At 68.2% G+C, this 56,425-nt stretch carries 53 protein-coding genes (2 of these 53 only partly in view); 36 read left to right on the top strand and 17 right to left on the bottom strand.

Annotated elements, in window-relative coordinates; all coding sequences use genetic code 11:
• Positions 1–284: the 5' end (the start) of a response regulator transcription factor CtrA gene (gene ctrA, locus E1H18_RS18095; protein ID WP_172271054.1), read on the bottom strand. It extends 412 nt beyond the left edge of the window; only the first 284 of its 696 coding nucleotides appear in the window; it begins with the start codon at positions 282–284; its stop codon lies off the left edge, out of view.
• Between the two features lie 431 nt (positions 285–715).
• The gene (locus E1H18_RS18090; protein WP_172271043.1) at positions 716–1,498 is read right to left on the bottom strand and encodes a LytTR family DNA-binding domain-containing protein; all 783 of its coding nucleotides are present in this window, start codon (positions 1,496–1,498) and stop codon (positions 716–718) included.
• A gap of 122 nt (positions 1,499–1,620) precedes the next feature.
• On the opposite strand from E1H18_RS18090, the gene E1H18_RS18085 reads away from it, so the two are divergent.
• The 10 genes from E1H18_RS18085 to E1H18_RS18040 all read left to right on the top strand — a co-directional run bounded on the left by E1H18_RS18085 (position 1,621) and on the right by E1H18_RS18040 (position 12,902).
• The gene (locus tag E1H18_RS18085) at positions 1,621–2,604 is read left to right on the top strand and encodes a prolyl oligopeptidase family serine peptidase (protein WP_172271041.1); all 984 of its coding nucleotides are present in this window, start codon (positions 1,621–1,623) and stop codon (positions 2,602–2,604) included.
• A gap of 66 nt (positions 2,605–2,670) precedes the next feature.
• Complete coding sequence (gene fliI / locus E1H18_RS18080; protein ID WP_172271039.1) at positions 2,671–4,005, top strand: flagellar protein export ATPase FliI; 1,335 nt, start codon at positions 2,671–2,673, stop codon at positions 4,003–4,005.
• Positions 4,005–4,424, top strand: coding sequence for a flagellar export protein FliJ (locus tag E1H18_RS18075; protein WP_172271037.1), 420 nt, complete (start codon positions 4,005–4,007; stop codon positions 4,422–4,424). The genes fliI and E1H18_RS18075 overlap by 1 nt, the downstream gene beginning before the upstream one ends.
• Before the next feature lie 2 nt (positions 4,425–4,426).
• Positions 4,427–5,500, top strand: coding sequence for an endo-1,4-beta-xylanase (locus E1H18_RS18070; RefSeq protein WP_172271035.1), 1,074 nt, complete (start codon positions 4,427–4,429; stop codon positions 5,498–5,500).
• Positions 5,501–5,568: 68 nt separating this feature from the next.
• On the top strand, positions 5,569–6,246 hold the full coding sequence (locus tag E1H18_RS18065; protein WP_172271033.1) for a class I SAM-dependent methyltransferase: 678 nt from the start codon (positions 5,569–5,571) through the stop codon (positions 6,244–6,246).
• Between the two features lie 16 nt (positions 6,247–6,262).
• Positions 6,263–8,350, top strand: a complete 2,088-nt coding sequence (locus E1H18_RS27375; RefSeq protein ID WP_172271031.1) for an ATP-binding protein — start codon at positions 6,263–6,265, stop codon at positions 8,348–8,350.
• Positions 8,351–8,419: 69 nt separating this feature from the next.
• The gene (locus E1H18_RS27370) at positions 8,420–9,295 is read left to right on the top strand and encodes an AraC family transcriptional regulator (protein ID WP_172271029.1); all 876 of its coding nucleotides are present in this window, start codon (positions 8,420–8,422) and stop codon (positions 9,293–9,295) included.
• A 94-nt stretch (positions 9,296–9,389) separates the two neighbouring features.
• On the top strand, positions 9,390–11,543 hold the full coding sequence (locus E1H18_RS18050) for a TonB-dependent receptor (RefSeq protein ID WP_172271027.1): 2,154 nt from the start codon (positions 9,390–9,392) through the stop codon (positions 11,541–11,543).
• Between the two features lie 74 nt (positions 11,544–11,617).
• A complete protein-coding gene (locus E1H18_RS18045) occupies positions 11,618–12,139 on the top strand; it encodes a glycine cleavage system protein R (RefSeq protein ID WP_172271025.1) in 522 nt (173 codons plus the stop codon).
• A 154-nt stretch (positions 12,140–12,293) separates the two neighbouring features.
• Positions 12,294–12,902: a hypothetical protein gene (locus E1H18_RS18040; RefSeq protein ID WP_172271023.1), complete on the top strand. Its 609-nt coding sequence runs from the start codon at positions 12,294–12,296 to the stop codon at positions 12,900–12,902.
• A 91-nt stretch (positions 12,903–12,993) separates the two neighbouring features.
• Here the strand turns inward: E1H18_RS18040 and rpoD are convergent, their stop codons facing one another.
• Positions 12,994–14,955, bottom strand: a complete 1,962-nt coding sequence (gene rpoD / locus E1H18_RS18035; protein WP_172271021.1) for an RNA polymerase sigma factor RpoD — start codon at positions 14,953–14,955, stop codon at positions 12,994–12,996.
• 438 nt (positions 14,956–15,393) lie between these two features.
• Entirely contained in the window at positions 15,394–17,310 is a 1,917-nt protein-coding gene (dnaG, locus tag E1H18_RS18030) for a DNA primase (protein WP_172271019.1), read from the bottom strand.
• A gap of 189 nt (positions 17,311–17,499) precedes the next feature.
• On the opposite strand from dnaG, the gene E1H18_RS18025 reads away from it, so the two are divergent.
• The 10 genes from E1H18_RS18025 (at position 17,500) to E1H18_RS17980 (ending at position 28,960) form a co-directional block, all read left to right on the top strand.
• On the top strand, positions 17,500–18,345 hold the full coding sequence (locus E1H18_RS18025) for a BON domain-containing protein (protein WP_172271017.1): 846 nt from the start codon (positions 17,500–17,502) through the stop codon (positions 18,343–18,345).
• A 167-nt stretch (positions 18,346–18,512) separates the two neighbouring features.
• Positions 18,513–20,456, top strand: a complete 1,944-nt coding sequence (locus E1H18_RS18020; protein WP_370526543.1) for a M61 family metallopeptidase — start codon at positions 18,513–18,515, stop codon at positions 20,454–20,456.
• A gap of 274 nt (positions 20,457–20,730) precedes the next feature.
• A complete protein-coding gene (locus E1H18_RS18015; protein ID WP_172271015.1) occupies positions 20,731–23,142 on the top strand; it encodes a glycoside hydrolase family 3 N-terminal domain-containing protein in 2,412 nt (803 codons plus the stop codon).
• A 139-nt stretch (positions 23,143–23,281) separates the two neighbouring features.
• Positions 23,282–23,671 (top strand): group III truncated hemoglobin, encoded by a 390-nt coding sequence (locus E1H18_RS18010; protein WP_172271013.1) that lies wholly within the window; start codon positions 23,282–23,284, stop codon positions 23,669–23,671.
• A gap of 5 nt (positions 23,672–23,676) precedes the next feature.
• A complete protein-coding gene (locus E1H18_RS18005; RefSeq protein ID WP_172271234.1) occupies positions 23,677–24,351 on the top strand; it encodes a 2OG-Fe dioxygenase family protein in 675 nt (224 codons plus the stop codon).
• A gap of 66 nt (positions 24,352–24,417) precedes the next feature.
• Positions 24,418–25,047, top strand: coding sequence for a PepSY-associated TM helix domain-containing protein (locus E1H18_RS18000; protein WP_172271011.1), 630 nt, complete (start codon positions 24,418–24,420; stop codon positions 25,045–25,047).
• Between the two features lie 10 nt (positions 25,048–25,057).
• Positions 25,058–25,573, top strand: coding sequence for a DUF2271 domain-containing protein (locus E1H18_RS17995; RefSeq protein WP_172271009.1), 516 nt, complete (start codon positions 25,058–25,060; stop codon positions 25,571–25,573).
• 14 nt (positions 25,574–25,587) lie between these two features.
• Positions 25,588–26,448: a DUF4198 domain-containing protein gene (locus E1H18_RS17990; RefSeq protein ID WP_172271007.1), complete on the top strand. Its 861-nt coding sequence runs from the start codon at positions 25,588–25,590 to the stop codon at positions 26,446–26,448.
• A 50-nt stretch (positions 26,449–26,498) separates the two neighbouring features.
• Positions 26,499–27,491, top strand: a complete 993-nt coding sequence (locus E1H18_RS17985) for an FAD:protein FMN transferase (RefSeq protein WP_172271005.1) — start codon at positions 26,499–26,501, stop codon at positions 27,489–27,491.
• A complete protein-coding gene (locus tag E1H18_RS17980; RefSeq protein ID WP_172271003.1) occupies positions 27,491–28,960 on the top strand; it encodes a sulfite reductase flavoprotein subunit alpha in 1,470 nt (489 codons plus the stop codon). Before E1H18_RS17985 ends, E1H18_RS17980 begins: the two co-directional genes overlap by 1 nt.
• On the opposite strand, the gene E1H18_RS17975 is transcribed toward E1H18_RS17980, so the two are convergent.
• Positions 28,957–29,469 carry a molybdenum cofactor guanylyltransferase gene (locus E1H18_RS17975; RefSeq protein WP_172271001.1) on the bottom strand — a complete coding sequence of 171 codons (513 nt, stop codon included), beginning with the start codon at positions 29,467–29,469 and terminating at the stop codon, positions 28,957–28,959. The genes E1H18_RS17980 and E1H18_RS17975 overlap by 4 nt on opposite strands.
• 195 nt (positions 29,470–29,664) lie before the next feature.
• Here E1H18_RS17975 and E1H18_RS17970 point away from each other — a divergent pair, with 195 nt between their 5' ends.
• Positions 29,665–30,720: a LacI family DNA-binding transcriptional regulator gene (locus E1H18_RS17970; RefSeq protein ID WP_172270999.1), complete on the top strand. Its 1,056-nt coding sequence runs from the start codon at positions 29,665–29,667 to the stop codon at positions 30,718–30,720.
• A gap of 2 nt (positions 30,721–30,722) precedes the next feature.
• On the opposite strand, the gene E1H18_RS17965 is transcribed toward E1H18_RS17970, so the two are convergent.
• Together E1H18_RS17965 and E1H18_RS17960 are read right to left on the bottom strand one after the other, a co-directional pair.
• Positions 30,723–31,544: a TIGR00282 family metallophosphoesterase gene (locus E1H18_RS17965; protein WP_172270997.1), complete on the bottom strand. Its 822-nt coding sequence runs from the start codon at positions 31,542–31,544 to the stop codon at positions 30,723–30,725.
• Positions 31,545–31,566: 22 nt separating this feature from the next.
• Positions 31,567–32,175 (bottom strand): 5-formyltetrahydrofolate cyclo-ligase, encoded by a 609-nt coding sequence (locus E1H18_RS17960; RefSeq protein ID WP_172270995.1) that lies wholly within the window; start codon positions 32,173–32,175, stop codon positions 31,567–31,569.
• 301 nt (positions 32,176–32,476) lie between these two features.
• Between E1H18_RS17960 and E1H18_RS17955 the strand changes: the two genes are divergently transcribed.
• Entirely contained in the window at positions 32,477–32,758 is a 282-nt protein-coding gene (locus E1H18_RS17955; RefSeq protein ID WP_172270993.1) for a type II toxin-antitoxin system ParD family antitoxin, read from the top strand.
• A complete protein-coding gene (locus E1H18_RS17950; RefSeq protein ID WP_172270991.1) occupies positions 32,755–33,051 on the top strand; it encodes a type II toxin-antitoxin system RelE/ParE family toxin in 297 nt (98 codons plus the stop codon). Before E1H18_RS17955 ends, E1H18_RS17950 begins: the two co-directional genes overlap by 4 nt.
• Before the next feature lie 2 nt (positions 33,052–33,053).
• On the opposite strand, the gene E1H18_RS17945 is transcribed toward E1H18_RS17950, so the two are convergent.
• The gene (locus E1H18_RS17945; protein WP_172270989.1) at positions 33,054–33,380 is read right to left on the bottom strand and encodes a cell division protein ZapA; all 327 of its coding nucleotides are present in this window, start codon (positions 33,378–33,380) and stop codon (positions 33,054–33,056) included.
• 2 nt (positions 33,381–33,382) lie between these two features.
• Complete coding sequence (locus tag E1H18_RS17940) at positions 33,383–33,787, bottom strand: hypothetical protein (RefSeq protein WP_172270987.1); 405 nt, start codon at positions 33,785–33,787, stop codon at positions 33,383–33,385.
• Positions 33,788–34,063: 276 nt separating this feature from the next.
• Between E1H18_RS17940 and gap the strand changes: the two genes are divergently transcribed.
• The 3 genes from gap (at position 34,064) to fba (ending at position 37,604) form a co-directional block, all read left to right on the top strand.
• Entirely contained in the window at positions 34,064–35,071 is a 1,008-nt protein-coding gene (gene gap, locus E1H18_RS17935; RefSeq protein WP_172270985.1) for a type I glyceraldehyde-3-phosphate dehydrogenase, read from the top strand.
• A gap of 81 nt (positions 35,072–35,152) precedes the next feature.
• Positions 35,153–36,343 (top strand): phosphoglycerate kinase, encoded by a 1,191-nt coding sequence (gene pgk, locus E1H18_RS17930; RefSeq protein ID WP_172270974.1) that lies wholly within the window; start codon positions 35,153–35,155, stop codon positions 36,341–36,343.
• Positions 36,344–36,512: 169 nt separating this feature from the next.
• Positions 36,513–37,604, top strand: a complete 1,092-nt coding sequence (gene fba, locus E1H18_RS17925) for a class II fructose-bisphosphate aldolase (protein WP_172270972.1) — start codon at positions 36,513–36,515, stop codon at positions 37,602–37,604.
• 54 nt (positions 37,605–37,658) lie between these two features.
• Here the strand turns inward: fba and E1H18_RS17920 are convergent, their stop codons facing one another.
• Positions 37,659–38,330 carry a DUF1109 domain-containing protein gene (locus E1H18_RS17920; protein ID WP_172270970.1) on the bottom strand — a complete coding sequence of 224 codons (672 nt, stop codon included), beginning with the start codon at positions 38,328–38,330 and terminating at the stop codon, positions 37,659–37,661.
• A gap of 213 nt (positions 38,331–38,543) precedes the next feature.
• On the opposite strand from E1H18_RS17920, the gene E1H18_RS17915 reads away from it, so the two are divergent.
• Positions 38,544–38,867, top strand: a complete 324-nt coding sequence (locus E1H18_RS17915; protein WP_172270968.1) for a DUF2834 domain-containing protein — start codon at positions 38,544–38,546, stop codon at positions 38,865–38,867.
• Here the strand turns inward: E1H18_RS17915 and E1H18_RS17910 are convergent, their stop codons facing one another.
• Positions 38,868–39,446: a tryptophan-rich sensory protein gene (locus E1H18_RS17910; protein ID WP_172270966.1), complete on the bottom strand. Its 579-nt coding sequence runs from the start codon at positions 39,444–39,446 to the stop codon at positions 38,868–38,870. It abuts the gene before it with no gap.
• 415 nt (positions 39,447–39,861) lie between these two features.
• On the opposite strand from E1H18_RS17910, the gene E1H18_RS17905 reads away from it, so the two are divergent.
• Both E1H18_RS17905 and E1H18_RS17900 read left to right on the top strand, forming a co-directional pair.
• Complete coding sequence (locus E1H18_RS17905; protein ID WP_172270964.1) at positions 39,862–41,286, top strand: PAS domain-containing methyl-accepting chemotaxis protein; 1,425 nt, start codon at positions 39,862–39,864, stop codon at positions 41,284–41,286.
• Positions 41,287–41,451: 165 nt separating this feature from the next.
• The gene (locus E1H18_RS17900) at positions 41,452–41,943 is read left to right on the top strand and encodes a GNAT family N-acetyltransferase (protein WP_172270962.1); all 492 of its coding nucleotides are present in this window, start codon (positions 41,452–41,454) and stop codon (positions 41,941–41,943) included.
• Here the strand turns inward: E1H18_RS17900 and bfr are convergent.
• Both bfr and E1H18_RS17890 read right to left on the bottom strand, forming a co-directional pair.
• On the bottom strand, positions 41,940–42,419 hold the full coding sequence (gene bfr / locus E1H18_RS17895) for a bacterioferritin (protein WP_172270960.1): 480 nt from the start codon (positions 42,417–42,419) through the stop codon (positions 41,940–41,942). The two genes, E1H18_RS17900 and bfr, sit on opposite strands and share 4 nt — an antisense overlap.
• 146 nt (positions 42,420–42,565) lie before the next feature.
• Complete coding sequence (locus E1H18_RS17890) at positions 42,566–42,751, bottom strand: bacterioferritin-associated ferredoxin (protein ID WP_172270958.1); 186 nt, start codon at positions 42,749–42,751, stop codon at positions 42,566–42,568.
• Between the two features lie 145 nt (positions 42,752–42,896).
• On the opposite strand from E1H18_RS17890, the gene thiE reads away from it, so the two are divergent.
• From thiE to E1H18_RS17865, 5 genes are all read left to right on the top strand, one after another.
• Positions 42,897–43,541, top strand: coding sequence for a thiamine phosphate synthase (gene thiE / locus E1H18_RS17885; protein ID WP_172270956.1), 645 nt, complete (start codon positions 42,897–42,899; stop codon positions 43,539–43,541).
• 85 nt (positions 43,542–43,626) lie between these two features.
• Positions 43,627–44,034 carry a hypothetical protein gene (locus E1H18_RS17880; RefSeq protein ID WP_172270954.1) on the top strand — a complete coding sequence of 136 codons (408 nt, stop codon included), beginning with the start codon at positions 43,627–43,629 and terminating at the stop codon, positions 44,032–44,034.
• A 283-nt stretch (positions 44,035–44,317) separates the two neighbouring features.
• Positions 44,318–45,118, top strand: a complete 801-nt coding sequence (locus tag E1H18_RS17875) for an inositol monophosphatase (RefSeq protein WP_172270952.1) — start codon at positions 44,318–44,320, stop codon at positions 45,116–45,118.
• Between the two features lie 172 nt (positions 45,119–45,290).
• Positions 45,291–46,358 carry a glycerophosphodiester phosphodiesterase gene (locus E1H18_RS17870; RefSeq protein WP_172270950.1) on the top strand — a complete coding sequence of 356 codons (1,068 nt, stop codon included), beginning with the start codon at positions 45,291–45,293 and terminating at the stop codon, positions 46,356–46,358.
• Positions 46,359–46,426: 68 nt separating this feature from the next.
• Complete coding sequence (locus E1H18_RS17865) at positions 46,427–47,731, top strand: hypothetical protein (RefSeq protein WP_172270948.1); 1,305 nt, start codon at positions 46,427–46,429, stop codon at positions 47,729–47,731.
• Between the two features lie 25 nt (positions 47,732–47,756).
• On the opposite strand, the gene E1H18_RS17860 is transcribed toward E1H18_RS17865, so the two are convergent.
• Together E1H18_RS17860 and E1H18_RS17855 are read right to left on the bottom strand one after the other, a co-directional pair.
• Positions 47,757–49,700, bottom strand: coding sequence for a DUF2207 domain-containing protein (locus E1H18_RS17860; protein ID WP_172270946.1), 1,944 nt, complete (start codon positions 49,698–49,700; stop codon positions 47,757–47,759).
• An 8-nt stretch (positions 49,701–49,708) separates the two neighbouring features.
• Positions 49,709–50,239, bottom strand: coding sequence for a LemA family protein (locus tag E1H18_RS17855; protein ID WP_206679090.1), 531 nt, complete (start codon positions 50,237–50,239; stop codon positions 49,709–49,711).
• A 338-nt stretch (positions 50,240–50,577) separates the two neighbouring features.
• Between E1H18_RS17855 and E1H18_RS17850 the strand changes: the two genes are divergently transcribed.
• Together E1H18_RS17850 and E1H18_RS17845 are read left to right on the top strand one after the other, a co-directional pair.
• Positions 50,578–51,147, top strand: a complete 570-nt coding sequence (locus E1H18_RS17850; RefSeq protein ID WP_172270944.1) for a hypothetical protein — start codon at positions 50,578–50,580, stop codon at positions 51,145–51,147.
• A gap of 100 nt (positions 51,148–51,247) precedes the next feature.
• Positions 51,248–53,140, top strand: coding sequence for a BCCT family transporter (locus E1H18_RS17845; RefSeq protein ID WP_241736076.1), 1,893 nt, complete (start codon positions 51,248–51,250; stop codon positions 53,138–53,140).
• Here the strand turns inward: E1H18_RS17845 and E1H18_RS17840 are convergent.
• Both E1H18_RS17840 and E1H18_RS17835 read right to left on the bottom strand, forming a co-directional pair.
• Positions 53,137–54,237 (bottom strand): pectinesterase family protein, encoded by a 1,101-nt coding sequence (locus E1H18_RS17840; protein WP_172270940.1) that lies wholly within the window; start codon positions 54,235–54,237, stop codon positions 53,137–53,139. The two genes, E1H18_RS17845 and E1H18_RS17840, sit on opposite strands and share 4 nt — an antisense overlap.
• An 82-nt stretch (positions 54,238–54,319) precedes the next feature.
• Positions 54,320–56,425, bottom strand: partial view of a TonB-dependent receptor gene (locus tag E1H18_RS17835; RefSeq protein ID WP_206679089.1) — the 3' portion only. 960 nt of this gene lie beyond the right edge of the window; 2,106 of the gene's 3,066 nt are visible here — the last part of the coding sequence; its start codon lies beyond the right edge, outside the window; it ends in the stop codon at positions 54,320–54,322.

Genomic DNA, 56,425 nt, shown 5'->3' with positions numbered 1-56,425 from the left:
GCGCCGCCCGAGAAGGTCTTCACCTTCGTGTCGATTTCAGACGAGCCCGACAGGATCATGATCGGCGTGTTGATCTTCGCGACCCGCAGGGTGCGCAGAACATCGATGCCGCTCATGTCGGGAAGGTTAAGGTCGAGCAGGATGAGATCGTAGTCGTAGATCTTGCCCAGATCGACGCCTTCCTCACCCAGATCCGTCGTATAGACGTTGAAGCCCTCAGACTTCAGCATCAGTTCGATGGTCTGCGCCGTCGCGCTGTCATCCTCGATCAACAGTACGCGCATGAGCCCCTCCGCGCCAATCTGGCGCATTCGAACGTCTTATGGCGGAAGTCCGCCTCTAAACCCTGCGGCCAGTGTGCCGGAGAGTTAATTTAAGACTGGTTAATGGTGAATGTTTCCGTTGGTCGAATGGTTAATATGATTTGCGAATCGGGTGCAAGCGGGCGGAGAGCCCTTGGTCACATTGGTCGCACGCGTCGCAGGGGGCCCCTCCGGCGCTCTCGTTAACCAACGCAAAGACGTTAAATCCGTGCCCACAAAGCGGTTGGAACGCCGTTACGCGAGTAAGGCAAAGTTCAATCGGCGGTCATCTTTGCGGCGCGATTGCGGCGTTCCGTCGCGGGAATTTGAACGCCATACTCAAGCTCTGGACGGACGATTTCCGCGGCCAAGCTGAACCGTTGGCGCAGGCCGCGACAGCCGGCCGCAGGCCTTCAGGCGGGATTTTCTGCGGCCAGCCAACCGGCGGCGCGCAGTTTGGCCACGGAGGCGCGGCTGACCGGGGCCGTCTGGCCGTCCGTCAAGCGCAGCCGCAGGTTTCGGCCATCGCGCTCGACGCCCTGGATCGCCCGCCGCGCCACCCACCACGAGCGGTGGACCTGCAGCCCCTCGACGCCCGACAGCCCCGCCGTCACTCGCGCCAGCGGCCCCATCTCCAGTCGCGAGCCGTGCTCGGTCCGGACCCGGACATAGTGGTCCTCCATCTTCAGATAGAGCACCGCGCCCGGATCGGCGGCGGGCGTCGCGGCCTCGACCGGGACCAGCCCCTCGCGCGCGGGCGCATGCACACGTGAGCGCACGCGGATGAAGTAGTAGGCCACGACGACCGGCGTCGCGATCGCCACACACTGGCCGTACCAGGCCAGCGGCGACACGGCCGTCTCGATCAGCGGCCACAGGGCGACGGCGACCAGGCGCAGCGGCGGGGCCTGAATAGCGCTGCCGATCAGGATGACGAACGGTACGATCGTCCAGTCCGGCGCCCCGATACGCCGCGCGCCCGCGCCCGCCAGCCGGGCCAGCACGCCAGACAGCATCATCCCGCAGGCGATGCTGGCCACCCAATAGGTGATCCGCACCAGGGGACCGCCGTTGAAGAAGCTGCCGAACGGCCCCATCAGCCCCAGCAGCACGCCGATCCCCACGGCCACGGCGAGGTCGATCGCCCATTCGCGAGCGGTCCCCAGCAGCGGCGGCTTGGAAGCGTGGGCGGTCATCCGGCGAGGTATAGCGGCCGTTCGCCCGTCCGCGAACCCATTCGCCCATTCCCGCATGCAGCGTGGCGAAGGGGACCGGCGGCGGTCACAGCGAGGTCATCGTCATTCGCTGAAGGGCCGTCATGTCGCTCCGTCATCTCCTCGTCGCCGCCCTGGCGGCGAGCGCCGTCTCCTCCCCGGCGTTCGCCGCCAACGCCGGGTTCATGCTGCTGCACGAGCCCCGCCCCGAGGGGCAGCCGGTCGAGGTCGGGGTCTGGTATCCCACCGCGGCGACGCCGGCGCCGATGAGCTTCGGGTCCTGGGGTCACACCGTCGCGGCCGGCGCGCCGGTGACGGGGGAGCACCTGCCGCTGATCGTCATGTCGCACGGCAACGGCGGCTTCTTCGGCGGCCACGCCGACACGGCCCAGGCTCTTGCGGAGGCTGGCTTCGTGGTCGCCGCCCTCACCCACCCCGGCGACAACTACAAGGACCAAAGCCGCGCCACGGCGATGAGCGACCGTCCGGCGGCGCTGTCGGCCCTGATCGGCTGGATGCTGGAGGCCTCGCCGCTGAAGGCCAATATCGACCCGAGCAAGGTCGGCGCGTTCGGTTTCTCGTCGGGCGGCTTCACGGTGCTGGCGGCGGCCGGCGGCGAGCCGGATCTGGGCAAGGTTCCCGCCCACTGCCGCGCCCACCCCGGCAATTTCGATTGCAAGCTGACCGCCAGCCGGCCGATCCCCGCCGAGGCGCTGACGGCCAGGTGGGTTCACGACGACCGGATCAAGGCCGTGGTCTCGGCCGCCCCGGCCCTGGGCTTCACCTTCGGCAAGGGCGGCCTGAAAGGGATCAAGGCCCCGGTGCAGCTATGGAAGGCGGCCGACGACGAGATCCTGCCCGGCGACGATTACGCCGAAGCCGTGCATCGCAGCCTCCCCCGACCGCACGACTATCGCGTCGTGGCCGGGGCGCTGCATTTCGACTTCCTGACGCCCTGCAACGCCAGGCCCGCGCCGGAGGTCGGGGCGATCTGCGCCAGCGCGCCGGGCTTCGACCGCGCGGCCTTCCACCGGGACTTCAACGCCGCCGTCGTCCGGTTCTTCACCGACCAATTGGTCGCACCTTAGCCATGGCCAGTTTCACACCTGATTAACCACGATCGCCGAGTCTGCGCAGGTCATTAAGGAGCCGCCTTGCGCAGTCTCATCGCCGCCGTCGAACGTATCGATCCGCTGACCATCTATGGCCGCGTCGCCGCCGTGAACGGTCTGCTGATCGAGGTGCGCGGCGGTCTGACCCGGCTGTCGGTCGGCGCCCGCGTCGAGATCGAGCGCCTGGGCCAAAAGCCCCTGCCGGCCGAGGTCGTCGGCTTCCGCGAGACCCGCGCCCTGCTGATGCCGTTTGGCCCCGTCGAGGGCGTGGGCCCCGGCGCGGAGATCCGCATCGTGCCGGAAGGCGCGGTCGTCCGCCCGACCAAGGCCTGGCTGGGCCGCATCATCAACGCCTTCGGCGAGCCGATCGACGGCCTGGGCCCGCTGCCGCAGGGCGAGATCCCCTATCCTCTGAAGACCTCACCGCCGCCGGCCCACGCCCGCGGCCGGGTGGGCGAGCGCCTGGATCTGGGCGTGCGATCGATGAACGTCTTCACCACCACCTGCCGCGGCCAGCGCTTAGGCATCTTCGCCGGCTCGGGCGTCGGCAAGTCGGTGCTGCTGTCGATGCTGGCCAAGGAAGCCACCTGCGACGCCGTCGTCGTCGGCCTGATTGGCGAGCGGGGCCGCGAGGTCCGCGAGTTCGTGGAAGAGACCCTGGGCGAGGAAGGCCTGCGCCGCGCCGTCGTCGTGGTCGCCACCTCGGACGAACCGGCCCTGACCCGCCGCCAGGCCGCCTACATGACCCTGGCGATCAGCGAATATATGCGCGATCAGGACCAGGAAGTCCTGTGCCTGATGGACTCGGTGACCCGCTTCGCCATGGCCCAGCGCGAGATCGGCCTGGCCGCCGGCGAGCCGCCGACCACCAAGGGCTATACGCCCACCGTCTTCACCGAGCTGCCCAAGCTGCTGGAGCGCGCCGGTCCGGGGCCGATCCGCGCCGACGGCACCACGGCCGCGCCGATCACCGCCCTGTTCACCGTCCTCGTCGACGGCGACGACCACAACGAGCCGATCGCCGACGCCACCCGCGGTATCCTGGACGGCCACATCGTCATGGAACGGGCCATCGCCGAGCGCGGCCGCTTCCCGGCCATCAACGTGCTGAAGTCGATCAGCCGGACCATGCCGGGCTGCCAGCACCCGCACGAGCGCCAGATCGTCAAGGGCGCGCGCCAGGTCATGGCCGCCTACGCCAACATGGAAGAACTGATCCGCATCGGCGCCTATCGCGCCGGGGCCGACCCCACGGTCGACCGCGCGATCCGCCTGAACCCGGCAATCGAGGCTTTCCTCAGCCAGGATAAGGAAGAAGCAACTAGTCTGGACGACTCTTTCGGTCATCTGGGGCAGATCCTCGAGAGTGAGTACTGATGACCAAGTGGGCCGCCTCGCTGATCCGCATCTCGAACCACGAGGTCGAGACCCTTCAGAAACGCCTTGCCGAGATCACCGAGCGCCGCACGGCCGCTGAACTGCGCATCACCATGCTGGACGCCGAAGCCGAGGCCGAGGCCAAGAACGCCGAGGGCGACGCGTCGGCCGGCTGGTACATGATCGGCTATCGCGAGGGCTACAAGCGCCGCCGCGCCGACATGGTCGTGCAGGTCGAGCAGTCGCAGCTGGAAGAGGTGGGCGCCCGCGAGGCCCTCTCCGAAGCCTTCGAGAACCTCAAGAAGTACGAGCACGTGGCCGAGCAGGCCAAGATCGTCGCCGCCAAGAAGCTGGGCGCCTTCGAGGCCGCGCAGCTGGACGAACTGAGCATCCGTCGCACAGCGATGGCCGGGCGGTAAGCGTGCAACGGCTCACCCGCCGTTCCGCCATCGCCTCTGCGCTCGCCCTGAGCGCCTGCGGACAGCGCGCCCAGAGCCAGCCGGGGCCCGCCCCCGTCATCGACGACGTGCCGCTGAAGTCGATCGCCTCGACGCCGGTCGGCGCCTGCGTGCAGCACGCCCAGCTGTCGGATCCGGCCTTCACCGACCTGTTCCTGCGTCACTATTCCCAGCTCACGCCCGAGTGGGAAATGAAGATGGAGTACATTCTCCAGGACGACGGCGGCTTCCGGTTCGATCGCCCCGACGCCATCGCCGCGTTCGCCCGCCGCAACGGCGTCCGCCTCTATGGCACCACCCTGGTCTGGTACGCTCAGGAGATGCCCGCCTTCCAGAAGCTGGACGGTCGCGGCAAGCCGTTCGCCGACGCCTATCGCAACTACATCCTGGCCGTCGCCGGGCGCTATCGCGGCCAGGCCGTGGGCTGGGACGTTGTCAACGAAGCGGTCGCGGACAATGGCCGAGAGCTGCGCCAGTCGATCTGGACCCGCAACCTCGGCGTCGACGAGCACATGGTCCTGGCCTTCCACCACGCCAAGGAAGCCGATCCGAACGCGGTGCTGTTCATCAACGAGTACCATCTGGAAGACAACCCGGAGAAGCGGGCCACCTTCATGCGCCTGGTCGAGCGCCTGCTGAAGGCCGGGGCGCCGATCGGCGGCATCGGCACCCAGAGCCACCTCGATCTCGACTCCACCCGCCCGGGGCTGTGCCGCGCGGCAATGCGCGACCTGGCCAGCTTCGGCCTGCCGATCCACGTCTCGGAGCTGGACATTTCCCTGGGCGAGCGGCCGAACTTCTCGCGCCTGCCCGAGCTGCTCCAGCGTCAGGCCGACCTGACCCGCGAGCTGGCCCAGGCCTATATGGACCTGCCGCCGCAACAGCGCTTCGCCTTCACCGTCTGGGGCCTGCGCGACCAGGACAGCTGGCTGCGCGGCGACTCCGGCAAGCGCCCGAAGGACCAGGGCCTGCCCCTCAACGACGCCGGCCAGCCAAAACCGATGTTCCAGGCGCTGGCGGAAGTGCTGTCGGGATAACGCTCCCCCCAAGCGAAAACCCGTTTCGCATATACGAAATCTCAAGCGCCCTGCGGCAAGGTGTCCGCATGAAACTGATCCACGCCCTCCAGGACATGGACAGCGAAAATTCGCTGTCGGCGCGTTTTCGTCGTGCGCGGGCCGCCCATGTGGTCGCCCTGATCGAGAAGACCTTCGCCGAGCGCGGGCAGGTCCACATCGCCGACCTCGGCGGTGAGCCGACCTATTGGCAGATCCTGTACGACCGCAAGTTCCTGGAAGCGCACAAGGTCCATATCAGCCTGTTCAACCCGCAGGCGTTCGCGGTGGACGATCCACTGTTCACGGCCGCCGTCGGCGACGCCTGCGACATGCACGAGCATGCCGACAACAGCTTCGACCTGGTTCATTCCAATTCGGTGGTCGAGCATGTCGGCGACTGGCCGCGCATGGAGGCCTTCGCCGCCGAATGCCGCCGCCTGGCGCCGCGCTACTACGTCCAGACCCCGTATTTCTGGTTTCCGGTCGAGCCGCACTTCTCCACGCCGTTCTTCCATTGGCGATCCGAGCAGACCCGCGCCAAGCTGCTGATGAAGCGCCCGCACGGCTTTTCGGAGAAGGCGCCCGACCTCGGCGCGGCCATGCGCGACGTCCAGCACGCCCGCCTGCTGGACAAGGCCCAGTTCAAGTTCCTGTATCCCGACGCCCGTCACGTCGACGAGAAGATCCTCGTCCTGACCAAGTCGCTGATCGCCATCCGCGACTAGTCCGGTCGCGACGGGGGTGGAACAAGCACGCGACCACAGTGGGATCCGCGGCTGGAGCCGGCCGGCCATACTTGCTTGCGCCTATCTGACCAGCGTCGCCTACAGCCTGTTCCTGGCCGGCGCGACGCACAACCTGCCCACCCTGTGGACCGCCAACGCCATCGCCATCGGCGCCCTGATGGTGCTGAACCGGCGCCAGGGCTTCGCCTTCCTCGCCGCCACCTGCGTCCTGCGCATCGTTCTGGGCCTGAGCATCCAGGACAGCGTGCGCTTCACCCTGCTGGTCACGATGGTCGACGCCCTGCAGATGACGGGCACCGCCTATCTGCTGCGCCGGCTGGCCGCGCCGATCCGCATCCGCGATCAGCGCAGCCTGCTGACGATCATCGGCCTGGCCTGCGTGCTGACGGTCCTCACCTCGCTGATGAGCAACGGCTTACTGTCGCTCAGCGCCGGCCGGCCGCTGCTGAAGGGATGGAGCGAGTGGACCATCTCCAACGTCCTGGGCGCGGCGGTCGCCCTGCCCGCGACCCTGATCCTGATGGATCGTCGCCAGGGCGAAGGCTTTCCGGTCCATCCCCTGGAAGCGTTCGGCATCACCGCCCTGGTCGGCGCCGTCTCCGCCATCGTCTTCGCCACCCAGTCCGACTACCAGGTCCTGCTGTTCGCCCCCGTCATCCTGGCCGCCTTCCGCGGCGGCCCCCGCGCGGTGGCGGTGCTGGTCCTGGTCGCGATCGCCGTCGCCATTCCAGCCGTCCTGCAGCGGACAGGCGTCGATCCCCGCGTGGCCCTGCCGCCGCTGCGCCACGCCTTGATCTTCCTGGTCGTGCTCTATGCCGTCGGCCTGGTCGCAGCCCTGGCGCTCAGCCGCCAGAAGCGCTTGAAGGCCCTGCTGGCCCGCCGCTCGACCCTGGCCCGCGCCGCCCAGGCCCGCGCCCAGGCCGCCAACCAGGCCAAGTCCGAATTCCTGGCCACGATCAGCCACGAGATCCGCACGCCGCTGAACAGCATCCTGGGCTTTGCGTCGCTGGTGGCCGACGATCCCAACCTGTCGGCCGAGAGCCGTCGGCGGCTGGATCTGGTCGGCCAGGCCGGCCGCTCCCTAGCCGAGATCGTCGGCGACCTGCTCGACTTCGCCAAGGTCGAGGCCGGCCGCATGGACCTGACCCTGACGCCGACCTCGCCGATCGCCCTGCTGCGCGACACCACCGCCATCATCGCGCCGGAAGCCGCCGCCAAGGGCCTCTACCTGCGCACGGTGGTCGAGGTTCTGGACGAGACCGCGCCCGACACCCTGCTGGCCCTGGACGAGACCCGTTTGCGCCAGGCGCTGCTGAACCTGCTGGCCAACGCCCTGAAGTTCACCGCAGTGGGCGGGGTGACCGCCAAGCTGACCCTGGGCCCTGCGCCGGGCGCCCTGCGGTTCGAGATCATAGACACCGGCATCGGCATCGATGAGGCGGTGCAGCCGCGCCTCTTCCAGCGCTTCTCGCAAGGCGACAGCTCGATCAGCCGCAGCTATGGCGGCACCGGCCTGGGCCTGGCGATCAGCAAGGCTCTGGTCACCCGCATGGACGGCGAGATCGGCGTCGAGAGCCGCCCCAGCCACGGCGCGCGCTTCTGGATCACCCTGACCGCTCAGCCCGCCGTCGCGCCGGACCTCACCGCTCACACCGCGCCCGAGACCCTGACCGAGCGCGCGCCGCGCGTACTGCTGGTCGACGACCACCCGATGAACCGCGAGCTGGGCAAGGCGCTGCTGACCCTGGCCGGCTGCGAGGTGATTACCGCCGAGGACGGCGTCCAGGCGGTTCAGGCCGTGCAGGTCGAGGACATCGATCTGGTGCTGATGGACGTGCACATGCCGGTGATGGACGGCCTGGCCGCCACCCGGGCGATCCGCGCCCTGCCCGATGCGCGGGCCGCCCTGCCGATCATCGCCCTCAGCGCCGACGTCCTGCCCGAGCAGATCGCCCGCTGCCGCGCCGCCGGCATGGACGACCACGTGCCCAAGCCGATCCAGCGCGAAGCCCTGATCGCCACCGTGGCCCGGGCCCTGGAGGGCCGCAGGACGGCGTCCGACGAGGACCGCGCCCAAGCCTGACCCGCGTGGTTGCGCTTCGACGCCAAGCCGCCTAAGCATGTTGCGAGTCATTCGCAATATGGAGAGATCGTGAGCGCCGACGCCGCCATCCGCGCCGTGGTCGAGGACGCCGGCCTGGCCCGGACGCTGGAAACCGTTCCCCTGCGCCACGGCCTGCTGCATCAGTCGGCCCAGGTCCTGGACGCGGCCCAGGAGTACAGCGCGCCCCTGCCGCCCGGCCTGCATCTCAGCTGCGGCATCGCCCGGCTGCGCAGCCGCCATCCGCGCCTGGGCAGCTTCGCCTTCGACGGCCTGGGTCTGACGGCGATCCTCTATCGCGACGAGGCCGAGCCGTTCGAGACCCGGATCGACAAGGGTCCGGCCCTGTCGTGCGGGATCTATCTGACGCCGCAGCAGCTCGCCGACAGCGGCTCGGGCGGCCTGGAGGAAATCGCCGGGCGCCTGGCTGCCGGCGGCCGCCTGCGCGCCACCGACCGTCCGCCGGCCGAGGTGGTGGCAGGCCTCTGCCGACCGATCGATCCGTGGTTCCAGGGCGCGGCGCGGTCGCTGGCCATGGAGGCGCGCGCCCTGGAGCTGGCGGCCATGGCCCTGAACTGGCTATCCCTCTCCGCCCAGCCGGACGCCCGCCCGGCCCTGCTGACCCGCCGCGCCGAGCGGGCCCGCGAGATTCTCGAGGCCAACCTGGCCGCCCCGCCCGACCTGGCCCGGCTGGCGCGCGAGGTCGGCGTCAATGTCCGCAGCCTGACCCAGGCCTTCCGCGAGACCTTCGACGTCTCGATCGCGGCCTATGTCACCCGCCGCCGGCTGGAGACCGCCCATACCCTGCTGGTGCGCGGACAAGGCGTGGCGGCGGCGGCCGAGGCGGTCGGCTACACGCCCGCCCACTTCTCGACCGCCTTCCTGCGCCACTTCGGCTATCGGCCCGTGGACCTGCGTCGGCACTGAATTCCGAATAGCGTAAGTCAAACGCCGGCCGCCGCATGGCGAGGCAGCGCCCCTCCCCCTTATGAGAACCGCTCTCAACAAAAGGGGTGCGACGATGCGCAAGGCGGTTCTGATCGGGTTGGCGGCGATGGGCGCTAGCGGGCTTCCGGCATTGGCCCAGGAAACGACGGAGATCGACAAGGTGGTGGTCACCGCCGCCCGGCGCGACCAGGCCCTGGCCGACGCGCCCGTGGCCGCCACCGTGCTGACCGAAGGCTTCGCCCGCGACGCCCGCATCCGTTCGCTGCGCCAGATCGACGACTTCGTCCCCAACGTCCAGTTCAACCAGATCGGCCAGGTCGGCGGGACCTACATCTCGATCCGGGGCATCGAGTCCAACCCGTTCGTGGTCAACCGGGCGGCGGTCTATATCGATGGCGTGCCTTTCCGCCAGCCGTCGGACCAGGCGCTGGGCGACGTCCAGCAGATCGAGGTGCTGCGCGGGCCGCAGGGCACGCTGTACGGCGCCAACAGCGAGTCGGGCCTGATCCTGGTCACCACCCGCGCCCCGACCGAAAGCTTCGAGGCCGAGGGCCTGGCCGGGGCCTACGGCTTCGGCAACGGCGAGGGCTATGAGGGCCGCCTGCGGCTGTCGGGTCCCATCGCGGGCCCGGACCTGACCGGCGCCCTGACCCTGTCCTACGAGAAGGCCGACAGCTTCGTGCGCAACCTGGCCTCGTCGATCGGCGAGCGCGGCGAGATCGAGAACACCTTCGTCCACGGCCGCCTGCGCTGGACGCCCACCGAGCGCACCCAGGTCGACGCCATGGGCTACGTCGCCCTGCAGCGCGCGCCGGGCCTCTACGAGCAGGAGTTCCTGCCCATGGACCGCGCCCTCTATGACCGCCTCTATGCGGGCTTCAACGGCGGTCGCAAGGCCGGCCGCTATTCGCTGATCCACGACGCGCCCAAGAACAGCGACAAGGACGAATATGTGCTGGGCGTCGGCGTCACCCACCGCCTGGACTGGGCGACCCTGAACCTCAGCGGCTCATGGCGCGACGTCGACGACCTGTCGTTCGGCACCGATCTGGACATGACCGCCATGCCCGGCGCGGCCGGCGGCCACCATGTCGGCGAAAAGCACTGGAACTGGGAAGCCCGTCTGGCCTCGCCCGACGGCGCGACCGTGCAATGGGTGGTGGGCCTGAACCACTATCGCGGGCGCCAGACCAAGGCCCTGTCGTCGCTGATCGGCCCTGGCGCGCTGGACGACTACGCCTGGGCGCCAGAGCAGTCGACCGGCTCGCGCGACTACGCCCTGTTTGGCCAGGCGACCGCGCCGCTGTCGCCGACCCTCAACCTGACCGGCGGCCTGCGCTACGAGCGGGCCGAGCGCGACAAGCAGCAGCAGGCCGGCGTGCTGGATCTCGGCCCACTGGGCCAGTTCGTGTCGGCGGCCGAGGACCTGGACAAGAGCTTCGAGGCCGTCCTGCCGCGCGTGTCGCTGGACTGGGCCCCCGCCGAGGGCCTACGCCTCTACGCCTCGGCCGCCAAGGGCTGGGTGCCGGGCGGCTTCAACCTGGCCGCCACGTCGCTGGCCGTGGCCGGCGACTTCTCGCGCTACGACGCCGAGACCCTGTGGACCTACGAGGTTGGGGCCAAGCGCAAGCTGCTGGGCGGCCGCGCCCTGCTGTCGGCGGCGGCCTTCTACATCAAGGTCGACAACTGGCAGGAGATCAACGTCCTCTACACCGCCAGCGGTCAGGTCGCCTCGACCACCCTGGTGACCTCGGACGCAGGCATCACCAGCCGCGGCTTCGAGGTTGAGCTGACCGGCAAGCCGACCCGCACCCTGGACCTGGCCGCCTCTCTGGGCTGGGTGCGGGCCCGCTACGACCGCTACGTCTTCGGGCTGGAGGATCTGAAGGGCCGAAAGGTCAAGCTGACGCCCGAATGGGACGCCTCTCTGGCGGCCAGCTGGCGCCCGTGGCGCGGCCTGTTCGTGCGCGGCGAGCTGAACGGCCTGGGCGACACGCCGCTGAACGCCCAGAACACCGCCGCCCAGGACGCCGTCTGGCGGATCAACGCCCAGATCGGCTGGGAGACGGAAACCTGGACCGCCCGCCTCTATGCCGAGAACCTGACCGACAAGGCCGTCTTTGTGACGAGCGCCTATGCGAACTCGCTCTTCGGCAATGACGGGACCTGGTACGCCGGTGTCGACGCGCCGCGCGTGGTCGGGCTGGAGCTGACCCGCCGTTGGTAGATTGACGGAGACCGGCGCGCGTGGCTCGTTCGCGGGCGAGCGCGACGCGCGCCGGTTTCCGAGAGTTCCGACCCATGGCCAACCTGATCCTCAGCGTCGTCGGCAGCGACCGTCCCGGCCTCACCCAGGCCCTGGCCCGCGCGGTGTTCTCGGCCAGCGGCAACTGGCTGGAGAGCCATCTCAGCCGCCTGGGCGGGCTCTATGTCGGCTCGGTGCTGATCGAGCTTCAGGCCGACGCCGTCGAACGCCTGCGCGCCGCCATCGCCGAGGTCGACGCTCAGGGCCTGGAGGTGCGGATCACGCCGGCTCTGGAAGCCCCCGAGGCGGAGGGCGAGACGGTCGGCTTCAACGTCGTGGGCGGCGACCGTCCCGGCATCGTCCATCAGGTCACGGCCGTGCTCACCGACCTGGGCGCCAATATCGAGACCTTCGAGACCCGCCTCAGCGTGGAGCCCCACTCGGGCGGCCCGCTGTTCCACCTCGAGGCGCAACTACGCCTGCCGGCGGGGCTGAAGCCCGACACGGTGCAGGCGGCGCTGGAGTCGATCTCCGGCGAGATCATGGTGGATGTGGCGGTGGGGCTCCCTCTCCTCTAGCGAGGAGGTTGGGAAGGGTGGGGAGGCTCGCCTCTGGCCGGCGAAAGCCAGCGCGGCTGTCGGTTAGTGAACATGCGGATAACCGCGCCGCTTCACCGATCTGAAATTGCATCGCGCCAAAGATTTTCCATCTTAAGTAGATGGGGCGTGTCACATGCGTAATCGGCTCTTCCTGGCCATGTCGGTCGGCCTTATGGCTTTCACTCAAGCCGATCTGGCGCAGGCTCAGGTGCTCAACCGCCTCAACAAGGCGCTTGAGCAAATGAACAACAGCCTCGCCGAAACCAATCGAGCGCTGGCCGGCGGCGCAACGCCGGCGTCCACGTCAAGCCCTGCGACCAGAGGCCAAACCTTGGCCGGTCTGGCCAGGATCGCGCCAGAGCAGCGCGCAGCCATCACCGAGCGCCTAGCCCAGACGCAGCCGAACCAGGACCTGCAGCAGTCGATCGCCGAGGCGAAGGCGACGATTCAGCCATTTTTGGAGCGTGCGTCGTGCATCACGACTTGGAACGGTAGTTCCCTGAATATCTTTGCGGCCCCAGGGGCAAACTTCGGCACCTACTCGGCTCCAAACCTGCGGACTCAGTATCATGACCGATCCACTTGCATGGACGTGGTGCGCCTCCAGGGCTGGAGCAAGCCCGCAAAGAACGCCCTGAAATTCGAAGCGGTCTTCGAAGCCGCCGACAGTGGAGAATCCACCAAGGGCAACTACTTGCTCATCCGGCAGCCCGATGGCGTCTGGCTGTTTCGAGAAGCCTAGCCAGCCTGCAAGCTCTCGAAACAAAAACGCCCCGGCCTTGTGGCCGGGGCGTCTCTGTTTCAAAGGGCTCGGCGCCAGTCCGAGGGACCTCTTACGAGTCCAGGAAGCTCCGCAGCTTCCGCGACCGGCTCGGGTGCTTCAGCTTGCGCAGGGCCTTGGCTTCGATCTGGCGGATACGTTCGCGCGTGACCGAGAACTGCTGACCGACTTCTTCCAGCGTGTGGTCGGTGTTCATGCCGATGCCGAAGCGCATGCGCAGCACGCGCTCTTCACGCGGCGTCAGCGAGGCCAGCACGCGGGTGGTGGTTTCCCGCAGGTTGCTCTGGATGGCCGCGTCGATCGGCAGGACGGCGTTCTTGTCCTCGATGAAGTCGCCCAGGTGGCTGTCTTCCTCGTCGCCGATCGGCGTTTCGAGCGAGATCGGCTCCTTGGCGATCTTCAGGACCTTCCGGACCTTTTCCAGCGGCATGGCCAGCTTTTCGGCCAGCTCTTCCGGGGTCGGTTCGCGACCGATCTCGTGCAGCATCTGGCGGCTGGTGCGGACGATCTTGTTGATCGTCTCGATCATGTGCACCGGGATGCGGATGGTCCGGGCCTGGTCGGCGATCGAGCGGGTGATCGCCTGACGGATCCACCAGGTGGCGTAGGTCGAGAACTTGTAGCCGCGGCGGTATTCGAACTTATCGACGGCCTTCATCAGGCCGATATTGCCCTCCTGGATCAGGTCCAGGAACTGCAGGCCGCGGTTGGTGTACTTCTTGGCGATCGAGATCACGAGGCGGAGGTTCGCCTCGACCATTTCCTTCTTGGCCTGACGGGCTTCGCGCTCGCCCTTCTGGACCGTCTGGACGATGCGGCGGTAGTCGTCGATCGGCACGCCGGTCTCGGTGGCCAGGGCGGCGATCTCGCCACGGATGTCCAGCACCGACTGGCTGTCGTTCTCGACGAACTTGGTCCAGCGCACGCCCATGGCCTTGACCTGATCCGACCAGGTCGGGTTCAGCTCCGAGCCGAAATAGGCCTTCAGGAATTCGCCGCGGCTGATGCCGTAGCTGTCGGCCAGGCGCAGCAGACGGCCTTCCAGGCCGATCAGGCGCTTGTTGATCGCATAGAGCTGCTCGACCAGAGCCTCGATACGATTGTTGTTCAGCTTCAGCGTCTTCAGGTGCTGGATGATCGTCGCCGACAGGCCTTCATAAGCCTTGCGATCAGCGTCGGTCAGGTCCTCGCCCTTCAGGCGGCTGCCCACCAGCTTGTCCTGCAGCTTGCGGAAGCTTTCGAACTCGCTGGCGATGGCGTCCAGGATGGCCATCACGCCTTCGCGCAGTTCGCCTTCCATGGCGCTGACGGTCGGACCCGCGCCGTCGTCGAAATCGTCGTCGTCGTCGCCTTCGCCCTCGGGCTTGGGCTCAGCCCCGGCTTCCTGGTCGACCGGCTCGGCCGGTTCGGCGTCGTCGTCCTCGGCGGCCGGCTGGGCGGCCACGCCGTTGATGGCGGCGTAGGTGCCTTCCAGGTCGATCACTTCGCGCAGCAGAATGCGGCCCGTGCCCAGTTCCTCGCGCCACACCATGATGGCTTCGAAGGTCAGGGCGGACTCGCAGAGGCCGCGGATCATCGTGTCGCGACCGGCTTCGATGCGCTTGGCGATGGCGATTTCGCCTTCGCGCGACAGCAGCTCGACCGAACCCATCTCGCGCAGATACATGCGCACGGGGTCGTCGGTGCGGTCGTAGGCGGCCGGCTTTTCGCTGGTGATGACCGTGGTGTTCTCGTCGCGCGTCGCGACTTCGCCACCTTCGGAGCCTTCAGCGTCCTCTTCGGCCTCGACGACGTTGACGCCCATCTCGCTGAGCATGGCCAGCGTGTCTTCGATGGCGTCCGGGCTGACTTCCTCGGACGGCAGCACCTTGTTCAGCTCGTCCATCGTGACGTAGCCGCGGGCCTTGGCCTGCTTGATGAACTTCTTGACGCCGGCATCGGTCAGGTCGAGCAGGGGACCGTCACCACCGGTGGCTTCGGGCGCTTCCGTCTCGGCCGAGGAATTGTTGCTCATCAAGCTCTCCGAAATCGACGCCGGCCGCTTCACAGGGAGCGACGTCGAGAAAATCCGTTTCGAAAAGGATCTGGCCGGCGAGGTCCTGCGCTTTTTATTTTAGCGCTTTCCCAACAATCGCGTTCCCGTTGCATCGCCAAATCCCGCCCGCCACGTGCAAGCACTCCGCGGGGGACCCGGCGGAGGCTCATGGCTTGAGCGCGGCCTGACGCCACCCTTTCGGAACAGCGACCACTGGGGACCTGGTGCGGCGGCGAGGGTGACATCCTGTTTCGATAAGGGCGCGCGCTACGGCGGCCCGGCCGATGTCAGTCAGCTGCTTGGCAAATCCTTGAGTCGGCATGTGGCTTTGGGTGACGCCGGTGTCAAGATGGTTGGCAAATATTCCGCGCCCAACATTCCGTTTCCCCGCGAAAGCCGGGGAAACGGATTCGAAAATCACAGCGCCTCGCGCCAGAACTCCAGTTGGCTGATCTGCCGTTGCAGGACGGCGATGCGGGCGCGCAGGTCGCGGGTCGTGTTCAGCGTCGCGGTCGTGATTTCCTCGCGCCGCATGCCATCCAGGGCGCGCTCGGAATCGGCGATCTCGACCACCGCCTCGTAACAGGCCGCCCACAGGCTGCGGGCCTTGGCTGGGTCGAAGCGCTTGTCCAGGAACGGCGCATCGGACTGGGCGATGCGCTCGACCTCGGCCAGCATCCCCGACAGGCCCCGGCGGTTCAGGCGCTCGCGCAGCGAGACGTCCTCGCCATGGTCGTCGCACAGGGCCGCAAACAGCTCCTGGGCCAGGGGTTGCAGGCGCGGATCGCCGAAGCCGATGCGTTCGATGGCCTCGTCATAGGACCGCGCCCAGCCGGGATGGTCGATGGCGGCCAGGGCGATGGCGGCGTGGAACGGATTGATCCGCCCGCCGATCTGGGCGCGAGCAATCGGGCGCAGGCCGGGGTCCGGCGGCTCGCGCTTGCCGTTCTTCCACCCGCCGCCGCCATTGCGCGGAACGAACGGCCGGCCGCTGTCGCGAAAACCACCTCCCCCGCCGCCGTAGCCTCCGTCGCTGGACTGCGGCCGCGCGCGCTGGAAGAGCTCGTCATAGCGCTCGCGCAGGTCGTCCTTGTAAGCCTGGGCCAGATCCTTGTCGGCGATCGTGCCGGCCGCCGCGCGCAGGCGCTGGCGCAGGCCGGCCTTGCGTTCGGGCGTGTCCAGCTCCTCCAGGTCACGCTCGCGCTCGAACAGCGCCTGGACGAAGGGCTTGGTGTCGGAAAGTTGGGCGCGCAACGCGTCGGCGCCCTGCTCGCGCATAACGTCGTCGGGATCCTTGCCCCCGACCGGCATCGAGAAGCGGAACGAGCGCCCGGGCTTGAGCAGCGGCAGGGCGCGGTCGATGGCGCGGTGGGCCGCGCGCTGGCCGGCCTTGTCGCCGTCGAAGCACAGGGTCGGCTCGGGGTGCAGCCGCCACAGGGCGTCCATCTGCTCCTCGGTCAGGGCCGTGCCCATCGCCGCCACGGCCGGGACCTTGGCCCGCTGGCAGGCGATGACGTCCATATAGCCCTCGACCACCACCATGGCCGGCTTGCCGCCGCCGCTCTGGCCGTCGTGGAGGATCTTGCGAGCCTCGAACAGGCCATACAGCAGTCGCCCCTTGTGGAAGAGGCTGGTCTCGGGGCCGTTCAGATATTTGGCGCGCGCGGCCGGATCCATGGCCCGGCCGCCGAACGAGACGACCTTGCCGCGCGTGTCGGTGATCGGAAAGATGATCCGGTCGCGGAAGCGGTCATAGGGCGCGCCGCCGTCCTCGGGCGAGATCAGCACCCCCGCGTCGACGAGATCGCCCGGCTTGGCGCCCTTGGCGATCAGGTAGTCTTTCAGGCCCGTGCGGTTGTTGGGCGCGAAACCGAGCCGGAAACGGCCCCACTCGCTTTCCGGCAGGGCGCGCTTTTCCAGATAGGCGCGAGCGGCCTGACCACCGGGCCGGCGCAGCTCGCTCTCGAACCAAGCCGCGGCCAGCTCCATCCAGTCGCCAAGGCTCGAACGCTTCTGCTCCTCGCGCGCCGCGACCGGATCGGGCGCAGGCAGGCTCATACCGGCCTCGGCCGCCAGCCGCTCGACCGCCTCGGCAAACGTCAGCCGCTCGGTCTCCTGCAGGAAGCTGATGATGTCGCCATGCTTGCCGCTGGAGAAGCAGTGATAGAAGCCCTTCTCGTCGTTGACGAAGAATGACGGGCTCTTTTCCTTGGTGAACGGCGACAGCCCCGCATACTCGCGCCCCTGCCGCCGCAGCTTCACCGACTTGCCGACGACGTCGGACGGGCGAAGGCGGGACTTCAGTTCTTCGAGAAAGCGGTCGTCGAAACGCATTAGAAAACGGGGCTGCGGAGCGGCGGGCGAATATGCCCGCGGGACATAATATCGGTCTATCCGATATTTCCATCGATCCGTCCCGACACAAGCTCGGCACTAGGAACGCCGACTCCGGCCGTCCGTTTTTTGCAAGCCCAGGAGACGCCTCGACGCGTCTCCCCTTCAAAAACGCCACGGAGAAAACCCATGCCGCAACGCTGGAACGATCGCGAAGGCCGCTTCGATGTCGAGGCCGACGGCGATTTCGACCGCAACCGTGAACACCCGTACGACGCGTCGCGTCGACGCGGTTACGGCCCCGATGACGTCCATCCGGGCGGGCGCGGCCGTCACCGCAGCAGCGAATTCCTGCGCGCGGCCCAACAAGGCGGCGACATCGGCTATGGCCGTATCCGCTCGGGCGCCGACTACGGCGGGACCTCGGCCAATCGCGGCTGGGACCGCGCCGGCGGCCACGACTTCGGCGGCGCGACCGGCGACTATGGCTCCAGCGGCTATTCCAGCCGCACCGCCGACTATGGCGACGAGCGCTACTTCGAGCACCGGGACCGCGACCGTTACGGATACGGCGGCGAGTATGGCCGGCATAATCCCTACCGGTCGTTCGGCCCCAATGGCGCCCCCAACGCCCGCGACCGCGCGGGCTACGAAGAGGACCGCAGCTGGTTCGACCGCGCTCGCGACGAGGTCTCCTCGTGGATGGGCGACCACGACGCCCAGCGCCGCCGCGAACTGGACGGCGAGCACCGCGGCCGCGGGCCCAAGGGCTATCGCCGCTCGGACGACCGCATCCGTGAGGACGTCAGCGACCGACTGACCGACGACAGCTGGCTGGACGCCCAGAATATCGAGGTCGCCGTCGCCGCCAGCGAAGTCACCCTGACAGGCACCGTCCGGTCGCGCGAGGACAAGAAGCGCGCCGAGGCGCTGGCGGAAAGCGTCTCGGGCGTCGACAACGTCCAGAACAACCTGCGCATCGACCGCGGCGAGGCCTACGCTACCGCCGTGCCGATCACCCCGCCGCTGGGCTAGGGAACGCGGAAGCAGCGCCCGCGCATCGCGCGGGCGCTGCCCCCACTGCATACCCACGTTCTTCCCCTCCAGGCCAACTTGGCCTCGACAAGTGGGGGTTAACGCCACAAACATCCCGGCTTCTCGCCGCGGGGCGCAACACCCGCGCGCTGCATTGGGGTGTTTTCGTGAAAGTGCTGCTCTTCTCAGCTTCCGTTCTGTCGTTGGTCGCGTCGGCTGCCTTGGCCCAAGGCCAGATGACCACCCAGGTCATGCCCGAGTCGGCCGCGCCGACCCCACCGATCGCCGCGCCGCAGGACACCCCCTACGCCGGCACGCTGAAGCTGAACGTCGACGCCACCGATCTGGACCGCAAGATCTGGAACGTCACCACGACGATCCCGGTCAACAAGGCCGGCGACTTCGTGTTCCTGTATCCCCAATGGGTCCCGGGCGGCCACTCGCCGCGCAACGACCTGGACAAGCTGGCCGGCCTGGTGGTCACCGCCAACGGCAAGACCATCCCCTGGAAGCGTGACGTCGTCAGCGTCCACGCCTTCCACGTCGACGTCCCCGCCGGCGTCAGTGAGATCCAGGTCAGCTACCAGTTCCTGACCGCCGTCGAGGCCAAGGTCGGCCGCATCGAGGTCACGCCCGAGATGCTGAACCTGCAATGGATGCAGGTGACCATGTATCCGGCCGGCTACTACACCCGCCAGATCCCGATCGAGGCCAGCGTCAAGCTGCCGGAAGGCTGGAAACTGGCCACCGCGCTGGAAACCGCCAGCGCCGCCGGCCAGACCACGACCTTCAAGCCGATCACGGTCGAGACCCTGGTCGACTCGCCGATCTTCGCCGGCAAGTACTTCAAGTCGGTCGAGCTGGATCCCAAGGGTCCGGTTCCGGTGCGCCTGAACATGGTCGCCGACAGCCCCGAGCTGCTGGAGGCCAAGGAAGAGCACATCCAGGCGCACAAGGACCTGGTGCAACAGGCCTACAAGGTGTTCGGCTCGCACCACTACGACCACTACGATTTCCTGGTCGCCCTGTCGGACAAGATCGGCGGCATCGGCCTGGAACACCACCGCTCCTCGGAAAACCGCGTCGCCCCGAAGTACTTCACCGAGTGGGACAAGACCTTCGTCGGCCGCGACCTGCTGAGCCACGAGTTCACCCACTCGTGGAACGGCAAGTTCCGCCGCGGCGCGGACCTGTTCACGCCGAACCTGAACGTGCCGATGCGCGACAGCCTGATGTGGGTCTATGAAGGCCAGACCCAGTACTGGGGCAACGTGCTGGCCGCCCGCTCGGGCCTGCTGACCAAGCAACAGGCGCTGGACTCGATCGCCTCGACCGCCGCCGTCTACGACAACCGCCGCGGCCGCGACTGGCGTCCGGTGCAGGACACCACCAACGACCCGATCATCGCCAGCCGCAAGCCGCTGTCGTGGCTGTCGTGGCAGCGCAGCGAGGACTACTATTCCGAAGGCCTGCTGGTCTGGATGGACGCCGACACGCTGATCCGCGAGAAGACCGGCGGCAAGAAGTCGCTGGACGACTTCGCCAAGACCTTCTTCGGCGTCGACAACGGCTCGTACGTGGTCCGCACCTACGTCTTCGACGACGTCGTCGCCGGCCTCAACAGCGTCTACGCCTATGACTGGGCGACGTTCCTGAAGACCCGCATCGAAGAGGTGCAGGAAAAGGCCCCGCTCGATGGCCTGGCGCGCGGCGGCTACAAGCTGGTCTATGCCGACACCCAGACCGAATTCATGAAGTCGGCCGAAACCCGCGCCAAGAACACCGCCCTCAGCTACTCGCTGGGCCTGACCGCCGGCTCGGACGGCGTGCTGACCGACGTGCAGTGGGGCGGTCCGGCGTTCAAGGCCGGCCTGACCCAGGGCCTGACCATCGTGGCCGTCAACGGCGAGAGCTTCGACGGCGACAAGCTGAAGGCCGCGACCACCGCCGCCATGAAGCCGGAAAACCCGCTGGTCGAGCTGCTGATCAAGGACGGCTCGCGCTACAAGATGGTCAAGCTCGACTACCGCGGCGGGCTGCGCTACCCGCGCCTGGAGAAGATCGCCGGGACGCCGTCGCGCCTCGACGACATCCTGACGCCGCGCAAGTAGAGCGCGAGTTCTGCGACTCGTTCGCGGCCTGCGACGATTTGGGGAAGGGCGGGAAGGCGACACACGTGTCATCTTCCCCCTCGTTCAATCCCTCTGAACGCGTACCGAAAAGGGCCCGCCCCCTCTCCCAAGCGGGCCCTTTTTTGCGCCTGGAGACCAGGCGCAACATGAGACCGGTACCATTTCTATCTTGAGTGGTCCGCAAAGCCCCCGCATAGTCGCCCCGACAGCGGCCTCAAGAGCCGCCGCGCAAGCGCAGCCCCGGGGAAACGCCATGACCACCGCCATCACCCGCCGCTTCTTCGGCGCCAGCTTGACAGCCCTGTCAGTCAGTTTGCCGGCGCTCGCCGCCGCCCAGGGCCCGAAGGCCTCCGGCGGCAAGCCGCTCTACAAGGACGGCCGCCAGCCCACCGACGCCCGCGTCCAGGACCTGATCGGGCGAATGACGCTGGAGGAGAAGGCCGCCCAGCTGATCGGCATCTGGCTGACCAAGAACAAGATCCAGACGCCGGAAGGCGAGTTCTCGGCCCAGCGCGCCCAGGAAGCCTTCCCAAACGGCCTGGGTCAGATCTCGCGCCCGTCCGACCGCAAGGGCGTCAAGCCGGTCAAGGTGATCGGCGCGGCCGCCGGGGCCGATGACGGCTCGATCAACCGCAATGCGCTCGAGACCGCCCGCTACACCAACGCCGCCCAGAAGTGGGCCGTCGAGCAGACCCGGCTGGGCATCCCGCTGCTGATGCATGACGAGGCCCTGCACGGCTATGTCGCGCGCGACGCCACCTGCTTCCCGCAGGCCATCGCCCTGGCCTCCACCTTCGACACCGACCTGACCGAGAAGATCTTCGCCGTCGCCGCCCGCGAGATGCGCGCCCGGGGTTCGAACCTGGCCTTGGCCCCCGTGGTCGACGTGGCCCGCGACCCGCGCTGGGGCCGCATCGAGGAGACCTATGGCGAGGACCCGCATCTGTGCGCCGAGATCGGCCTGGCCGCCATTCGCGGCTTCCAGGGGTCGACGCTGCCGCTGGCCAAGGACAAGGTCTTCGTCACCCTCAAGCACATGACCGGCCACGGCCAGCCCGAGAGCGGCATGAACACCGCGCCGGCCCAGGTCGCCGAGCGCACCCTGCGCGAGAACTTCTTCCCGCCGTTCGAGCGGGCGGTGACCGAGCTGCCGGTGCGCGCGGTCATGCCCAGCTACAACGAGATCGACGGCGTGCCCTCGCACGCCAATCGCTGGCTGCTGACCAAGGTCCTGCGCGAGGAGTGGGGCTACAAGGGCTCGATCCAGAGCGACTACTTCGCGATCAAGGAGCTTATCAGCCGCCACAAGATGACCTCTGACCTCGCCGACACGGCGGTGATGGCCATGCACGCTGGCGTCGATGTCGAGCTGCCCGACGGCGAGGCCTACGCCCTGCTGCCAGAGCTGGTCCGCGCCGGCCGCGTGCCGCAGTTCGAGGTCGACGCCGCCGTGGCCCGGGTGCTGGCCATGAAGTTCGACGCCGGCCTGTTCGAAAATCCCTACTGCGATGAGAAGACCGCCGACGCCCGGACCGCCACGCCCGACGCCGTCGCCCTGGCCCGCGAGGCCGCCCGCAAGGCCGTGGTCCTGCTGAAGAACGACAAGGGCCTGCTGCCACTGAACGGCAAGAGCTTCAAGCGCCTGGCGCTCTTGGGCACGCACGCCAAGGACACCCCGATCGGCGGCTATTCCGACATTCCGCGCCACGTGGTCTCGATCCACGAGGGCCTGACCGCCGAGGCCAAGGCGCAGGGCTTCCAGCTGGACTATGCCGAGGCGGTGCGGATCACCGAGACCCGCCTGTGGGCCGCCGACAAGGTCACTCCGGTCGATCCCGCGGTGAACGCCAAGCTCATCGCCGAGGCGGTCGAGGTCGCGAAGAAGGCCGACGTCGTGGTCATGGTGCTGGGCGACAACGAGCAGACCAGCCGCGAGGCCTGGTCCGACACCCATATGGGCGACCGCCAGAGCCTGGATCTGATCGGCCAGCAGAACGATCTGGCGAAAGCGATCTTCGACCTGGGCAAGCCGACCGTGGTGTTCCTGCTGAACGGCCGGCCGCTGTCGATCAACCTACTGGCCGAGCGCGCCGACGCCATCATCGAGGGCTGGTACCTGGGCGAGCAGACCGGCTTTGCCGCCGCCGACATTCTGTTCGGCCGCGCCAATCCAGGCGGCAAGCTGCCCGTCAGCATCGCCCGCGACGCCGGTCAGCTGCCGATCTTCTACAACTACAAGCCCTCGGCCCGGCGCGGCTATCTGTTCGACGAGGTTACGCCGCTCTACCCCTTCGGCTTCGGGCTTTCCTATACGAGCTTCGACCTCTCGGCCCCGCGCCTGGCCAAGGCCAGCATCGGCCAGGGCGAAAGCGTCCGCGTCGAGGTCGACGTGACCAATACCGGCAAGGTCGCCGGCGACGAGGTGGTCCAGCTCTACATCCACGACGAGGCCGCCTCGGTCACGCGTCCGGTGCTGGAGCTGAAGCACTTCAAGCGCGTGACCCTGGCGGCGGGGGCCAGGACCACCGTGACCTTCGAGATCAAGCCCTCGGACCTGTCGATGTGGAACCTGGAGATGAAGCGTGTGGTCGAGCCGGGCGCGTTCTCGGTGCTGACCGGGTCGAACTCGGCGGACCTGAAGAAGGCGACGCTGACGGTGGTCTGAACACCCTAGATCCGCCTCCCCGGCTTTCGCCGGGGAATTCGGAATAGGGGAACGGCGCTCCCCCCTTACGTAACAATCGAAAGCCAAGTTTGACCGGCGCGGGGTTCAGTCTGAGCGCCCAAAGGCCCATCTTGCGGCCATGGCTGTTCCTCCTCCCCTCTTCACCGACGAAGAGATCGACACTCTGGTCGAGACCTTCTACGCCCGCGTCCGTCGCCACCACCGCCTGGGGCCGATTTTCGAGGAGGCCGTCGGCTCCGATGGCTGGCCGCATCACCTGGCCACGCTGAAGGACTTCTGGTCGTCAGTGCTGAACACCACCGGCCGCTACAAGGGCTCGCCCATGGCGGTGCATCAGCGGATCCCGCAGCTGACCGAGGGCCTGTTCATGCCCTGGCTGAACCTGTTCCATCAGACCTGCACCGAGCTGTTCGACGCCCCGCGCGCCGCCATCGTCGGCCAGAAGGCCGAGCGCATCGCCGCCAGCCTGAAGCTGGGCTTGTTCTTCAAGCCGGACGCGGTCGCTTGAGCGGGATGAAAGACCAGGGCTTCGTCCGCTTCGAGGCCGAGCAGACCCTGGACATGCTGGGCCCCGAGGCCAAGGCCGCCTGGGCCAGCTTCGCCGACAGTTGGAACGACCTGCCGCTGGACGGCTTCATGGCCGACGGCGGCCGCTATCGCCGGCGGCGGTTCGCGGCCTTTTCCGCCTCGGCCGACGGCGTCGAGCGCAAGCCCCATCAGCCCCATTGGCAGAGCCGCGACTACAATCCGCTGAACGGCGGCGTGCAGCGCTGGTTCGAGCCCGTCACCGACGCCATTGCCGAACATCCCGTGACCCAGAGCGTGATCCGCGCGGGCGTCGATCTCTTCGGCGACCGGGCGTGGCACGTCGAACTGCACCAGTTCCGCATCGAGGCCCGCGTCGGCGAGGTCGGGCAGCCCACGCCCGAGGGCGCGCATCGCGACGGCGTCGACTGGGTGATCGTCATGCTGGTCGAGCGCACCAACGTCGATCGCGGCGTCACCGACATCTACGCTCCGGACGGGACCAGTCTGGGCTCGTTCACCCTGACCGCCCCTGGCGACGCCGTGTTCCTCGACGACCACCGCGTGCTGCACGGGGTGACGCCGATCCAGCCGGTCGATTCCGAGCAACCCGCGCTACGGGATGTGCTGGTGGCCACGTTCCGGGCCGAAAGCGGCGCATAACGCTTGAAATTGCAATTCGTTCTCAAGTAAGGACGGGCCTTCATCGCCAAGGTTGCCCCCGTTCCCGTGAAGTCCGCCGCCGATCAGCATCGCCGTTCCTTCTGGCTGAAGCAGCTGCACCAGTGGCACTGGATCAGCGCGGCTGTCTCTCTGGTCGGCATGATGCTGTTCGCCATCACCGGCATCACCCTGAACCACGCCGGCCAGATCGAGGCCGAGCCCAAGGTGGTCAGCCGCAAGGCCGAGCTGCCCGCCGACCTGCTGGCGCTGCTGGCCAAGGGTCCGGAAGAGGGCAAGCGCCCCCTCCCCGTGCAGATGGAGCGGTTCCTGGATAAGGCCGTCGGCGCCGACGTCGCCGGCCGCGAGGGCGAGTGGTCGTCCAGCGAGGTCTATGTCGCCCTCGCCCGCCCGGGCGGCGACGCCTGGCTGTCGATCGACCGCGAGACCGGCGCCGTCGAGCACGAGAAGACCACGCGCGGCGCGGTCAGCCTGCTCAACGACCTGCACAAGGGCCGCAACTCGGGCAAGGCCTGGGCCTGGTTCATCGACGTCTTCGCCGCAGCCTGCGTGATCTTCACCGTCACCGGCCTGATCCTGCTGCAGTTCCACGCCCGCGCCCGGCCGATGACCTGGCCCTTGGTCGCGCTGGGTCTGGCCGGCCCCATCGTTCTCATCATCCTTTTCGTTCACCTCTGAGGCACACCCCGTGAAGCGTTCGATCTCTCTCCTGACTTTCGCCGGCGCCGCCGTCGGCGCCGCGCCGGCCCTGGCCGCCGATCTCAACGTCACCGTCGAGATCCCGCGCATGACCGTGGCCGAATACCACAAGCCCTATGTCGCCATCTGGATCGAGGGCGCCGACGCCAGCGCCGCCGGCACCCTGGCCGTCTGGTACGACGCCGACAACCGCGAGGACAAAGGCGCCAAGTGGCTGAAGGACATGCGCCAGTGGTGGCGCAAGGCCGGTCGCGAGATGAGCTTCCCCGTTGACGGCGTCTCGGGCGCCACCCGCGCGCCGGGTCCGCAGAAGCTGGTCTTCGCCGGTTCGAAGGGCGCGCTGAAGGCGCTGAAGCCCGGCCAGTACAACCTGGTCGTCGAAGCCGCCCGCGAAGTGGGCGGCCACGAAGCCGTCCGCGTTCCGTTCGTTTGGGGCAAGGCCGGCAAGCCGGCCTCGGCCAAGGGCGCGACCGAGCTGGGCGCCGTCACCGTTTCCGTGAAGTGAGGGGAAGAACCGACATGACCTTCAAGAAAAGCCTGCTGGCCGTCGCCGCTCTCGGCGCAGTCCTCGCGATGCCGCTGTCGGCGCAAGCCCACCGCGGCTGGCTGCTGCCGTCGTTCACCAACCTGTCGGGCGACAGCGCCTGGGTGACCTTCGACGCAGCCGTCTCCAACGAGCTGTTCCACCCCGACCATGTCGCCATGCGCACGGACGGCGTGCAGGTGCTGGCCCCGGACGGCGCGATCGACAAGATCCAGAACGCGTCCACCGGCAAATACCGCTCGACCTTCGACGTCCAGCTGAGCAAACCCGGCACCTACAAGATCTTCACGGCCGGCGGCTCGGTCATGGCCAGCTACACCGAGAACGGTGAAGTGAAGCGCTTCCGCGGCTCGGCCGAGGACTTCGCCAAGCAGGTCCCGGCCGGCGCCGCCGACCTCAAGGTCATCAAGTCGGCCAACCGCAACGAAACCTTCGTGACGCGCGACAAGCCGACCACCGAAAGCCTGAAGCCGACCGGCAAGGGCCTGGAACTGGTGCCGGTCACCCACCCGACCGACGTGATCGCCACCGAGCCGGCGACCTTCAAGTTCGTCATCGACGGCAAGCCCGCCGCCGACCTGGAAGTGACCTTCGCCCCCGGCGGCCACCGCTGGCGCGCCAGCCCCGGCGAGATCAAGGTCAAGACCGGTCCCGACGGCGCGGTGAAGTTCACCCTGCCGGAAGCGGGCATGTACTGGGTCAACGCTTCGGTCCGTTCGGGCGCCAACGCCCGCGGCGGCCCGCCCGGCGCGCCTCAACAAGGCGCTGTCCAGGCGCTGCCGGGAAATGGCGAGAACGCCAGCTACACCGCCGTCATCGAAGCCCAGCGTCCGTAAAGGTCGCCATCATCCTCCCCTGCCTGTGCGGGGGAGGATGAGATTTCCCCATGTCCCGCGTCCTGATCCCCGCCATCGTCACGCCGCCTGCCCGCCCTGTCGGCGGCAGCGTCCGTGCGTTTGGCAGGGCGACGATGGGCACGACCTGGTCGGTCAAGGCGGTGCTGCCGGCCACGACCGACCTCCCCGCCCTCGAGGCGATGGTCCAGCGCGCGCTCGACGCCGTCGTCGCCGAGATGAGCCCCTGGGAGCCGCTGTCGGACCTCTCGCGCTACAACCGCGCCGCGGCCGGAAGCTGGACCGCCCTGCCCGCCCAGACCGCCACGGTCCTGCGCCGTGCGATCGAAATCGCGGCAGCCAGCGACGGCGCGTTCGACCCGACCCTGGGCGCGCTCACCGATCTCTGGGGCTTTGGCCCCCGCGCCTTCGCCGGTGCCCCTCCTGCCCCGTCCGACATCACCGCCCTGCGTGAGACCGGCGGCTGGAGCCGTCTGACGCTGGACGGCGACGCGCTGTTCCAGCCGGGCGGCCTGAAGCTGGACCTCAACGGCATCGCCAAGGGCTTCGGCGTCGATCAGGCCGCCGCCGCGCTGGATCGGGCCGGCGTGAAGAGCTACCTCGTCGAGGTCGGCGGCGAGCTGCGCGGCACGGGCGCCAAGCCCGACGGCCAGCCGTGGTGGGTGGAGCTCGAACGCCCGCCGACCGCCAACGACGCCGAGCATACGGTCGTCGCCCTGCACGATCTGGCCGTCGCGACCTCCGGAGACTACCGGCGGTTCTTCGACCATGACGGCCGCCGCTACGCTCACACGCTGGATCCCGCCACCGGCGCCCCCGTCCGCCACGCGACCGTCAGCGTCACGGTGCTGGCGAAGGACTGCATGAGCGCCGACGCCTGGGCCACGGCCCTGACCGTGATGGCGCCCGACGCGGCGCTCGCCTTCGCCGCCGCCCACGACCTGGCGGCGCTGATCGTCAGCCGCAGCGGGACGGCGCTGGAAGAGCGCCTGTCGCCCGCCCTGCAGACCATGCTGGACGACTGATGTTCGACCTCGAAGCCTTTCCGCCCGAGACCCGCCGCCTGATCGCGGCCGGCGCCGTGACCGGGGCCTACGCTCTGTTCTGCGCCGCCATCGCCGCGCGCGAGGCCCTGCGCCGCCACGCCACGCGCAAGGCGGCCAAGGCCCTGTCGCAGGGCTCGGGCGAGCCCGTGCTGGTCGCCTATGCCAGCCAGACCGGATTTGCCGAGGAACTGGCCAATGCTACAGCCAAGGCGCTGTCCGAAGGCGGCGCGCCGGTGGTTCTGCGGGAACTATCGGCCGTCACCGCGGCCGATCTGACCGGCCGCGCCCTGTTCGTGGTCAGCACCACCGGGGAAGGCGACGCCCCCGACACCGCCCGCGCCTTCATCCGCGACGTGATGAAGGACGGCCACGACCTCTCGAGCCTGCGCTACGGCGTGCTGGCCTTGGGCGACGCGACCTACGCCCAGTACTGCGCCTTCGGCCGGTCGCTGGACGCCTGGCTGGCCCATGCCGGGGCGGAGGCGCTGTTCGACCGCGTGGAGGTCGACGACGGCGACCCGGCCGCCCTGCGCCACTGGCAGGGGCAGCTGTCGCTGATCACCGGCGTCACCGACGCCCCCGACTGGAGCCGCCCGGCCTATGGCCGCTGGACCTTGGCCGAGCGCCGCCTGCTGAACCCTGGCAGCCCCGGCGGCGAGGCTTGGCACGTGCGTCTCGAACCCGTCGACAAGGCGACCTGGGAAGCCGGCGACATCCTGGAAATCGGTCCGCGCAACAACCCGGCCGAGGTCGCCGCCCTGGGTTTGCCGGCTGAGATGACAGAAGCGCTGTCAGGCCTGCGCCTGCCGCACGGCCCAATCGGCGACATAGCCGACCTGACGCCGCTGCCGCACCGTGAATATTCGATCGCCTCCCTGCCCAGCGACGGCGCGGTCGAGCTCCTGGTCCGCCTGATGCCCCGCGTCGACGGCGCCCCGGGCCTGGGCTCGGGCTGGCTGTGCCGGTTCGCCGAGGTCGGCTCTATCATCGACGGCCGGGTGCGGACCAACCGCAGCTTCCACGCCCCGGACAAGGACCGCCCGTTGATCCTGATCGGTTCGGGCACCGGCCTGGCCGGCCTGCGCGCCCACCTGAAAGCCCGCGCGACCCTGGGCGTACGATGGAACTGGCTGATCTTCGGCGAGCGCACGTCGGCCCACGACTATTTCCACCGCGCCGAGATCGAGGCCTGGCAGGCTTCGGGCCTGCTGGACCGCGTGGACCTGGCCTTCTCCCGCGACCAGGCCGACCGCGTCTATGTCCAGCATCGCCTGCGCGCGGCGGCGGACGTGCTGCGGCGCTGGGTGGCGAACGGCGCGGCGATCTATGTCTGCGGTTCCCTGGAAGGCATGTCGCGCGACGTCCACGCCGTGTTGGTCGAGGTGCTGGGGAGTGAGGCGCTCGAACGGCTGACGGACGAGGGGCGGTATCGGCGGGACGTGTACTAGCGACCCAAAAGGTCCGCGCGCTCTTCCGGCGTATTAGCGCCCCGTAACCGCGCCAAAGCCCCTTCCGGAGCCGCCAGCGCCGCCAGCCCCGCTCGCTCGACCAGTCGCCGCAACGGCCAGCCGGCTTGCGCCTCCACCGGCAAAGCGGCCGCCTCAAGCACCATCGGCACCGGCAGGCCTTCGTAATGGCCTCCGCCCGGCAGCAGCGGCGCGAGGTCATCGACCGTCACCGTCGGCGCATCCACGGCTAGCACCAGCAGCCGCTCCGTCCCCAGAAACCGCGCCCCGGCCAGCACGCCGCCGACGGGCCCCGCCATCGCATCCTCGTCGGGAACCCACGGCAGGCCGAAATCCGCGCCGGCCGTCACCAGCGCCTGCGCGCCCACCGCCCGCGCCAACGCCGCCACCCGGTCCACCGCCCGAGCGCCGCCCCAGTCGAGCACGGCCTTATCGCGCCCCATTCGCCGGGACGCGCCGCCGCACAGGATGATGGCGCCGAGCGAAGTCATGTCCCGCTCTTAGCAGGCGCCCGTCTTCCAAGCTCTACCCAAAGCGGTCTTGAGCGTGGCAGCCGAAAGTGTGAGCGGTTTCGGCGCCCGCCACGCTCAAAATGTTTGAGCTAGAGCCTGATTATCCGTTTCTGATGTTTCCATCAGAAACGGTCAGGCTCTAGTGTCCCCGCGCAAAGGGACGGAAATACAAGAATGAGCCAACCGACCGAGCGCCAGCGTCGTCGTACGACCCAGAGCGCCACGATCCGTGACGTCGCCGCCCGGGCGGGCGTCTCGCCGATGACCGTTTCGCGGGTCATCAATCGCGAGAGCACCGTCAAGGAGGAAACCCGCGCCCTGGTCGAGAAGGCCATCGCCGACCTCAACTACGCCCCCAACCCCGCCGCCCGCAGCCTGGCCGGCAGCGCGCCGTTCCGCATCGGCCTGCTGTACGACAACCCCTCGATGGGCTTCCTGTCGGAGTTCCTGGTCGGCGCCCTCGACGAGAGCAGCCGCACCGGCGCCCAGATCGTCATCGAGAAGTGCGCCGAGCCCGAGCTGGCCGGGGCCACCCTGGCCCGCCTGCTGAAGACCGGCGTCGATGGCCTGATCCTGCCGCCGCCGCTGTGCGAGAGCCCGCAGGTGCTGGCCGAGATCAAGGCCGCGGGCGCGGCCGCCGTGGCCGTGGCGCCGGGTCTGGCCAGCGCCGACATGGCCACCATCCGCATCGACAACGAGGCCGCCGCCTTCGAGCTGACCCAGCACCTGATCGGCCTGGGCCACAAGCGGTTCGGCTTTATCAAGGGTCACCCCAACCAGACGGTCAGCCAGCAGCGCCTGGACGGCTTCATGAGCGCGCTCAAGGCGGCCGGCGTGCCCATGGAGGACATCCGGGTCGAGCAGGGCTATTTCACCTATCGCTCGGGCCTGGACGCGGCCGAGCGGCTGCTGTCGGGCGACCAGCGCCCCACGGCGATCTTCGCCGGCAATGACGACATGGCCGCCGCCGCGGCGGGTCTGGCCCATCGCCTGGGCCTGGACGTGCCGGGCGACCTGTCGATCGTCGGCTTCGACGACACCTCGATCGCCGACAACATCTGGCCGCCGCTGACCACGGTGCGCCAGCCGATCGCGGCCATGGCCCGCGCGGCCGTCGACCTGGTGCTGGAGGAAATCCGCCGCCAGCGCGACGGCGGCGGCGAACCCCGCCAGCTGATGCATCCCCACACGCTGATCGTGCGGGACTCCACCGGGCCGGCCAGCGACTAGGCTCAGACTTCCGGGATCGCCTGCTTCAGGCGACCGCCGACGCGGATCGGCTCGACCCGCACGGCCTGGCCGGTGCGGTCGTCGGTCTCGACAAACACGCCGCAGATCGTCGCCGGACCGCTGGCCGGGGTGTAGCGGCCGCCGCTGATCTTGGTGGTGAACCGGCGCAGCGGCTCTTCCTTCTGGTTGCCGATGACGCTGTCATAGTCGGCGCAGGCGCCGGCGTCGGTCTGGTAGGCGGTGCCGCCCGGCAGGATCTGGCAATCGGCGGTCGGCACGTGGGTGTGAGTGCCCACCACCAGGCTGGCGCGGCCGTCGCAATAGTGGCCCATGGCCATCTTCTCGGACGTCGCCTCGCAGTGCATGTCGACGATCACCGCGTCGGCCACCTGGCCCAGCGGGGCCTTGTCCAGCTCGCGGTCAGCGGCGGCGAACGGGTCGTCCATGGCGTCCATGTGCACCCGGCCCAGCAGGTTCACCACGAACACGGTCTTGCCCGAGTCGGTCTGGAAGAGATGGCTGCCCCGGCCCGGGGCGTCGGACAGGATCGGGTAGTTGGCCGGCCGGATCAGGCGTGGCTCGCGCACGATGTAGGTCAGGGCCTCGCGCTGGTCCCAGCTGTGATTGCCCAGGGTCAGGCAGTCGGCGCCGGCGTCGAACAGCTCGCGGGCGGTGTTCTCGGTGATGCCGAAGCCGGCCGCGGCGTTCTCGGCGTTGATGATCACGAACTCGAGGCCGAGACGGCGGCGAAGATCAGGCAGATGGTCGGCCAGGCCGTCGCGGCCCGACTTGCCGACGACATCGCCGAAGAAGGCGAAACGCATCGAAAGTCCTTAGAGCGAGCCGTCAGCGGCTCATGTCATTGACGGCGATATACTCTTTTTCTGTGAGAATGGCGTCCAGCCTTTGATCATGCGGTTCGGTCGGCAGGTTTTCGACCTGCTGGCCGCTGTAGGCCAGGCCGATGACCACCACCGGCTTGCGGGCCCGCAGGGCTTCCAGCGCCCGGTCGTAATAGCCCCCGCCCTGCCCCAGCCGCAGGCCGTCGCGCTGGAAGGCCAGCAGCGGGGCGATCACAAGATCGGGCTGCAGCGCGGGCTGCTCGGGAGCCGGGCCGCGCAGGCCGATGGCGTCGTGGACCAGCGGCTCACCAGGCGTCCAGGCGCGGAACACCATGCGCGCGGCCTCGGCGTCCTCGACCGCCGGCAAGGCCAGGGTCCAGCCTGCTTCATGCATGTGGCCGGCCAGGATCAGCGGCGAAATCTCCGCGCCCAGGCCGTGATACAGCGCCGCGACCTTGCCGGAGGGCTCGGGAAACAGCTTGGCCAACGGCCCGCGCGCCGCCTCGGCGATCATCCAGTCGGCCTCGGGATGCTGGCGGGCCAGTTCCTTGCGCTGGTTGCGCAGGAAGATGCGCAGGGCCGTCTTGGCGGCCGCGGGGTCGGCGATGGTCATTCGCCGCTTATAGGGGAGATAGGGTGGCGGCGCCGCGAAGAACCGTGAAGACGTTTCAATCCACTCGAACCTGTTAGTTACAGGTGGGCCCCGTGTTCCCGCAGCCACGGGCACGGGAGGGAACAGGTCCCGATAGAGAGATTAAGGTCCCTGGGAATAGAAATCTTCGACGAGGGCCACAGCAAGACCCGCCGTGGATCAAGATAGGGACTCGGAAGGCGGAAAGCCAGGGGCGTGGTGACGCGGCCTGCGGTATGCAGGCTTCACACCGCCTGCTATCCTGCCGATCGGAGGCCTCGCCATGTCCGCCGTCAGCAAACGCACCGTCAGCCTGCCCGCCGAACAGTCCCGCTATATCGATGACCTGGTCTCGGCCGGGACATACGCGTCGGCCAGCGAAGTCGTTCGCGCCGGCGTTCGGGCGCTTCAGGAACGCGACGCGGCGGTGGAGCGCTGGCTGCGCGAGGACGTCGCGCCGGTCTATGACGCGATGCTGGACGATCCAAACCGAGGCATCGCCGCCGAGGAGGTCTTCGCCTCCATCCGTGCGCATCACGCCGGCCGGCTGAAATCCAAGCCGTGACCCGGAAGGTCGTTTTCTCGCCGGAAGCGCGCGACGACCTTTTCGAGATCTATCGTTACATCGCCGAGCGGGGCGCGCCGAACACGGCCCTCGGCTATGTGATGCGGCTCGAAGCGCGGTGCGCCAACCTCGCGGCCTTTCCGAAACAAGGCTTGGCGCGAGACGACGTCCGCCCAAGCGTACGACTGCTGGGCTTTGAGCGAAAAACCGAGATCGCGTTTCACATTACCCCAGAGGCCGTCGTGATCGACCGGCTCTTCCATGGCGGCAAGACCATAGATTTCGCGGACTGAGACTACTCCGCCGCCAGCTTCTCGAGCTTCTCGGCCGCCGCATCCAGCGCCCGGATCGCCGCGATTTCGGCCTTGGTGCCGTCCTGCTGCATGCGGGTGATCTCGGCGTTGGCGTGGGCCAGGCGGAGTTTCATATCCGACAGCTCGTCGGCCAGCAGCAGGGCGCCCATCAGGAAGAGACGGGTCTCGCCCAGCTGGCCCACGTCGGAGCTGACCTGGCGGACCTGGCGGTCGAACAGGCGCGCCAGCTCCTTCAGGTGCGGCTCCTGGCCGTCCTCGCAGCCCACCATGTAGGGGCGGCCGTTCACGTGGATGGTCACCTGGGACATGGTCAGGCCTCCTCAGGATCGTCGAACAGCTCGTCGTCCTCGCCCGGCGTCACGGCGTGGCCGTCGTGATGGTGGTCGTTGGCGACAGCCTCGTCGCCGAGGGCGGCGCGGATCTCGGCGATGGCGCGGCCCAGGGCGACCGAGGCCTGCTCGCCGGCTTCCTCCAGCGCCTTCTCACGTTCGCGGGCGGCTTCCAGGTCGGCGACCAGGCGCGTGCGCTCCTGGTCGTCAAAGAGGCCCGGCTCCTCGGACGAGAACAGCGGCATGGCCGGCGCGGCGGCGCTGGCGGCGGCCAGGGCGCGTTCGACCTCGGCGGCCTTGGTCGCCTGGCGCTGTTCCAGCTGGCTCACCGCCCGTTCCAGGCGGCGAACCGCCAGGTCGAGAGCCGTTCCATCGGCCGGGATCATCGGCAGTCTTCCATCATGCAGCGCAACATATAGATCGGGGCCCTGTTCACCAGCGTTCGGAGGCGAGATTGGGGCGGTGGGAAAGGCCATAGCAGCATTCGGCCTCACCTGTCCGCGACCCGCCCCGGTTGTTTTGATTTTTGCACCGCTTTCAGCAATCGCGAGGCCCGCCGTAGTTTCTCGGACTTGACTTGTCGGCTGCACACCGCAAAACGCCACCCCAACTAGGGAACGCCGGTCGCCTTCGATCGGCGGCCATAAACCGGAGAAAGATCCATGGCTGTTCGCGTCGCCATCAACGGCTTCGGCCGCATCGGACGTCTGGTCCTGCGCTCCATCGCCGAGCATGGCCGCCGCGACATCGAGGTCGTCGCGATCAACGACCTGGGTCCGGTCGAGACCAACGCCCACCTGCTGCGCTACGACAGCGTGCACGGCCGTTTCCCCGGCACCGTGACGTCGGGCGAGGACTGGATCGACGTCGGCATGGGTAAGATCAAGGTCACGGCCATCCGTAACCCTGAAGAGCTGCCGCACGCCGAGCTGAACGTCGACATCGCGTTCGAGTGCACCGGCATCTTCACCGCCAAGGACAAGGCCGCCGCCCACCTGAAGGCCGGCGCCAAGCGCGTCCTGATCTCGGCCCCCGGCGACAACGCCGACAAGACCATCGTCTACAAGGTCAACCACGAGACCCTGACCGCCGACGACATCATCGTCTCGAACGGCTCGTGCACCACCAACGCCCTGGCCCCGGTGGCCAAGGTCCTGCACGATCTGGTCGGCATCGAGCGTGGCTACATGACCACGATCCACAGCTACACCGGCGACCAGCCGACGCTGGACACCATGCACAAGGACCTCTACCGCGCTCGCGCCGCGGCCCTGAGCATGATCCCGACCTCGACCGGCGCCGCCAAGGCCCTGGGCCTGGTCCTGCCGGCCCTGAAGGGCAAGCTGGACGGCTCGTCGATCCGCGTCCCGACCCCGAACGTCTCGGTCATCGACCTGAAGGTCGTGCCCTCGCGCGACACCACGGTGGATGAAGTCAACGCCGCCCTGCAGGCCGCCGCCGACGGCGCCATGAAGGGCGTGCTGTTCACGACGACCGACCCGCTGGTCTCGACCGACCTGAACCACATCGCCGCCAGCTCGACGGCCGCCCTGCCCCAGACGCAAGTGATCGAGGGCAAGCTGGTCCGCGTGCTCAGCTGGTACGACAACGAGTGGGGCTTCGCGACCCGCATGAGCGACACCGCTCTCGAGATGGCGAAGTTCCTCTAAGGAACGCCCTACCAAACCCCGCTCCCACAAGGAGCGGGGTTTTCCTTGCCTGATATCCCCACGCTTTTCCGGGACGACCTGATGACCTTCCGCACCCTCGACACCGCCGACCTCGCCGGCAAGCGCGCCCTGGTTCGGGTGGACTTCAACGTGCCCGTCGACGGCGGCAAGATCACCGACGACACCCGCCTGCGCGCGGCCCTGCCAACCATCAGCTATCTGTCCAAGCAGGGCGCCAAGGTCATCCTGCTGGCCCACTTCGACCGCCCCAAGGGCAAGGTCGTGCCGGAGATGAGCCTGGCCTTCGTGGCCGAGCCTCTGAGCAAGCTGCTGGAACAGCCGGTCGCCTTCGCTTCGGACGCCGTCGGCCCGGCCGCCGCTGACGTCGTGAACGGTCTCGAGAACGGCGGCGTCGCGCTGCTGGAGAACGTCCGCTTCCATGCCGGCGAAGAGAAGAACGACGCCGACTTCGCCGCCGCCCTGGCCGCCAACGGCGACGTCTATGTCAACGACGCCTTCAGCGCCGCCCACCGCGCCCACGCCTCGACCGAAGGCCTGGCCAAGCTGCTGCCGGCCTATCCGGGCCTCTCCATGCAGCGTGAGCTGGAAGCGCTGGACGCCGCCCTGGGCAATCCGAAGAAGCCGGTGATCGGCATCGTCGGCGGCTCCAAGGTCTCGACCAAGCTGGACCTGCTCAACAACCTGGTCGCCAAGCTGGATCGCCTGGCGATCGGCGGTGGCATGGCCAACACCTTCCTGTTCGCCCAGGGCCACGACGTCGGCGCCTCGCTCTGCGAGAAGGACCTGGCCGACACCGCCCGCGAGATCATCGCCAAGGCCGAGAAGGCCGGCTGCGAGCTGCTGCTGCCGACCGACGTGGTCGTGGCCAAGAAGGTCGCGCCTGGTGTCGAGACCGCCGTCCGTGCGCTGAACGAAGTCCAGGCCGACGACCTGATCCTGGACGCCGGTCCGGAGAGCGCCAAGCGCCTGCTGGCGGCCATGGACGACAGCGTCACCCTGATCTGGAACGGCCCGCTTGGCGTTTTCGAAGTCCCTCCGTTCGACGAAGCGACCGTTTCGGCGGCGAAACATGCCGCGGCCCTGGCCAAATCGGGTAAGCTGGTGGCGGTCGCGGGTGGCGGTGATACCGTCGCGGCGCTGAACCACGCGGGCGTGTCGGCCGACTTCACCTTCGTTTCGACCGCCGGCGGCGCGTTCCTGGAATGGATGGAAGGCAAGACGCTTCCGGGCGTCGCAGCTCTGGAAGCCTAAGCTCAAGTTATTTGCTGGCGCGGATCGTGCAGATCCGCGTTCGGCCTGTATAAGACTGAGACGCAATACACGACTGGCACGCATCGACCCGGGCAGAGAGCGCAAAAGCGTCACGGCCCCAACAACAAGAAACGACCCAACCACTTAACGCTTGCAGGAGAGAGACTACGTGGCTCGCATCACGCTGCGCCAGCTGCTGGACCATGCCGCCGAGCATGAGTACGGGCTGCCCGCCTTCAACATCAACAACATGGAACAGGGCCTGGCGATCATGGAGGCGGCCGACGCCGTCAACTCGCCGGTCATCATCCAGGCGTCGCGCGGCGCGCGCAACTACGCCAACGACATCGTCCTGACCCGTCTGATCGACGGCCTAGTCGAGCTGTATCCGCACATCCCGGTGTGTATGCACCAGGACCACGGAAACGGCCCGGCGACCTGCGCCACGGCGATCCAGTACGGCTTCACCTCGGTGATGATGGACGGCTCGCTGATGGAAGACGCCAAGACCCCGGCCAGCTACGAGTACAATGTCGAGGTCACCAAGAAGGTGGTCCAGATGGCCCATAGCTGCGGTGTCTCGGTCGAAGGCGAGCTGGGCGTGCTGGGTAGCCTGGAAACAGGCATGGGCGAGGCTGAAGACGGCCACGGCTTCGAAGGCAAGCTGTCGCACGATGAGCTGCTGACCGATCCGGACCAGGCGGTCGACTTCGTGCAGGCCACCGGCGTCGACGCCCTGGCCATCGCCATGGGCACCAGCCACGGCGCCTACAAGTTCACGCGCAAGCCGGACGGCGACGTCCTGGCCATGAACGTGATCGAGGAAATCCACCGCCGCCTGCCCAACACCCACCTGGTGATGCACGGCTCTTCGTCGGTCCCGCAGGACCTGCAGGACATCATCAACCAGTACGGCGGCGAGATGCCCCAGACCTGGGGCGTGCCGGTCGAAGAGATCCAGCGCGGCATCAAGCACGGCGTGCGCAAGATCAACGTCGACACCGACAACCGCATGGCCATCACCGGCGCCATCCGCAAGTTGCTGATCGAGAAGCCGCAGGAATTCGACCCGCGCGCCTATCTGAAGCCGGCCAAGGAAGCGATGCGCAAGGTCTGTCAGGCCCGCTTCACCGAGTTCGGCTCGGCTGGCCACGCCGACAAGATCAAGCCGCTGTCGACCGCGACCATGGCCAAGCGCTACGTCTCGGGCGAGCTGAACGCCAAGTTCGGCGCCGGCGCGGCCAAGGCTGCGGCTGAGTAAGCGGTTCGGATCGCTGAGATGAAGAGGCCTCCCGGAGCGATCCGGGAGGCTTTTTCATGCCCCGAGCCGTCCCCACCGCGCCAACATCGCCAGGCTCCCTGCCCCCACCGCGCCGCAGGCCAGCATGGCCAGACTGAACCACGGCCCCACGAAGGCGTAGGTCTCCTGCCAGCAGTGCAGGCCATCCACCGCCCCCGCGACACCGCCGCAGAACAGGCCGCAGGCAAAGCCGGTAGCCGCAGGGCGATCCAGCTCGACGCGGCGCAGGCCCACGGCAGCCAGCAGCAGCATCGGCGCAGCGATCGTCAGGACGTTGGCGACGCAGATCGCGCCGTCGGGCCACAGCAGGGCCAGGACCATCTCGGTCGGCAGGTCGATGATCTGCACGGCGGCGGCGACCAGCATCAATCCGCCCAGGACGGCCGCCGCGCCCAGCGCCACATCCGCTCCCCGCTGCTCGCGCGCCAGCCGCGTGGCCGCCACGAGGGCGCAGGCGGCGATGGCGAGGGGATAGCCCCCCTTGATCCAGAAAAAGGCCCCGCTGGCCGCCAGCGGCAGATCCGGCCGCAACTCCAGCCAGAAGAAGATGATCAGCACGCCGGCCAGCGCTCCGGCCATGGCCGTCTCGACCAGCCGCCACGGCAGGTTGGCCGCCGACCATCCAACGCCGCCAGAAACAGGTTCGCTGTCGCCGCCCGCCGCTGCGAGCGCGTCGTCTATCGTCACGCGCCTCTCCCCACAGAGCCGGCCTACGGGATTGGATGTCGCCCTTGCGCCGCATGCGCGAAAGGCCGCGGCACTTCATTGGTCGAACGATGGTTTGTCAATCAACCATGAGGTAGCGGTACAAAACGTGATGCACGTCGGGCGTCCGACACAACGCCCCTGGCCAGGGCCAGCGCCGCGGTTCACATCGACGCTCCACCTCGGAGAGATGAGATGTCCAAGCTCTACTGGCTGCTGTGCGTACCCGGAATCGTCCTGCCCTACAGCGCCTTCGCCCCCTGGGTCGCCGAGCATGGCCTGGCGCCCGGACCGTTCGTCGCCGAGCTGTTCTCGACCCGGATCGGCGCGTTCTTCGGCTGGGACGTCATCGTCTCGGCCGTGGCGCTGCTGGTGTTCGCGTGGCGCGAAGCCAGACGGCATGGGCCGCGCGTATTCTGGCTGACTGGCGTAGCCACGCTGCTGGTTGGCGTCTCGCTGGGCCTGCCGCTGCTTCTGGCGCTGCGCGGCGACGCGGAGACGGCCGACCTTGAGGCCTGACTAGTGGATGGTCGGGGCGCGCAGCACCGGACGGCGCCACAGCTGCGCGGTCAGGGCGTTGGCGATGCCGACCCAGCCCAGGTCCGGGGCCGAACCGCCGCCCACCTTGCGGGCTTCCAGCGCATAGGCCGCCGAGGCCGCCAGCGAAGCCGTGGCCGCGCCCAGCTGACCGCCGACGCGCTTGGCGCCCAGGCCCAGCCACAGGGCGTTGAAGCCCTGCACCAGGCTCCAGATCGTCAGGGCGCGGGTGCGCGCCGGGCTGGACGGCGAATTCCAGGTGCGCAGGCCAGACAAGGTCATGGCGATGAACAGCGGCGGCAGCAGCAGGCTGGTCAGGGGCTTGGGCTGGTGGGCGACCGGCTCGTGCATCTCGGCGAACTCGACCGCGTACATCTCGTCGTCGAGGACGCGTTCATGGCGGCCGCCCATCAGTCGGGCCACCACGATGGCGGCGCCCGCCAAGGCCGCGCCGGCCGCGATCTGGGCCACGGGGTGTACGCCACCCTCCCGCCTGTCCAGCTGGAACGCCTCACGGCCGGCCAGGGCGCGGTCGCGGGTCTTTCCGTTGGCGATATGCATGGCGGGACTCCCTCGTCTACTCGATAAGGTCAAACAGCCCAGCTGCACCTTGGTTCCAGACCGCGGTTCAGCCGTAGCGACACCTCGACGCATGATGCCGCGATCGTTTTTTCACGCCAGCGGAAAACGCGTCAAAGGCAGGTTTCGTAAGGCCTTAAGGGGCCACAACCTTTTCGCGCAACGCCGTTCAAGGACCCGTGTGACGTAATGCCGCGCGACAGCACCTTGGGATGAAAATTCCCAATAAAATACTGTTTTTTCTACGATTTATTCCAGATCAACAGCCCAAATGGACCGGTTAAGGTTGCCGGTCATTAAGCTTCCCTTGAACTTCGGAGCACAACCTTTCGCCGAAACGCGGGAAGGACTCGTCACCAGGGGGTGGCCGGTCGGGGACCCGCTGGGGAACATGCCGATGTCGATCTTTCGGGCCCGCCAGGACAACAAGACCACCAGCCGCATCACCGAGCTGGAAGCCGTCATCGCCGCCATCCACCGCAGCCAGGCGGTGATCGAGTTCGATCTCGACGGCACGATCATCACCGCCAACGACAACTTCCTGAAGACCCTGGGCTACGGCCTGCAGGAGATCCAGGGCCGCCACCACAGCCTGTTCGTCGACTGCGACTACGCCAAGAGCGGCGAGTACCGCGACTTCTGGAAGCGGCTGTCCAGCGGCGAGTTCTTCTCCGACAAGTTCTGCCGCGTGGGCAAGGACGGCAAGGAGATCTGGATCCAGGCCTCGTACAACCCGATGTTCGACAAGGACGGCAAGGCCTACAAGGTCATCAAGTTCGCCGCCGACATCACCCAGGTCGAGCTGGAACGCGCCGCCGCCGAGGCCGCCCGCAAGAAGGCCGACCAGGACAACACCGTCGTCTCGGTGCTGGCCGCCGGCCTGGACAGCCTGGCCAAGGGCGACCTGACCGCCCGCATCGACGCGTCGATGGATCCGCGCTACCAGCAGATCAAGGACGACTTCAACGCCGCCATGGCCAGCCTGCGCGAGACCGTGCAGGGCATCGTCCAGCGCACCATGGGCATGCACGCCGGCTGCGACGAGATCTCCTACGCCGCCTCCGACCTGTCGCGCCGCACCGAGCAACAGGCCGCCAGCCTGGAGGAGACCGCCGCCGCGCTCGACGAGATCACCGCCACCGTGGCCCGCAGCGCCGACGGCGCGAACCGCGCCTCGCAGGCCGCGTCCGGCGCCCGCGCCGACGCCGACCGCTCGGGCAAGGTCGTGGCCGAGGCCGTCGCCGCCATGGGTGAGATCGAGAAGTCTTCCGGCCAGATCACCCAGATCATCGGCGTCATCGACGAGATCGCCTTCCAGACCAATCTTCTGGCCCTGAACGCCGGCGTCGAAGCCGCCCGTGCGGGTGAAGCCGGCCGCGGCTTCGCCGTTGTCGCTCAGGAAGTCCGGGCCCTGGCCCAGCGCTCGGCCGAGGCCGCCCGCGAGATCAAGACCCTGATCGCCAACTCGACGGCCCAGGTCGATCGTGGCGTGCGCCTGGTCGGCGAGACCGGCGCCTCGCTGGACGGCATCGTCGCCAAGGTCGGCGAGATCGACCTGCTGATCTCCGAGATCGCCCGCTCGTCCCAGGAACAGGCCACCGGCCTCAACCAGGTCAACAGCGCCGTCAACCAGATGGACCAGGTGACCCAGCAGAACGCCGCGATGGTCGAACAGACCACCGCGGCCTCGGCCAACCTGCGCACCGAAGCCCACGACCTGTCGGACATGATGCAGCGCTTCAACACCGGCCAGGAGATCGTCGTCGAACGCCAGGCCCAGATCCGCGGCGCCTATGGCCGTCCGGGGGCGCGGGCGGCGTAAAGTTTCCACGGCAGATCCACCACACCGAGCTTCCCCGCGAAGGCGGGGACCCAAGCTGGCTGTCAGACTGGGGCTCGGTCTCAGCCTCTTCTTGGAAGTCCGCTTGGATCCCCGCCTTCGCGGGGAAACTCGGGCTAAGGCGATGTCGATGATAGGCTTGCCGCCATGAGCCTTCTCATCCGCCCTGCCCTGCCATCCGAGATCGAGACCGTTCGCGCCATCGAGCGGGCTTCGTCCCAGCGGTTCGTCGGAGTGATGGACGCCCTGGCCGCGGACGAGCCGTCGCCGCCTGACGTGCTAGCCGCCCGCATCGCGGCCGGCGGCCTGCTGGTCGCGCAGACGGAAGGCGCGGTCGTCGCCTTCGTGATGTTCCGCCCCGTGGACGACGGCCTCTACATCGAACAGATCGACGTGCTGCCGGTCTTCGCCGGCCGCCGCATCGGCGCGGCCCTGCTGGACGCCGTGGCCGAGCGGGCCACGATCCTGACCCTGTCGACCTTCCGCGACATCCCCTGGAACGCGCCCTGGTACCGCCGCCTGGGCTTCGTCGACATCGATGAGACAAAACTAACGCCGGACCTCAGGGAGATCCGGCGTCAGCATATCGCGCGCGGGCTCGACGAGAGCCTGCGGGTGTTCATGGAGCGGCGCGCTTAAGCCGGCAGCTCGCCCATGGCCGACTGCAGATAGTTCTGGTCGCCCAGCGACTTGACCAGGCCCAGCTGCATTTCGAGGAAGTCGATGTGCTCTTCGGTGTCGGTCAGGATCTCGCGCAGGATCTCGCGGCTGACATAGTCGCGGACGGTCTCGCACTGGACGATGCCGGGGACCAGGATCTCACGGTTGAACAGTTCGACGTTCAGGTCGCTGGCCAGGCATTCCGGCACGGTCTCGCCGATCTTGAGCTTGTGCAGGTCCTGCAGGTTGGGCAGGCCTTCCAGGAACAGGATGCGGTTGATCAGCTTGTCGGCGTGCTTCATCTCGCCGATCGATTCGTCATAGGTGATCTTGCCGAGGCGCTTGAAGCCCCAGTTGTCGTACATCCGCGCGTGCAGGAAGTACTGGTTGATCGCCGTCAGTTCGTTGGTGAGCACCGCGTTGAGCACGCGGATGACGCCGGCGTCGCCTTGCATGGCGGCCTCCTTAAGGGTTCGCTGTTCGGGCGGAACCTGGGGCAAGCCGTTCGGGGCTTCAACCGCTATCTGTGCAAGTGTTTCGCAGGCTCACAGAAAAGCGTGCGAGTGCTTCGCGATAGCCGACAAAGTAGAGTTTTGGGCCGTTACTCGGCTGCGAATGCGAGGGCTTCGCGGCTTTCCTGGATCATCTGGCGCATTTCGCAGACGCACTTGGCGCACTGGGCCTGGCAACCCTTGTGACGGAAAATCTCCGCCGGGCGGGTGGCCCCTGCGTCGATGGCGGCGCGCACTTCGCGCTCGCGGATGCCGTTACAGTTACAGACGTACAAGGAAGAACGCCCTACCCGATTGAGTGTCATTCTCATTTAGCCGAGCGAGTCGAGTTTTGCAACTGACTCTCAGTCGAGTTCGCAGCGGCGTGGTGTCGCGGGGAGGCATCTTCTGTCGCGCCGTGATTTGGCCTAAAGCCACCGCATGACGCTCGACTGCCGCCTCTATCTGATCACTCCGCCCGCCCTGGACGACCTGGCCGGGTTCGGCCGCCAGTTGGCCCAGGCCCTGGAAGGCGGCGACGTCGCCGCTCTGCAGATCCGCCTGAAGGACGCGCCCGACGACGTCGTGGCCGCCGCCGTCGACGTGCTGGCCCCGCTCGCCCAGGCCCGTGACGTGGCCGTGATCCTCAACGACCGCCCGGACCTCGCCGCCCGCCTGCCGGTCGACGGCGTACACGTCGGCCAGTCGGACATGGCCTATAGGGACGCGCGCAAGCTGATGGGCGGCCGCATGGTCGGCGTCACCTGCCACGACAGCCGCCACCTGGCCATGGAAGCGGCCGAGGCCGGCGCGGACTATGTCGCCTTCGGAGCCTTCTTCCCGACCACGACCAAGGACGCCCCGACCGTCGCCGAGCCCGACATCCTGACCATCTGGCAGGAGACGATGGAGATCCCGTGCGTGGCCATCGGCGGCATCACCGCCGCCAACGCCGCCCCGCTGGCAACGGCCGGCGCCGATTTCCTGGCCGTCGCGGCCGGGGTCTGGGCCCATCCGGAAGGCCCCGCCGCCGCCGTCGCCGCCCTGAACGCGGCGATCGCCGAAGGCCTCGCGGCCCGTAAGTAAAAGCCGCTATTCACGCCGCCTTGTGACGCACTGCACACAGGCATAGCGTCTCTCCAGCGAACGATAACTGGGGGAGGCGCGCGAAATGCGGCTCAAAGGGTGTTTGCTTAGCGTACCGGTCCTGCTGGCGATCTCGGGCTCTGCCTGGGCCGAGAATTGGAAACTGCCGCCGGGCGAGACCAAGACCTATTACGACGTCGACTTCACCCGGGTGGACCAGTCCACCGGGCTGGTCGTGACCCGCATCGCCGAAGGCAAGCCGAACGGTCCGTACAAGAGCTGGCCGGCCGGCAAGGGCCCGATCCTGATGTTCGCGCTCGACTGCGCGGCCGACAAATGGATGGACCTCGGGATGGACTTCGAAGGCGGCCATGCCCTGCCCAAGGGCTGGCGCAAGGAAGCCAAGGTCGAGGACATCTCCGGCGCGGTCGGCAAGGCCGGCAAGCTGGTCTGCGAGACCAAGGACAGCTTGCCGACCGTGGCGCTGCCTTAGGGCGTTAGCGCCCCCTCCGTCACGCCGCGTATCCGCGGCGCGCCACCTCCCCCGCTACGCAAGGGAGGAGGAAGCACGCCTCTCCTCCCCCGTGAAACGGGGGAGGTGGCCCGGAGGGCCGGAGGGGGCGCTCACGCCCTTAACCACGCCCCAAATCCCTCATCTTGCCATCGCGCCTGTGGACGACTAGGTTCCGCGCCCGTTCTTTCACACCGTCGACCTACCGCTCCGCCGCCGGACTTTCCGGCAGGCGTCGACGGCATTTCCTTGAGGATATCCGCCCGTGGCCACGCCTTCCGCCCTCCTGAACGTCATGATCGACGCGGCCCGGAAGGCCGCCCGCGGCCTGGCCCGCGACTTCGGCGAGGTCACGGAGCTGCAGGTGTCCAAGAAGGGCGCGGCCGACTTCGTCACCAATGCCGACCTCAAGGCCGAACAGACCCTGTTCGAGATCCTGACCAAGGCCCGCCCGGGCTACAGCTTCCTGGGCGAAGAGCGCGGCATGATCGAGGGCACCGACAAGACCCACACCTGGATCGTCGACCCGCTGGACGGCACCACCAACTTCCTGCACGCCATCCCGCACTTCGCCGTCAACATCGCGCTCCAGCGCGAGGGTGAAGGCGTCGTGGCCGGCGTCACCTACAACCCGATCAGCAACGACCTGTTCTGGGTGGAAAAGGGCAAGGGCGCGTTCCTGGGCGCCGAAAAGCGCCTGCGTGTCGCCGCCCGCCGTCACCTGGACGAGAGCATCCTGGCTACCGGCGTGCCGTTCGCGGGCAAGCCCGGCCACGGCCAGTTCCTGAAGGAGCTGCACCAGGTCAGCCAGAAGGTCGCCGGCGTGCGCCGCTTCGGCTCGGCCGCCCTGGACCTGGCCTGGGTCGCCGCCGGCCGCTTCGACGCCTACTGGGAGCGCAACCTCAACCCGTGGGACGTCGCCGCCGGCGTGCTGATGATCCAGGAATCGGGCGGCAAGATCACCACCATCGACGAGAGCGACCTCGACATCGTCCAGGGCAAGTCGCTGCTGGCCTCGAACCAGGACCTGCACCCGCAGATCCTGGAGCGTCTGCGGGCGGCTTAAGCGCCTCAAGCCCCCTCCGGCCCTTCGCCACCTCCCCCGTTTCATGGGGGAGGATGGAATGCTCCTCCTCCCCTGCGCAGCGGGGGAGGTGGCGCGATGCGAATAAGCATCGTGACGGAGGGGGCGCAAAACGCTCGCCAAACCGTCACATCCGAGCGCTAAATCGCAGGCCATGACCCTGCTGACCCGTCGCGCCATGACCACCGCCGCCCTTGCCGGCACCCTGCTGCCGGGCCTCGCCTTCGCGCAGACCAAGAAGCCCCTCGTCATCGGCCACCGAGGCTGCAGCGGCGAGCGGCCCGAGCACACCGCTCTGGCCTATGAGCGCGCCATCGAGCAGGGCGCCGACTTCATCGAGCCCGATCTCGTCCCCACCAAGGACGGCCACCTGGTCTCGCGCCACGAAAACGAGATCGGCGGCACGACCGACGTCGCCGCCCGCCCCGAATTCGCGGCCCGCAAGGCGACCAAGACCATCGACGGCCAGTCGATCACCGGCTGGTTCACCGAAGACTTCACCCTGGCCGAGCTGAAGACGCTGAAGGCCCGCGAGCGGCTGCCGCAACTGCGCCCCGAGAGCGCCAAGTTCGACGGCCAGGCCGGCATCCTGACCTTCGACGAGGTGGTGGCTATCGCCAAGGCCGGCTCCAAGCGCACCGGCCGCACCATCGGCGTCTATCCCGAGCTGAAGCACCCGACCTATTTCGCCAGCATCGGACTGCCGACCGAGGACCGCCTGGTCGCCCTGCTGAAGAAGAACGACCTCAACTCGGCGACCGCGCCGGTGTTCGTCCAGTGCTTCGAGGTCGGCCCGCTGAAACGCCTGCGCGCCAAGACCCCCGCCAAGCTGGTGTTCCTGGTCGACGGCGAAGGCGGACCCGCCGATCTGCCCAACGTCAAATATGCCGACCTGATCACCGCCCAGGGCCTGAAAGACGTCGCGGTCTATGCCGATGGCCTGGGCCCGACCTGGAGCCTGGTGGTCCCCAGCGACGGCAAGAGCCTGCTTCCGGCCACCGACCTGGTGAAGAACGCCCACGCCGCCGGCCTGCAGGTCCATCCGTGGACGGTGCGGACCGAGAACTACTTCCTGCCCGCGACCTTGCGGAAGGGCGATGCCAAGGACCCCGCCTTCCTGGCCCTGCACGGCGACGTGACGCCGGTGTTCAAGGCCCTGTACGCGGCCGGCGTCGACGGCGTGTTCAGCGACTTCCCGGCAGCGGCGGTCGCGGCGCGTTAAGCAGCGCTCTTGCGGAAATAGCCTCGCCCGGGCAGCGTGCCGGCCTCGATTTGCCCTGGGGCCACGCCATGAACCTCCGCCACGCCGTTTCCGCGGCCGCCCTCGCCGCCAGCCTGCTGATGGGCGCGCCCGCCTTCGCCGCCACCCCGGGCGCAGAGGTGCTGAACCGCGTCGCCGAGGACTTCGTGCGGATGACCCTGGAAGCCGGCGTGCGCGAGCCCGGCTATGTCGACGCCTACTACGGCCCCGAGGCGCTGCAGAACACCGCCAAGGCCGCGCCGCGCCCGGTCTCGGTGCTGCGCAAGGAAGCCGACCGCCTGCAGGGCCTGCTGGGCCACATCCCGGACAAGGACCTCAATGCGGATGAAAAGCGCCGCAAGCTGTTCCTGAAGGGTCAGGTCAAGGCCGCCCAGACGCGCCTGGCCATGATCGCCGGCGACAAGTTCAGCTTCCAGGACGAGGCCGAGGGCCTGTTCGGCGTGCGGCCGGTGCTCAAGCCGCTGAAGAGCTACGACCCGATCCTGGCCCGCATCGACAAGCTGGTCCCCGGCAAGGGCGACCTGGCCAGCCGCGTCGACGCCTTCCAGAACAAGTACGTCATCCCGACCGACAAGCTCGAGCCGGTGATGAAGGCCGGCATCGCCGCCTGCAAGGCCAAGACCGAAGAGCACATCAAGCTGCCGGAAGGCGAGCGCTTCGACCTGTCGTTCGTCACCGGCAAGCCCTGGAGCGGCTACAACTGGTACCAGGGCAAGGCCCACAGCCTGATCGAGATCAACACCGACCTGCCGATCTATATCAGCCGCGCCCTCGACCTGGGCTGCCACGAGGGCTACCCCGGCCACCACGTGCTGAACGCCCTGCTGGAAGAGAAGCTGACCAAGGGCAAGGGCTGGGTCGAGTTCAGCGTCTATCCGCTGTTCTCGCCGCAGTCGTTCATCGCCGAAGGCAGCGCCAACTTCGGCATCGAGCTGGCCTTCCCGGGCGACAGCAAGACCGTGTTCGAGCGCGACAAGCTCTATCCGCTGGCGGGCCTGGATCCCAAGACCGCCCAGGCCTATGGCGAGCTGCGGGAGGCCACGGTGGCCCTGTCCAGCGCCGGCAACACCATCGCCGCCGAGTATCTGGCCGGCCGGATGACCAAGGAACAGGCCGTGCAGGCCATGATGAAGTACAATCTCTATTCGCGGGGCGGGGCCGAGAAGCGGGTGGCCTTCGTCGAGACCTATCGCTCGTACGTCATCAACTACAACCTGGGCCAGGACATGGTCCGCGCCCACGTCAACCGCGCCGGCAAGACCGAAGACGCCCGCTGGAAAGCCATGGAGCGGGTGATCAGCGAGCCGACGACGCCGGCGGACCTGCGGAAGTAGGCTGGCGGTCAGGAGGGGCCGGCGCTCACCAGCCCGATCCGCCGCCCCCGCCACCGCCGCCGCCGGAGGAGCCGCCGCCCGAGGAACCGCTGCTGGACGAACTGCTTGAACCGCCGCCGGACGAGCCCGGCGCGGTCGAGGCCGAGGCGATCGTGGAGACCAGCCCCGCGCCCATCGAAGCAGCGAAGGCGGCGGGTTGGCTGATGGTGCGGCGGTCGCCGTCGTACCAATCCTTCTCGGGATCCATCTGGGCCTGGGCCAGCACCTTGGCGAAGCGCTTGGCCCAGCGGGTCTCGACCTGCAGGGCGATGGCGTAGGGCAGGTACTTCTCGAACAGCTCGGCGGTCTTTTCAGGCGGATTCAGCCGTTCCAGGCGATCCTCCTCGGCCACCGACAGATAGTGGCGGAAGCCGGCGATCCGCGCCCGCATCGGCCAGCCCAGAGCCGTCGGCCCGCGCAGGTTCATCTTGGCGACGATGACGATCGGCAGGGCGATCAGGGCGACCAGCATCGGCGCGGCGTCGCCGCTGGCGAAGCCCATCATCAGCAGCAGACCGCCTGCGTGCCAGGTCGCGAGCACGGCGATCCCGGTGCCGATGAACGACAGGGTGCGCTTGCCGCTCTTGGCCGACAGGGGTCCAGCGCGCAGGCGCTTGAGCCAGCGACGGGCGACTTCGCCGCCCACGCCCACCGCCACGGCGCCCAGGGCCAACGGCGCGGCGTGGGATGCGTTCAGCAGCACCAGGATCAGGGCCAGCGACAGCAGCAGTCCGGCCAGGGCCAGCCAGCCGCGATTGGCCTTGCCGGCGGCGTCGGAGGTGTAGCGATCCTCGCCGTAGTCCTGGTCCAGCTTCCGGTCCAGGTCCATGCGGGCGTCCATAAGGGTCCGATAGTTGCCCTGGCTGAGCGTCAGGCTGGACCGTCCCTTGAACAGCTCGCGGACCATGGCCGCCTCGGCGGGCGGCAATGGGGTCTTGCCGACGGTCTTCAGCAGGCGGCGAACCGGCTTGCCGAAACTGCCCTTCTTGGCCTTGTCGACGATGCGCAGATGGCCGCGCACGGCGACGTCGACGATGGCGGCGGTGAAGGCCCGATCGTCGAACTTGCCCTTCCAGATGTAGCGGACGGCCGCCGCCGACAGACCGTCGGGCGGCGAGAACAGCGGCACGATCGGGCGCGGATCCGGATTGCGCCGCGCTCGCCACACCGCCCGGGCCATGTAGGCGGCGATGGCGACGACGCCGGCCAGGGCCAGCAGCAGGCCGCCCTGCTCGCGCAGCAACCAGCCCAGACGTTGCGCCGACGACGGCTCGGCGACCACGCCCTTGGGCCAGGCGGCCGCGACGGTCAGGCCCTCCTGAGCCTCCAGCCGCTGGGTGGTGCGAAAGACGATCTGGCCGGGCCGCTCGGTTACTACCTCGGCGTTGCGGTCGGTCGCGCCCTGGGCGCCGGTATAGACCGCTCGCTTTCCGAACCGCGCGGCGGTCGGCAGGGTGATCCGCGCCTCGGCCTGCTCGATCGGGAAGGTCCAGCCCGTACCGGTGGCGTTCCAGTAGAGCTCGTCGAAGTCGTCGAAGAAGCCCAGCTGGCGGGTCGTGCGGTATCGGATGCGATAGACGTGCGCGCCCGGGTCCAGCAGCCGATCGGCGTCGCCGATGCGCACCCGCTGGCCGTTGCTCATCCGCATCAGCTTGAAGGGCTCGGCCCGGCCGTCGCGCTCGACCGACACCACCTTGAAGCCCACCTCCACCAGCCGGCCGCGCGCGGTGTGGTAGCGGGTGGGGAAGTCGCGCTGGATGCCGCGCTGGATCGTCTCGCCTTCCGACTCCAGGGCGATGGTCTCGACGACGTCCAGGTCGCCATTGGCCTGGACCCAGACGTCGCTGACGAAGTTGGTGATCCGCTCTTCGGCGACAACGGGCCCGGCGCTCACCAGAACCAGGGCGGCCGTCAGCGCCCAGGCGCGCATGAAGGACCTCACCGGGCGGCGTCGAACTGCACGGCCGGCGCGGCGCCCAGCCCGGGGTCGTCGTCGGTGAAAGAGGGCTCTTCGCGGAAGCCCAGCGGCCCGGCGATCAGCAAGGCGGGGAAGGTGGCGATGCGGGTGTTCAGATCACGGACGGTGGCGTTGTAGTAACGCCGGGCGCTCTGCAGCTCGGTCTCGATCTCGGCCAGCTGCGCCTGCAGCGCCAGGAAGGTCTGGTCGGCCTTGAGGTCGGGATAGGCCTCGGCCACCACCATCAGCCGGCCCAGCGCCCCGTCCAGGGCCGTGTCGGCGCGGACGGCCTCGGGCGCGGTCCTGGCCTGCACCGCCTCGGCGCGGCGGGCGGTCACCGTCTCCAGCAGGCCGCGCTCGTGTTCGACATAGCCCTTCACCGACGACACCAGGTTGGGGATCAGATCGGCGCGGCGGCGCAGCTGCACGGTCACGCCGCTCCAGCCTTCGCGCACCAGCGCCCGGGCCCGGACCAGGCCGTTGTAGATCACCACGACGACGAGGGCGGCCAAGGCCAGCCCGATGGCGACAATCCAGGAAGTAGCCAGGGGACGCTCCAGTTCTCGCACACGACCTAAACGGGTTCACGCTTTCCGGTAGAGGTATCGCCTCGCACCGCGCCGGCCAAGCTCGGCCATGAAACAAGGTCGACGCTACGCCTTCCGGCATGGATCGGAACTCTCGAACAGCTGAGCCGTTTCCCAGCGCAACACAGCCAAGCCTGTCCTCACCAAGCAAGGAAGCCTGCGCGATGCGATCCATCCTCCTGATGCTGCTGGGCGTTCCCCTGCCGATCATCCTCCTGCTCGCCTTCTGCACACATCACTTCTGAGCCGGCAGGAGCCCCGCCATGACCTATGAAACACCCACGACGGTCGAGGTCATTCCCGACGAGACCCAGTCGGCGATCAGCTGGGACGCGATCTGGGCCGGGGCGGCGGCGACCGTCGCCATGCTGTTCGTGCTGGTCTCGCTGTGTGCGGGCTTCGGACTGAAGATGGCCCCACGCTGGCCCAGCGGCGTCACGGCCGAGGACTTCACCCCGATCCTGGGCGCGGCCTTCGTCGCCTGCCAGGTCGTGGCCAGCATGCTGGGCGGCTATCTGACCGGGCGGCTGCGCACCAAGTGGCTGTACGTTCACGACCACGAGACCCATTTCCGCGACACTGCCCACGGCCTGCTGGCCTGGGCGACCAGCGTCGTCGGCCTCCTGGTGCTGGGGGCCCTGATGGCCGCGCCGGCCGTTACCGCGCCTGTCGACCTCACCCCGGCTGAAGCCCTGCGCGCCGGCCAGATCAGCGTCCAGATCTCGCTGTTCCTGGGGATCGGCGCCCTGACCAGCGCCTTCGCCGCCAGCATCGCCGCGGCGGTCGGCGGCATGCGCCGCGACGAGATGCACAAGCTGCATCGCGCACTCTAGGACACGGCGCCCAGCGCGCCGCTCTGACGATGGAATGAACGGCCGGGCGTCGCGAAAGCGGCGACCCGGCCGCTGAGGTTTGATGATGCTGACGACGAAAATGAACCCCCGCGTCTTTTGGGGGGCCAGCCTGGTGATCGGGCTGCTGCTGGTGCTGGCCGTCGTCGCGCCCGGATTTTCGGATCGCATCTTCAAGACCGCCCAGGCCTGGGTCATCGACACCTTCAGCTGGTTCTATGTCGCCTCGGTCGCCGGCTTCCTGGGCCTGGTGCTGTTCCTGGCCCTGGGCCCCACCGGCGCCCTGAAGCTGGGACCGGACGATTCCGAGCCCGACTTTCCCTATGTCTCTTGGCTGGCCATGCTGTTCGCGGCCGGCATGGGCATCGGCCTGATGTATTTCGGCGTCGCCGAGCCGATCCAGCACTATATCAGCCCGCCCGAGGTCGCCCCGCGCACCTTCGAGGCCGCCCGCGAAGCGATGGTCATCACCTTCACCCACTATGGCGTCCATGCCTGGGCGATCTACGCCGTGGTGGGCCTGAGCCTGGCCTTCTTCGCCCATCGCAAGGGCCTGCCGCTGACCCTGCGCTCGGGCCTGTCGCCGCTGCTGGGCAAGCGGATCAAGGGTCCGATCGGCGACGCCGTCGACATCTTCGCCATCTGCGGCACGGCCTTCGGCATCGCCACCTCGCTGGGCTTCGGCGTGGCCCAGATGAACAGCGGCCTGACCTATCTGCTGGGCGTCCCCAACAACGCCTGGGTCCAGGTGATCCTGATCGCCGTGGTGATGAGCGCCGCCACCGCCTCGATGATGAGCGGCGTCGGCAAGGGCGTCCGCCGCCTCTCCGAGCTGAACCTGATCCTGGCCATCCTGCTGATGCTGTTCGTAATGGCGGTGGGTCCGACCGGTTTCCTGCTCAAGGCCCTGGTCCAGAACTTCGGCGCCTATCTGGAGCACTTCGTCCACCGCACCTTCACCCTCTACGCCTACGAGCCGCGGGCGTGGATGGCGGACTGGACGCTGTTCTACTGGGCCTGGTGGATCGCCTGGTCGCCGTTCGTGGGCATGTTCATCGCCCGCATCTCGCGCGGCCGCACGGTGCGCCAGTTCATCCTCAATGTGCTGCTGGTCCCGGCCGGCTTCACCTTCCTGTGGATGACGGTGTTCGGCAACACCGCCATCAGCCTGGACATGGGCCAGGCCGCCGGGGCGATCTCGCGGGCCGTCACCGCCGACCTGTCGACCGCGCTGTTCCACTTCCTGGAGCAACTGCCGGGCGCGGCGATCACCTCGACCCTGGCCATCGTGCTGGTGGCGGTGTTCTTCGTGACCTCGGCCGACTCCGGCGCCCTGGTCATCGACACCATCGCGTCCGGCGGGGCCGACGACACCCCGCGCTGGCAGCGCATGTACTGGTGCGTTCTGCTGGGTCTGGTCGCCGCCCTGCTGCTGCTGGCCGGCGGACTGGGCGCGCTGCAGGCCGCCACCCTGGTGGCCGCCCTGCCCTTCGCGGTGATCATGATCCTGTTGGCCGTGGGCCTGGTCCGGCAGATGAACGCCGACGTGGCCGGCCGCACCGTCGAGACCGAGGCCCCGCCGCTGGCCGAGCAGTTGAAGCGGATCCTGTCGCCCGCCAGCCGCCGCGAGGTCCAGCGCCAGATCGACCGCACCGGCGTACCGGCGCTGGAGAGCGTGCGCGACGGCCTGACAGCGGAGGGCTTCGACGCGGTCGTCACGCGGGACGAGGACAGCCTGCTGCTGAACGCCGCGATCGGCGACGGCGGACGGCGCTTCCAGTATCGCCTGGTCGCCCGCTCCCGGCCACGGCCGGCCCTGACGGCGCTGGATGCGCCGGAGAGCCGCCGGGCGATGGAATGGCGGGTGTCAGCCAGTTCGGACGATGTCGCCAGGCCCCGCGACGTCACCGGCTTCACCCAGGAACAGGTGGTCGCCGACGTCCTCTATCACCTGGAGCGCTGGCGGACCGCCTAGAGCCGCGCCAGCACCACCTGGGTCATGGCGCGGGCTTCGCTCGCCGACAGCCACCGGCCGCGTTCGAACTTCGCCGCGCCCGGCCCCGTGGCGTTGAACTGCGAGAACCGCGCGTCCTCGGGCTGCAGCATGGTGCGGGGGTTGCCGTCCTTGCCGGTGTACCACATCTCGGTCCACCCGGCCGGGGCGATGTGGTCGTCCATCCAGCAGTCGATGAAGGCGGTCGCGCCCTGGAACTTGGGGTCGCCGTAGCGACCGTCGGCGAACTGGCTGGAGGGACGCCAGGGGCGGCCCAGATAGACGGAGCCCTTCTTCGTGCCAGCCTCCTTCGTCAGGCGGCATTTGACGAACACGAAGCCGACCGGCTGCTCGATCGAGGTGCTGGGAGCGACGATATAGCCGTCGATCGGGTCGACCGGCCGCGGCCGCGAGCGGATCTCGCAGTCGCGGAACAGGGCCTGACCCGCGCCGAAGATGAAGTCATAGCTGCCGGTGACGAGGCAGCGCTCGAACAGGCTGGAGCCGGCGTCGGGGAACAGGGTGTCCTGGTAGCTGAGCAGGTCCACGTCGGCGAACCGCGCGCGGTCCGAGCCCTTGTCCAGCATCAGCGCCACGGCCTGCGGGCCGCCGCCGTCGTGCGAGTGCAGGCCGCCCGGCTTGGACATTTCGGCCAGGCCGTCGAAGGCGTTCTGGATGGTCAGGTTGCGGGCCGCGAAGTCCGGCGCGCGAACGAACAGGGTCGGCGTGCGGAAGGTGCCCCAGCGCTTGCCGTCCGGCGCGGTCAGGCCCGAGGCGGCCAGGTGGCTGATCACCGAGGCCTTGCGATCCTGGCCGACCAGATGGACGAACGGCTTGTCGATGACGACCTGCTCGTCCCAGACGCCACGGGCCACGAAGATGCGGAAGGGCTTCGTCCCGTTGGCCGGCGCGGCTGCGACCGCCGCAGACAGGCTGGCATAGGTCGGGGCGGCGACCGGCGGCTTGCCGGGTCCGCGCCACAGCACCGCGTCATAGCGCGCCGCGGCCGACGCCACGCCCGGGACCAGCAACGCCGCGCCGGCCAGGACGCTGCGGCGATCGGGAAGAAACAGCGACATGATGCGTCTTTCCAAAAAGAGCGGGCGCCGGCGGGGAGGACCGCCGACGCCCCAAATTCCTCGGGGGGAAGAATAGTGGACTTTAGAACGAGTACCGCAGCCCGAAATTGAACTGACGGCCCGTATGCGAATAGACGTAGACGCTGTCGCGGTTGCTATCCGTGTACTGATTGTTGAAGGCGTCGGTCAGGTTCAGACCCTCGAACGTCAGCTTCAGCTTCTTGTTGATCGCGTACGACGCCGAAGCGTCGATGGTCGTGATCGACCGCACGCCGTCGATGTCGTTGGTGCTGGTGCCGCTGGGCACGGCGGTCAGGTACTTGTCGCGATAGGCCGCCGAGACGCGGGCGCTGAACACCTCGTCCTCGTAGTAGAGCGTGGCGTTGAAGGCGTTCTTCGACAGGCCGACCAGGTCGTTCTGCACGAAGCCCGTCGCCGAGCGCGCCGAGATGTAGTCGATCTTGGAGTCGACCACCGTAGCGTTGAGGATCGCGCCCGTGTGCTTAAGCACGCCCGGCAGGAAGCTGAACGGCTGCTGGTAGCTGACCTCGATGCCCTTCAGCGGGCCGCCCTTGGTGTTGACCGGCTGGCTGAACAGGAAGGTGTCGCCGGCCGAGACGCCCAGGCCGTCCAGCAGGCTGACCGGCAGGCCCGAGGCGCTGAACGGCTGCGAGATCCGCGACGTCTGGATGTAGCTGCTGATGTCCTTGTAGAACAGACCGACCGACAGCAGGCCGTCCTTGGCGAAGTACCACTCGGCCGACAGGTCGTAGGTGGTGGCGCGGATCGGCTTCAGGTTCGGATTGCCCGAGCTGACGCTGAACACGCCCACGGTCGACAGGCTGCCGCCGGGGGTCAGGCTGCCCAGGTTCGGACGGGTCATCACCTTGGCCGCGCCGAAGCGCAGCAGGAAGTCCGGCGTGACCTCGGCCGTCACGTTCAGGGCCGGCAGGATGTCGTCATACTCGCGCTTGACCGTGGTCTGCTGAGCCGCGCCGGCCACCAGCTGGTAGCCCGTCGAGCTCTGCTCGGTCTTCACGTAGCGCACGCCGACATCGCCGCGGATCGGGAAGGCGAAGCGTTCGGTCTGGAAGTCCAGCTGCACGTAGGCGGCGCTGTCCTTCTCCTCGACGCTGCGGATGTTGCCGCGGGCGTTGGCGTTGCTGGCGCCCGACAGCTCGAACAGGCCCGTGCCGCTGTAGATGTTGTAGAGCTTGGCGAAGGCGTCCAGGTCCGGCGCGATCCACTGGGTCGGAATGCCCGTCGCCCCGAGGTTCTTGCCGAAGCCCGACACCATCTTCGTCAGGCTGGTCAGGGTCGTGCCGGCCGGCAGGGTCGGAACGACGGACTCGTTGACCCGCGCCAGGGCCCACGAGCTGAAGTCGTACTGCTTGAGATTGACGCCGGCCTTCAGTTGCAGGCCATCGGCCAGGCGATAGTCGCCGTCCAGCTGGAAGGTGGCGATCTTGTTGGTCACGCCCTGCGGCCGCAGGCGGATCTCCGAACGCGCCGCGCCGAAGTTGTAGGCCAGCGGATCGGTGACGTCGAAGCCGAAGCTCATCGCCGGCAGGTTCGGATTGACCCGATAGTCGTACGAGAAGTTGTCGGCGTTCTCGCGGTTCAGGATCACCGTGGTCTGGATCGGGTTGTTGAAGTCCGACTTCGAGAAGCCGGCCAGACCGCTCACCTTCAAGCGATCGCCGAACTGGCGCTCGACCGAGAACGTGGCCTGGGTGTACTCGGTGTCCAGCTTGTCAAAGCGGGTCTCGCTCTCGACGTCGACGTCGTCGAACAGGCCGTAGACCATGTCCCCTTTCGAATTGACCACACCGTCACGGACGATGATCTCGGGACGGCCGCCCTGCGAGGCGTTGCGGGCGAACGACAGGGCTTCCAGCCAGTTCTCTTCGCGCGTCGCCTTGAAATCGGAATAGAGCACGTCCAGGCCGATCAGGGTCTTGTCGTCCGGGCGCATCTGGAACGAGCCGGTCAGGCCCAGGCGCTTCTGCTCGTGGGTCAGGCGGCCGTAACGCGGGAAGCGCGGCGTGAACACCGAGGCCGTGCTGGCCGGCTTGAAGGTCGAGGCCGGGCTGAAGCCGCCGACTTCCGTGCCGTTCAGCCAGCCGCCCGAACCGTGGCCCTCTTCGAGCAGGCCACGCTCGGTGTAGGCCACCGAGACCAGGCCGCC

The organism is Caulobacter sp. RHG1, from assembly GCF_013181195.1.
Classification (GTDB): Bacteria; Pseudomonadota; Alphaproteobacteria; order Caulobacterales; family Caulobacteraceae; genus Caulobacter.
This window is presented reverse-complemented; position numbering and strand designations above follow the sequence as displayed.

Excerpts from the sequence above, each read along its gene's own strand:
- E1H18_RS17860 (WP_172270946.1), bottom strand. The coding sequence starts at position 49,700 with ATGCGCGCCTGGGCGCTGACGGCCGCCCTGGTTCTGGTGAGCGCCGGG.
- E1H18_RS17960 (WP_172270995.1), bottom strand. The coding sequence starts at position 32,175 with ATGACCATCGCCGACCCCGCGGCCGCCAAGACGGCCCTGCGCATCTTC.
- E1H18_RS18010 (WP_172271013.1), top strand. The coding sequence starts at position 23,282 with ATGGCTGTTCCTCCTCCCCTCTTCACCGACGAAGAGATCGACACTCTG.
- E1H18_RS18050 (WP_172271027.1), top strand. The coding sequence starts at position 9,390 with ATGCGCAAGGCGGTTCTGATCGGGTTGGCGGCGATGGGCGCTAGCGGG.
- E1H18_RS17850 (WP_172270944.1), top strand. The coding sequence starts at position 50,578 with ATGACCTATGAAACACCCACGACGGTCGAGGTCATTCCCGACGAGACC.
- E1H18_RS17975 (WP_172271001.1), bottom strand. The coding sequence starts at position 29,469 with ATGACTTCGCTCGGCGCCATCATCCTGTGCGGCGGCGCGTCCCGGCGA.
- gap (WP_172270985.1), top strand. The coding sequence starts at position 34,064 with ATGGCTGTTCGCGTCGCCATCAACGGCTTCGGCCGCATCGGACGTCTG.
- E1H18_RS17900 (WP_172270962.1), top strand. The coding sequence starts at position 41,452 with ATGAGCCTTCTCATCCGCCCTGCCCTGCCATCCGAGATCGAGACCGTT.
- rpoD (WP_172271021.1), bottom strand. The coding sequence starts at position 14,955 with ATGAGCAACAATTCCTCGGCCGAGACGGAAGCGCCCGAAGCCACCGGT.
- E1H18_RS18085 (WP_172271041.1), top strand. The coding sequence starts at position 1,621 with ATGTCGCTCCGTCATCTCCTCGTCGCCGCCCTGGCGGCGAGCGCCGTC.
- E1H18_RS17940 (WP_172270987.1), bottom strand. The coding sequence starts at position 33,787 with ATGATCCCGGCCGATGGAACGGCTCTCGACCTGGCGGTTCGCCGCCTG.
- E1H18_RS18040 (WP_172271023.1), top strand. The coding sequence starts at position 12,294 with ATGCGTAATCGGCTCTTCCTGGCCATGTCGGTCGGCCTTATGGCTTTC.
- E1H18_RS17910 (WP_172270966.1), bottom strand. The coding sequence starts at position 39,446 with ATGCATATCGCCAACGGAAAGACCCGCGACCGCGCCCTGGCCGGCCGT.
- E1H18_RS17945 (WP_172270989.1), bottom strand. The coding sequence starts at position 33,380 with ATGTCCCAGGTGACCATCCACGTGAACGGCCGCCCCTACATGGTGGGC.
- E1H18_RS18045 (WP_172271025.1), top strand. The coding sequence starts at position 11,618 with ATGGCCAACCTGATCCTCAGCGTCGTCGGCAGCGACCGTCCCGGCCTC.
- E1H18_RS17955 (WP_172270993.1), top strand. The coding sequence starts at position 32,477 with ATGTCCGCCGTCAGCAAACGCACCGTCAGCCTGCCCGCCGAACAGTCC.
- E1H18_RS17985 (WP_172271005.1), top strand. The coding sequence starts at position 26,499 with ATGTCCCGCGTCCTGATCCCCGCCATCGTCACGCCGCCTGCCCGCCCT.
- E1H18_RS17870 (WP_172270950.1), top strand. The coding sequence starts at position 45,291 with ATGACCCTGCTGACCCGTCGCGCCATGACCACCGCCGCCCTTGCCGGC.
- E1H18_RS17845 (WP_241736076.1), top strand. The coding sequence starts at position 51,248 with ATGAACCCCCGCGTCTTTTGGGGGGCCAGCCTGGTGATCGGGCTGCTG.
- dnaG (WP_172271019.1), bottom strand. The coding sequence starts at position 17,310 with ATGCGTTTCGACGACCGCTTTCTCGAAGAACTGAAGTCCCGCCTTCGC.
- E1H18_RS17915 (WP_172270968.1), top strand. The coding sequence starts at position 38,544 with ATGTCCAAGCTCTACTGGCTGCTGTGCGTACCCGGAATCGTCCTGCCC.
- E1H18_RS17965 (WP_172270997.1), bottom strand. The coding sequence starts at position 31,544 with ATGCGTTTCGCCTTCTTCGGCGATGTCGTCGGCAAGTCGGGCCGCGAC.
- E1H18_RS17990 (WP_172271007.1), top strand. The coding sequence starts at position 25,588 with ATGACCTTCAAGAAAAGCCTGCTGGCCGTCGCCGCTCTCGGCGCAGTC.
- E1H18_RS17980 (WP_172271003.1), top strand. The coding sequence starts at position 27,491 with ATGTTCGACCTCGAAGCCTTTCCGCCCGAGACCCGCCGCCTGATCGCG.
- E1H18_RS18005 (WP_172271234.1), top strand. The coding sequence starts at position 23,677 with ATGAAAGACCAGGGCTTCGTCCGCTTCGAGGCCGAGCAGACCCTGGAC.
- E1H18_RS18025 (WP_172271017.1), top strand. The coding sequence starts at position 17,500 with ATGCCGCAACGCTGGAACGATCGCGAAGGCCGCTTCGATGTCGAGGCC.
- E1H18_RS18090 (WP_172271043.1), bottom strand. The coding sequence starts at position 1,498 with ATGACCGCCCACGCTTCCAAGCCGCCGCTGCTGGGGACCGCTCGCGAA.
- E1H18_RS18075 (WP_172271037.1), top strand. The coding sequence starts at position 4,005 with ATGACCAAGTGGGCCGCCTCGCTGATCCGCATCTCGAACCACGAGGTC.
- E1H18_RS18015 (WP_172271015.1), top strand. The coding sequence starts at position 20,731 with ATGACCACCGCCATCACCCGCCGCTTCTTCGGCGCCAGCTTGACAGCC.
- E1H18_RS18065 (WP_172271033.1), top strand. The coding sequence starts at position 5,569 with ATGAAACTGATCCACGCCCTCCAGGACATGGACAGCGAAAATTCGCTG.
- thiE (WP_172270956.1), top strand. The coding sequence starts at position 42,897 with ATGACGCTCGACTGCCGCCTCTATCTGATCACTCCGCCCGCCCTGGAC.
- E1H18_RS17880 (WP_172270954.1), top strand. The coding sequence starts at position 43,627 with ATGCGGCTCAAAGGGTGTTTGCTTAGCGTACCGGTCCTGCTGGCGATC.
- E1H18_RS17905 (WP_172270964.1), top strand. The coding sequence starts at position 39,862 with ATGTCGATCTTTCGGGCCCGCCAGGACAACAAGACCACCAGCCGCATC.
- E1H18_RS17970 (WP_172270999.1), top strand. The coding sequence starts at position 29,665 with ATGAGCCAACCGACCGAGCGCCAGCGTCGTCGTACGACCCAGAGCGCC.
- pgk (WP_172270974.1), top strand. The coding sequence starts at position 35,153 with ATGACCTTCCGCACCCTCGACACCGCCGACCTCGCCGGCAAGCGCGCC.
- bfr (WP_172270960.1), bottom strand. The coding sequence starts at position 42,419 with ATGCAAGGCGACGCCGGCGTCATCCGCGTGCTCAACGCGGTGCTCACC.
- E1H18_RS17840 (WP_172270940.1), bottom strand. The coding sequence starts at position 54,237 with ATGTCGCTGTTTCTTCCCGATCGCCGCAGCGTCCTGGCCGGCGCGGCG.
- E1H18_RS17865 (WP_172270948.1), top strand. The coding sequence starts at position 46,427 with ATGAACCTCCGCCACGCCGTTTCCGCGGCCGCCCTCGCCGCCAGCCTG.